Annotated in this window: 46 protein-coding genes and 1 pseudogene (2 of these 47 running past the window's edge); 28 read left to right on the top strand and 19 right to left on the bottom strand. The window is 56.1% G+C overall.

Features of this window, described 5'->3' with window-relative positions:
• The 4 genes from F3H10_RS07615 to F3H10_RS07595 all read right to left on the bottom strand — a co-directional run.
• Positions 1–646, bottom strand: the 5' portion of a protein-coding gene (locus F3H10_RS07615) for a DUF4097 family beta strand repeat-containing protein (RefSeq protein ID WP_149784169.1). The gene continues 251 nt to the left of window position 1, outside the view; only the first 646 of its 897 coding nucleotides appear in the window; it begins with the start codon at positions 644–646; its stop codon lies beyond the left edge, outside the window.
• Positions 639–1,325: a sensor domain-containing protein gene (locus tag F3H10_RS07610; protein ID WP_188127897.1), complete on the bottom strand. Its 687-nt coding sequence runs from the start codon at positions 1,323–1,325 to the stop codon at positions 639–641. Before F3H10_RS07610 ends, F3H10_RS07615 begins: the two co-directional genes overlap by 8 nt.
• Before the next feature lie 108 nt (positions 1,326–1,433).
• Entirely contained in the window at positions 1,434–1,706 is a 273-nt protein-coding gene (locus F3H10_RS07605; RefSeq protein WP_094521018.1) for a DUF7521 family protein, read from the bottom strand.
• A 352-nt stretch (positions 1,707–2,058) separates the two neighbouring features.
• The gene (locus tag F3H10_RS07595; protein ID WP_149784168.1) at positions 2,059–2,415 is read right to left on the bottom strand and encodes an ArsR/SmtB family transcription factor; all 357 of its coding nucleotides are present in this window, start codon (positions 2,413–2,415) and stop codon (positions 2,059–2,061) included.
• 236 nt (positions 2,416–2,651) lie between these two features.
• Between F3H10_RS07595 and F3H10_RS07590 the strand changes: the two genes are divergently transcribed.
• The 3 genes from F3H10_RS07590 (at position 2,652) to F3H10_RS07580 (ending at position 6,434) form a co-directional block, all read left to right on the top strand.
• On the top strand, positions 2,652–4,526 hold the full coding sequence (locus tag F3H10_RS07590) for a S9 family peptidase (protein WP_149784167.1): 1,875 nt from the start codon (positions 2,652–2,654) through the stop codon (positions 4,524–4,526).
• Positions 4,527–4,762: 236 nt separating this feature from the next.
• Positions 4,763–5,659, top strand: coding sequence for a DUF4097 family beta strand repeat-containing protein (locus tag F3H10_RS07585; protein WP_149784166.1), 897 nt, complete (start codon positions 4,763–4,765; stop codon positions 5,657–5,659).
• Positions 5,660–5,861: 202 nt separating this feature from the next.
• Complete coding sequence (locus tag F3H10_RS07580) at positions 5,862–6,434, top strand: response regulator (RefSeq protein WP_149784196.1); 573 nt, start codon at positions 5,862–5,864, stop codon at positions 6,432–6,434.
• Between the two features lie 93 nt (positions 6,435–6,527).
• Here the strand turns inward: F3H10_RS07580 and F3H10_RS07575 are convergent, their stop codons facing one another.
• Positions 6,528–7,565, bottom strand: coding sequence for a sensor histidine kinase (locus F3H10_RS07575; protein ID WP_149784165.1), 1,038 nt, complete (start codon positions 7,563–7,565; stop codon positions 6,528–6,530).
• 1,104 nt (positions 7,566–8,669) lie between these two features.
• Between F3H10_RS07575 and F3H10_RS07565 the strand changes: the two genes are divergently transcribed.
• A complete protein-coding gene (locus F3H10_RS07565) occupies positions 8,670–10,016 on the top strand; it encodes a hypothetical protein (RefSeq protein ID WP_149784163.1) in 1,347 nt (448 codons plus the stop codon).
• A 191-nt stretch (positions 10,017–10,207) separates the two neighbouring features.
• Here F3H10_RS07565 and F3H10_RS07560 read toward each other — a convergent pair whose 3' ends face one another.
• From F3H10_RS07560 to F3H10_RS07550, 3 genes are all read right to left on the bottom strand, one after another.
• On the bottom strand, positions 10,208–11,599 hold the full coding sequence (locus tag F3H10_RS07560; RefSeq protein WP_188127896.1) for a sensor histidine kinase: 1,392 nt from the start codon (positions 11,597–11,599) through the stop codon (positions 10,208–10,210).
• An 827-nt stretch (positions 11,600–12,426) separates the two neighbouring features.
• On the bottom strand, positions 12,427–12,771 hold the full coding sequence (locus F3H10_RS07555) for a winged helix-turn-helix domain-containing protein (RefSeq protein WP_149784161.1): 345 nt from the start codon (positions 12,769–12,771) through the stop codon (positions 12,427–12,429).
• Between the two features lie 147 nt (positions 12,772–12,918).
• Positions 12,919–14,463 carry a bacterio-opsin activator domain-containing protein gene (locus tag F3H10_RS07550; protein ID WP_149784160.1) on the bottom strand — a complete coding sequence of 515 codons (1,545 nt, stop codon included), beginning with the start codon at positions 14,461–14,463 and terminating at the stop codon, positions 12,919–12,921.
• A gap of 179 nt (positions 14,464–14,642) precedes the next feature.
• Between F3H10_RS07550 and F3H10_RS07545 the strand changes: the two genes are divergently transcribed.
• Positions 14,643–15,062 carry a DUF5518 domain-containing protein gene (locus tag F3H10_RS07545; RefSeq protein WP_149784159.1) on the top strand — a complete coding sequence of 140 codons (420 nt, stop codon included), beginning with the start codon at positions 14,643–14,645 and terminating at the stop codon, positions 15,060–15,062.
• Positions 15,063–15,140: 78 nt separating this feature from the next.
• Here F3H10_RS07545 and F3H10_RS07540 read toward each other — a convergent pair whose 3' ends face one another.
• Entirely contained in the window at positions 15,141–15,812 is a 672-nt protein-coding gene (locus F3H10_RS07540) for a CPBP family intramembrane glutamic endopeptidase (RefSeq protein ID WP_223174260.1), read from the bottom strand.
• Positions 15,813–16,172: 360 nt separating this feature from the next.
• Between F3H10_RS07540 and F3H10_RS07535 the strand changes: the two genes are divergently transcribed.
• Entirely contained in the window at positions 16,173–19,085 is a 2,913-nt protein-coding gene (locus tag F3H10_RS07535; RefSeq protein WP_149784157.1) for a PAS domain S-box protein, read from the top strand.
• Positions 19,086–19,188: 103 nt separating this feature from the next.
• Here F3H10_RS07535 and F3H10_RS07530 read toward each other — a convergent pair whose 3' ends face one another.
• On the bottom strand, positions 19,189–19,932 hold the full coding sequence (locus F3H10_RS07530) for a hypothetical protein (protein WP_223174259.1): 744 nt from the start codon (positions 19,930–19,932) through the stop codon (positions 19,189–19,191).
• A gap of 966 nt (positions 19,933–20,898) precedes the next feature.
• On the opposite strand from F3H10_RS07530, the gene F3H10_RS07525 reads away from it, so the two are divergent.
• Entirely contained in the window at positions 20,899–22,221 is a 1,323-nt protein-coding gene (locus tag F3H10_RS07525) for an RNA-guided endonuclease InsQ/TnpB family protein (protein ID WP_149784156.1), read from the top strand.
• Positions 22,222–22,357: 136 nt separating this feature from the next.
• Here F3H10_RS07525 and F3H10_RS07520 read toward each other — a convergent pair whose 3' ends face one another.
• On the bottom strand, positions 22,358–22,801 hold the full coding sequence (locus F3H10_RS07520) for a DUF3592 domain-containing protein (protein ID WP_149784155.1): 444 nt from the start codon (positions 22,799–22,801) through the stop codon (positions 22,358–22,360).
• A 561-nt stretch (positions 22,802–23,362) separates the two neighbouring features.
• On the opposite strand from F3H10_RS07520, the gene F3H10_RS07515 reads away from it, so the two are divergent.
• The 4 genes from F3H10_RS07515 (at position 23,363) to F3H10_RS07490 (ending at position 28,493) form a co-directional block, all read left to right on the top strand.
• Complete coding sequence (locus F3H10_RS07515) at positions 23,363–24,103, top strand: DUF4097 family beta strand repeat-containing protein (protein WP_149784154.1); 741 nt, start codon at positions 23,363–23,365, stop codon at positions 24,101–24,103.
• A gap of 265 nt (positions 24,104–24,368) precedes the next feature.
• The gene (locus tag F3H10_RS16330; RefSeq protein ID WP_223174258.1) at positions 24,369–25,760 is read left to right on the top strand and encodes a DUF6498-containing protein; all 1,392 of its coding nucleotides are present in this window, start codon (positions 24,369–24,371) and stop codon (positions 25,758–25,760) included.
• An 829-nt stretch (positions 25,761–26,589) separates the two neighbouring features.
• Positions 26,590–27,537, top strand: coding sequence for a hypothetical protein (locus tag F3H10_RS07495; RefSeq protein ID WP_223174257.1), 948 nt, complete (start codon positions 26,590–26,592; stop codon positions 27,535–27,537).
• Positions 27,538–28,076: 539 nt separating this feature from the next.
• Positions 28,077–28,493, top strand: coding sequence for a hypothetical protein (locus tag F3H10_RS07490; protein WP_223174256.1), 417 nt, complete (start codon positions 28,077–28,079; stop codon positions 28,491–28,493).
• A gap of 44 nt (positions 28,494–28,537) precedes the next feature.
• On the opposite strand, the gene F3H10_RS07485 is transcribed toward F3H10_RS07490, so the two are convergent.
• A complete protein-coding gene (locus F3H10_RS07485) occupies positions 28,538–29,098 on the bottom strand; it encodes a hypothetical protein (RefSeq protein ID WP_149784151.1) in 561 nt (186 codons plus the stop codon).
• Positions 29,099–29,206: 108 nt separating this feature from the next.
• Positions 29,207–30,112: an ArsR/SmtB family transcription factor gene (locus F3H10_RS16630; protein ID WP_149784150.1), complete on the bottom strand. Its 906-nt coding sequence runs from the start codon at positions 30,110–30,112 to the stop codon at positions 29,207–29,209.
• A gap of 106 nt (positions 30,113–30,218) precedes the next feature.
• Here F3H10_RS16630 and F3H10_RS07475 point away from each other — a divergent pair, with 106 nt between their 5' ends.
• The 4 genes from F3H10_RS07475 to F3H10_RS07455 all read left to right on the top strand — a co-directional run bounded on the left by F3H10_RS07475 (position 30,219) and on the right by F3H10_RS07455 (position 34,030).
• Positions 30,219–30,980: a CPBP family intramembrane glutamic endopeptidase gene (locus tag F3H10_RS07475; protein ID WP_149784149.1), complete on the top strand. Its 762-nt coding sequence runs from the start codon at positions 30,219–30,221 to the stop codon at positions 30,978–30,980.
• A 463-nt stretch (positions 30,981–31,443) separates the two neighbouring features.
• Positions 31,444–32,412 carry a transposase gene (locus tag F3H10_RS07465; RefSeq protein WP_223174255.1) on the top strand — a complete coding sequence of 323 codons (969 nt, stop codon included), beginning with the start codon at positions 31,444–31,446 and terminating at the stop codon, positions 32,410–32,412.
• A gap of 423 nt (positions 32,413–32,835) precedes the next feature.
• On the top strand, positions 32,836–33,471 hold the full coding sequence (locus tag F3H10_RS07460; protein ID WP_149784147.1) for a PH domain-containing protein: 636 nt from the start codon (positions 32,836–32,838) through the stop codon (positions 33,469–33,471).
• On the top strand, positions 33,464–34,030 hold the full coding sequence (locus F3H10_RS07455) for a PH domain-containing protein (RefSeq protein ID WP_149784146.1): 567 nt from the start codon (positions 33,464–33,466) through the stop codon (positions 34,028–34,030). Before F3H10_RS07460 ends, F3H10_RS07455 begins: the two co-directional genes overlap by 8 nt.
• A 590-nt stretch (positions 34,031–34,620) precedes the next feature.
• On the opposite strand, the gene F3H10_RS07450 is transcribed toward F3H10_RS07455, so the two are convergent.
• On the bottom strand, positions 34,621–34,971 hold the full coding sequence (locus tag F3H10_RS07450; protein WP_149784145.1) for an ArsR/SmtB family transcription factor: 351 nt from the start codon (positions 34,969–34,971) through the stop codon (positions 34,621–34,623).
• 798 nt (positions 34,972–35,769) lie between these two features.
• On the opposite strand from F3H10_RS07450, the gene F3H10_RS07445 reads away from it, so the two are divergent.
• The gene (locus F3H10_RS07445; protein WP_149784144.1) at positions 35,770–37,293 is read left to right on the top strand and encodes a DUF6498-containing protein; all 1,524 of its coding nucleotides are present in this window, start codon (positions 35,770–35,772) and stop codon (positions 37,291–37,293) included.
• Between the two features lie 361 nt (positions 37,294–37,654).
• On the opposite strand, the gene F3H10_RS07440 is transcribed toward F3H10_RS07445, so the two are convergent.
• Both F3H10_RS07440 and F3H10_RS07435 read right to left on the bottom strand, forming a co-directional pair.
• Positions 37,655–38,056, bottom strand: a complete 402-nt coding sequence (locus tag F3H10_RS07440) for a DUF5684 domain-containing protein (RefSeq protein WP_149784143.1) — start codon at positions 38,054–38,056, stop codon at positions 37,655–37,657.
• A 776-nt stretch (positions 38,057–38,832) separates the two neighbouring features.
• A complete protein-coding gene (locus F3H10_RS07435; protein ID WP_149784142.1) occupies positions 38,833–39,804 on the bottom strand; it encodes a DUF3592 domain-containing protein in 972 nt (323 codons plus the stop codon).
• Between the two features lie 233 nt (positions 39,805–40,037).
• Between F3H10_RS07435 and F3H10_RS07430 the strand changes: the two genes are divergently transcribed.
• The 12 genes and pseudogenes from F3H10_RS07430 to F3H10_RS07375 form a co-directional block, all read left to right on the top strand.
• Positions 40,038–41,714, top strand: a complete 1,677-nt coding sequence (locus F3H10_RS07430) for a sensor histidine kinase (protein WP_149784141.1) — start codon at positions 40,038–40,040, stop codon at positions 41,712–41,714.
• Positions 41,715–41,899: 185 nt separating this feature from the next.
• Positions 41,900–42,265, top strand: coding sequence for a hypothetical protein (locus F3H10_RS07425; protein ID WP_149784140.1), 366 nt, complete (start codon positions 41,900–41,902; stop codon positions 42,263–42,265).
• Between the two features lie 345 nt (positions 42,266–42,610).
• Positions 42,611–44,242, top strand: a complete 1,632-nt coding sequence (locus F3H10_RS07420; protein WP_149784139.1) for an ATP-binding protein — start codon at positions 42,611–42,613, stop codon at positions 44,240–44,242.
• 448 nt (positions 44,243–44,690) lie between these two features.
• The gene (locus tag F3H10_RS07415; RefSeq protein ID WP_149784138.1) at positions 44,691–45,185 is read left to right on the top strand and encodes a DUF3592 domain-containing protein; all 495 of its coding nucleotides are present in this window, start codon (positions 44,691–44,693) and stop codon (positions 45,183–45,185) included.
• A 158-nt stretch (positions 45,186–45,343) separates the two neighbouring features.
• Entirely contained in the window at positions 45,344–45,541 is a 198-nt protein-coding gene (locus tag F3H10_RS07410) for a hypothetical protein (RefSeq protein ID WP_149784137.1), read from the top strand.
• Positions 45,542–45,764: 223 nt separating this feature from the next.
• Positions 45,765–46,187 carry an SHOCT domain-containing protein gene (locus F3H10_RS07405; protein ID WP_223174254.1) on the top strand — a complete coding sequence of 141 codons (423 nt, stop codon included), beginning with the start codon at positions 45,765–45,767 and terminating at the stop codon, positions 46,185–46,187.
• 383 nt (positions 46,188–46,570) lie between these two features.
• Positions 46,571–47,458 (top strand): hypothetical protein, encoded by an 888-nt coding sequence (locus tag F3H10_RS07400; protein ID WP_321167755.1) that lies wholly within the window; start codon positions 46,571–46,573, stop codon positions 47,456–47,458.
• Positions 47,459–47,611: 153 nt separating this feature from the next.
• The gene (locus tag F3H10_RS07395; protein WP_223174253.1) at positions 47,612–48,724 is read left to right on the top strand and encodes a S49 family peptidase; all 1,113 of its coding nucleotides are present in this window, start codon (positions 47,612–47,614) and stop codon (positions 48,722–48,724) included.
• On the top strand, positions 48,721–49,776 hold the full coding sequence (locus tag F3H10_RS07390) for a DUF4350 domain-containing protein (protein WP_149784135.1): 1,056 nt from the start codon (positions 48,721–48,723) through the stop codon (positions 49,774–49,776). Before F3H10_RS07395 ends, F3H10_RS07390 begins: the two co-directional genes overlap by 4 nt.
• Before the next feature lie 712 nt (positions 49,777–50,488).
• Positions 50,489–51,358 (top strand): ABC transporter ATP-binding protein, encoded by an 870-nt coding sequence (locus tag F3H10_RS07385; RefSeq protein WP_149784134.1) that lies wholly within the window; start codon positions 50,489–50,491, stop codon positions 51,356–51,358.
• A complete protein-coding gene (locus F3H10_RS07380) occupies positions 51,348–53,030 on the top strand; it encodes a hypothetical protein (protein ID WP_149784133.1) in 1,683 nt (560 codons plus the stop codon). Before F3H10_RS07385 ends, F3H10_RS07380 begins: the two co-directional genes overlap by 11 nt.
• Before the next feature lie 1,841 nt (positions 53,031–54,871).
• Positions 54,872–54,955: pseudogene (locus F3H10_RS07375) on the top strand (IS6 family transposase); the annotation flags it as partial.
• Here F3H10_RS07375 and F3H10_RS07370 read toward each other — a convergent pair.
• The 3 genes from F3H10_RS07370 to F3H10_RS07355 all read right to left on the bottom strand — a co-directional run.
• Positions 54,953–55,753 carry an ABC transporter permease subunit gene (locus tag F3H10_RS07370; protein ID WP_149784132.1) on the bottom strand — a complete coding sequence of 267 codons (801 nt, stop codon included), beginning with the start codon at positions 55,751–55,753 and terminating at the stop codon, positions 54,953–54,955. The pseudogene F3H10_RS07375 and the gene F3H10_RS07370 overlap by 3 nt on opposite strands.
• Complete coding sequence (locus tag F3H10_RS07365; RefSeq protein WP_149784131.1) at positions 55,753–56,703, bottom strand: ABC transporter ATP-binding protein; 951 nt, start codon at positions 56,701–56,703, stop codon at positions 55,753–55,755. The genes F3H10_RS07370 and F3H10_RS07365 overlap by 1 nt, the downstream gene beginning before the upstream one ends.
• A 576-nt stretch (positions 56,704–57,279) precedes the next feature.
• Positions 57,280–57,671: the 3' portion of a DUF7437 domain-containing protein gene (locus tag F3H10_RS07355; RefSeq protein WP_149784130.1), read on the bottom strand. Its footprint extends 205 nt past the window's final position; the window shows 392 of its 597 coding nt (coding positions 206–597); its start codon lies off the right edge, out of view — the gene reads right to left on this strand; its stop codon occupies positions 57,280–57,282.

Here is a 57,671-nt window from a genome sequence, read left to right as displayed (position 1 = left end):
TCATCACGTTCCCGTCCCGAGTGCTGATCTCGCCGACGCGCCCCGGGTCTCGCACCTGTATCGCTCCGTCCTGTGTCACCGCCGAGAGCGTCCCGTCCGTCCCGTCGACGGAGATGTCTCCGTCGCTGGTCTCCGCGGTGACGTCGCCCCGAGCGTCGGTGATCCGAATCGATCCGTCTCGGGTGCGGAGCGCGGCACCGTCCGGGACTCGCCGTGCCGTCACCGCCCCGTCGGTGGTCTGGATCTGATCGACGTCCATCTCTTCGGGCACGTACAGCTCCAACGACACGCTCGCCCCACCGAAACCGACGATGGTCGGCTTGTCGGTGGTGATCTCGACGCGCTCGGCGGTCTCCTCGACGTCCACCGTCAGTTCGTCAAGTGAAACCCTACCGAACGCCTCCTTTTCGGCGACAACTTTGACGTCGTCGCGTCGCTCGGCGGTGAAAGCGATCGCGTCCGTCGCATCGACGACCGCGAGTGTCGCGTCCGTTGGTGCGTCGATGGTCTGATCGTCGGTGATTCCCTCGCGTTCGATCTGAACGACCGACCCGCAGCCGGCGAGCGTGCTTGCGACTGCGGTACCAGCCGCACTAAGCAGCTTGCGGCGAGAGGTAATAGTGTCCTCCGTGTCGCGCTCAACCATCGACATCACCCGTCACTGTGGTCTTCTGACCGCCGAGTAGCGCGGTCGTGAGGAACCCTCCGAGCCGGGCGAGTCCGTTGAGCACGTGAAGTGACACGAGGAGGAGAATGATCCCACAACCCGCGCCAACCAGCGCTTCGGCGAGCGTGTCGACGACGTACGGCCCGACGGTGTAGGTCACTCCGGACGCGTTGTAAAATATCGGTAGCGACAGTAGCGTCACCGAGATCGCACCCGCAGTGACGACCGCAGTAAAGGCGACGACGCCGAACACGAACTTCAGCCCGACGAGTAGCAGTCCGGTCCACGTCGCTGATGTCGTGACGACGCGTTTCGTCGTTGCGATGATCTCATCAACCGAGCCGAACGCGAACTCCACGTCTGGGACCGACCGGTTGACGTCGACGTCGAGGAGCCATCCGGCCAACTGCGCCTCAAACGAACCGATACCGAGCGTCACTGCGAGCGTCCCGACGATAATCGGGATGCCAAGCAGCGTCACTACGAGACTGAGGCCGGTCGAAAGTCCGGTCGTAATGACGGTGAAGTACGCAATCCCGAGTGGGAACGCTAACAGGAGGTACGCGAGGTTACGATACGTCTGCCGTTGAAACGGCACACCGATGAACTGCGCGAACGCGTCGATCGGTGAACTTGGGGACCGAGCGGATTCGCTCATGTTGCGACTCAATCTTGTGGCGAGACCCACGTATAAGAGACTCAACGCTACAGCGCTGGCAACGTTCCCAAAAATATAAATATGAAATAACTCTTCAGGTCCCAGACGTCACGCCGTCACCGACCGTGCCAACGCTCCGAGCCCTGCTAGATGGGCCACCGTGACACCGAGGACGGTCACCGCGTCCGAAAGCGAAAGCAGCGGTGTCAGGACGTAACTGATCCCGTACGGTACCACAGCGATACACACGACGCCAACTGCTAGCAACAGCATCGTCCGGCTCTCGTTGCGACGGTGACCATCGTACGCGAGATACGCGACGTACGCTCCGAGGCAAGCAGTCGCAACACCGCCAGCCGTCGCAATCACAGACAACGTCATCGGTATACTACCCCGAGGATGACGAGTAACCCGCAGAATTTACTCGCCGTTACCAGTACCGTCCGTTCTGTCCCTGTCACCGATCCCACATTACCGAACGCCAACCGAAGGAACATCGGTAGTGGGGCTAACAGTAGTAACCCTACTGTGAGATACAGTAGCGGGCGCTGACGCGTCCGCAAGTAGCCACGCGCGAAACGATACGTAACAAATACTGCGAGTAGAACCGACAGAAAGAACGCGACAATCGTGGCGGCCGCTAATGCGGCATTGTCGCCGACGACCTCCACTTGTACTGGGAGTACTGACTGGCGAGAGCGGGCAAGTTCTGCTGTGATGAACTGAAGTGGTGTCATCCAGAGAGCTCCTCGTACAGTCTGGTCAGTCGGTCGGCAGCCGTTTCGTCAACGTATTCGATATCAATCTCGAAGCCAGCTGCGGTCAGATCAATCGAAACGTGGTCGAGTCGTGCAGCGTACACCTCGTGGGGACCTTCGTCAGGATCGATCTCTTGGACACTCTCGACGAGATCTTGTTGTTGGAGTCGTTCAAGCCGCCGGTAGACAGTCGCCTCCGACGCGTCACAGACATCGCAGAGTGCGCTTGCCGACCGTGTCTCCTCATACGTTTCGATGAGGATTTGTCTTGCATACTCGTCGTCAAGCAACGAGTACACCTTGCGGGTGTCCGCCGCCGACTCCGGAGCCATCCGCTGGGGAGTTATTTGGATGTAACTTAACACTCCCGACCAACTTCTTCCGATAGATTTCTCTCGATGCTCTGTTTGGGATCTTAGGTAGTAGTCTTAGATCTCCCACTAAGATATCTTTTAGCCGGTTCGAATTGCCCCAGCAGAGATGTTCGGCGGGCGAAAGACACCGCGGTGATTCTCAAGCTGAAACAAAGGGGTGTCTTTTTTGAAACTTCCGAAGCAAACAGGGCCTAATGCCAGAGAAAAATCTGCTTGAGGAACTAGCCGGACTGCCGAGCTTTTACCACCCAGCGGCCTCTCCGGGTGGAGATGAGATCGCAGTTTACTACGACGGCAGCGGTCGCAATGAACTGTACCTCGTTGACCCTAATTCAGGAGATAAAACACGACTTAGTGACGGGAACGTCCCCCGCGACGCTCGATATCCATTCCGATGGGCTCCCTCCGGAAACCGGCTGTATTTCCACCAAGATCGGGACGGAAACGAACAGGATGATATCATGGCCATCGACCGTGACGGCAAGGTTGAGGCTGTTGTCGAAAATGATGGTCAGACGATTCTCACGGATGTCTCTGAAGATGGTCGATATCTGTTGTTCGCCAGCGATACTGACCAACAGATGAATCTCTACGAGCACGACTGTGAAACTGGGACAACGACACGGCTTACTGACTATCGTCAGCCTGTCCGTAACGGAGTATATACACCCGGAGCCGACCGTGTGGCCTACAACACGAATGAGTCTGATAATCTTGATAACCAAGACGTATACATTGCTGAAATTGATCGGCTCGACAGAAGCGGAAAGCACGCACAGCTCGTCGAGATTCGGAATTTAAATATTGGCGAGGAGGGCGCTGAGGCTGCGGTGAGCGACTTCGGACCCGATGGTGACCAGTTGTTGGTTTCTGACAATTCTTCTGATAAGCCCCGAGCTGGTGTTTATAATCTCACCGATGATTCCGTTGAGTGGCTTACTGAGCCAGACCATGTGGAGTCGCCCAAAACCTTTCTCCCAAGTGGTGAGAGAGTTCTTGCGACCCGGACACGGAACTGCGCCGTAGTACCCGTCGTTCACGAATTGAACGGTAGGAGTCACGAAGTTGAGTTGCCCGAGGGTGTTGCCTCGTTCCCGGGATACGGTGACGCTGCTCTGCTCTCAGCGACCGAAGTGCTTGTCACACAGGAGACCCCTACAGACCGTCCGACACTACTCCGGGTAGATCTGACCACCGGCGATGCTCAAACCATACTAGAGCCGGAGTATGGCGAGCTTGACCCCAGCGGATTCGCTGACTGCTCATACGAGACGTTTGAGTCACACGATGGCTTAGAGATTGAAGCGTTGGTGTACGACTCGGGGCGCCGCCCATCGCCGGCAGTTGTGAAGATTCACGGTGGCCCGCCGGCTCAGGACCTGAAGCGGTTTGACCTATATGCCCAATTCCTTGCGATGCGTGGCTACAGCATCCTCGAAGTGAACTACCGTGGGTCGACTGGTCGAGGTAGAAAATTCAAAAACAGGATCAACAAAGACTGGGGAGGCGCCGAACAGGGTGATATCGCTGAGGGAACACGCTGGCTTGCCGAGAAAGAGTGGATCGACGAGGATCGGATTGCCGTCATGGGCGGCTCTTACGGTGGCTATTCAACGAACATGCAGATGGTTCAGTACCCAGAGCTCTACGCCGCAGGAGTTAGCCAAGTCGGTATCACGGATCTCACGGCTCTCTACGAGGAGTCGATGGCACATTTCAAAACGACGCTGGAGCGGTACCTTGGTGACCCTGAAGAGAATCAAGAGCTTTACGCGGAGCGTTCAGCGGTCAATCACGTCGAAAACCTCACGGCCCCACTCTGTATCATCCACGGTGTTAACGATCCGCGCTGTCCGATCTCACAGGCTCGCCTGTTCCGTGACGCCCTGCTTGATGCTGGGTTCGAGGAGGGCCAGACTGGTGATTTCGAGTATAACGAACTCGGTGAAGAGGGCCACGGCTCAACCGACATTGACAATAAGATCCGTTCGTTCAAAATCGTCGCGGACTTCCTCGAGCGCCGGGTGCCGGTCGAAAGTTTCGACGCCAACGGCCGCCACTCCCCGTGATATCTACCGAGGATTCTGACTTCTATCCCTCACTTTAGTCATTTAAAATCTTGGAAGTGTTGCCGACCCAGCAGCGCATGCGATTCTATATTTGATTCTGGTGACAAACTCTATATGTCGTATGTGTCTGTACGATCGGTCCCCCCATTTGCTCGACGGAGAGCACGTACCGTGCCTTGGATCATTATTCGCTAGTGTACGTCGTGATCCGATACTCACCCTGACCGGTGATCGCTGTGACTGGACGTAACTCTGCGAACACCACAACGACTCGCCGAAGGCTACTTTGCGCGACTGGCGTTGGTCTAGGAGGTATTCTTGCCGGGTGTGAATCCGTACGCCAACTGGACCGAGAACGGATCCGTGAAACACGGACGGTCGATCCCTCGAAAGTCGCCGCTATCAACGTAGCTGACGCTACGGGCGACGTCGCCTTCATTGGCGAGTCGCGTGACAACATCAAAATCGTCTCGCAGAAACACGCCACGGGCGGCGTCTCCCCCCAAGAGCTCGACACCGAGGTTCAGGTCGTCGAGAACCGATTAGAAATCACGACCGACGAGCCGCAACTACTCGGATTGGGCGGTGGCCGTGTCGCCTTGGAACTTCGGGTCCCTCGCAACGTCGCCGTTCATCGGCTTCACACCAATCACGGGGACGTGACGGGCGTCGGAGTCACAGACGGGGCAACACTTGAAGCCCCCAACGGTGATGTTTCCGTCAGCCGGGCGCGCGGTGATGTTTCCGCTCGGTCAACGAAAGGAGATATCACCGTCGATGGGACCGAAGGCGACCTCTCCGCGAAGACTTCGGACGGAACGATTCAGGTGCGTGGCCCGATGCGTGTGGCAGCGCTAACGACACAGACCGGAGATATTACCGCCGATGTTCCCGCTGTGGTCGACGACGCGCTCGTTGAGTCGTCTGCCGGCGATCTGTTGCTCCGACTCAGCGAGGGGCTGAGCGCGACCCTCTCTGCTCACACCAGCACCGGTGAGTTCTCCGTACCTAATCAAGCCCCACAATTCCGCGTCCACCAACGAACGGAGACGCAGTTACGCGCCGAAGTCGAACGCGGTACCAGCCAACTGACCGCGAGAACGGAGGACGGCGATATCACAATCCGCGCTTGAGTGGCTTGACGGACGACGAGTCAAATAGGCCTCGCCTCCGCTCCGCCGCACGGTCGGTGACACGCACCGAGTGGCGGCTCACCCTCTAGGGCGAGGGCAGATCCCGTAGACCGCCATTCCGCGTGTATCCCCGGGAGAGACCGTCTCGGAAGCCGCGGTTATTAAACGCTGTAGTGAGTATCGACACCACGTGACGGCCGACATGTACGTTGACCGGCCGCGGGTGCTGCTCGTTGACGATGAGAAAGAGGTCGCCGACGCGTACGCCCTCCGGCTGGACGCAGTGGCTGACGTTACGGTTACTTACAGCGGTCCCGAGGCATTGTCTGCGGTCGACGAGTCCGATCCGCCGGACGTAATCCTCCTCGATCGGCACATGCCGGATCGATCCGGTGACGACATCCTCCGTGAGTTACGAGAGTTCGACATTCACACCCGGGTTATCATGGTGACTGCCATCGACCCGGGGTTGGAACTCATTGAACTCCCGTTCGACGACTACCTCTGTAAACCGGTCGACCGCGAGGATATTAGGGCCGCCGTCGACCAGCAGTGTCAGGTCCTCGCATACGAACTCCTCGGTCAGTACTTTGGAGTCGAATCGAAGCGAGCCGTTATCGCCGCTGAATTGCCACAGGACCGTCTCGAAGACCACGATCAGTTTTCGTCGCTTAACGACCAGGCCAACAGTTTGCGGGACCGCATCTGTCGGCTTCTCCCCGACGCAGACGAGTTGTTAGATCAGTTCACCGGTATTGAGCGCGAAGGGTACTGATCTCCGACAAGAGGCGCGACCCGGGCTGAACGTTGACCCGACTCGTCTCCCGACTACACTAGTCAAGGAGGCCTCTGATGCTTCCCCCGCTAACTAAAAGGTGATTTCAAACCGCGCACCACCGTCATCCGCTGCTGTGAGCGTCAGATCCCAGCCGTGTGCTTCGACGATTCGGTCGACGATCGCTAGGCCGAGGCCGGTCCCACCACTCCGCGTGGAATATCCGGGGGTGAAGACGACATCACGCTTCGCCGGTAGGATTCCCGGTCCGTCGTCTGCAATATAAAACCCCCCTTCGAATGGGTGAACAACTACAGTCGTGCTCTCGCCTGTCTGCTCGCCTTGGGCGTCTGGATGGCCTTTTGCCGGTGGCTCTGTGGTTTGTTCGCTAGCCGTTTCATCGGTTGAAACACCGTGTTCAACGCTATTTCGGAACAGATTTTCAAATAACCGCTGGAGCCGATCGGGATCTGCGGTGACCGTCGGCAGCGACTCCGAAACTGTCAGTTCGACCTGTTCGGTATCGATCGACTCCCACGCGTCTCTCGCAGCGGTCTCGATTGCGACCTCCTCTGTGGGTTGAACGACAGCATCGTCGCGCGTCAGCGTTAGGACATCACGGATGATCCGTTCCATCCGATCGTGTGCGTCTGCGACCGACTCGAAGTGTTCGGGGTCACCGGTCTCCTCTGCTGCCCGGAGGTGGGCTTTCGCGACGTCAAGCGGGTTCCGAAGGTCGTGGCTGATAACGCTGCTCACTTGATCGACGCCCGGTGAATAACCGTCATCGGGACACTCACGAAGGTCGGAAAACACGAGGTACCCGGTGTCGTCATCTGACGGGATTACGCGAGCGAAGAACGGGCCTCTGTTGGCGCATCCGTCCAGACGGATGCCGATCCGATCGCCGCGGACGATATGCGAGACTGGGTCCCGATCACCGGTCGTATCGCAGCTGTTGAACCGGTCGAATATCGTCGACACGCGTCCGCCCACCAGTTCCTGTTCGAACTGCCGCTCGAAGGCGTCGTTCGTGGCAGTCACGCGAGCATCGTCACCGTCGACGGTGTATGCGAGCGCAGGGTCTGGAAACTCATGTAACGGAATTACCGTGTGACGATCATCACTCATCGGTTGCTCACATCTCTATTTGGCATTGTTACCGCGCCCGCTTCTCCGTGCGAGTGCGCACGGTAACTTGTTGGACCACCACTCGATACAACACGTATCATCACTTTGGCCCGGCTACCTGTTTAACATTATTTCTTGCTTCTAGGCCAGAAACACTCTCTTTTATATTCGCTCTTATAGTCAAGTAACCCTATCTCTGTTGGGAACCAGCTATGCGCTCCGAGCAGCGCGTTTCAGTATTTGTGGCGTGACAAGGAAGTCAGCGACGGCAACCCCCAACATCGCTAATCTAAGTGTCTGATCTTCAACAACGAGGAACGCGATAGCTACAATAATTGTGGCCGTCATAGCGGGCATCCCCCAACGAACGACCGGACTGCGGAATATATTCGCTGATTGCGACATACCAGATCATCAGTATGCGATTATATATTGATACTGGCGTGTTTCTGGACTAGAAGCATACCCGGTAGGATCATTGTATTGCCCAGACAATCGCTAATTAACTGGTATGATCTCGCACGAAAATGAGGTGATGATTTTGCTTGGGGTAGCTACAGTTATTCTTCTCGTGTCAACAAGTACTTTCACCGACTTGCCGACATGGATAACTATCGCTGTTGTGATTGTCGTTGGTGTGCTTATTCCACAGTTTATCAGTTGGAAAGAGGAGTGATTAGATGCTACTCTGACCTCTTCTCACGGCTAAAACTGTGAGGTTCACCTACTGGGGGTTGAATCCACGTGTAGCGGGAGGTTCACAGGGTCTCGTCATGTTGGACAATTCGATGTTTCGGACCGCGAGACACGCCCCCCACACTTATTTTAAGTCGTCGAGTTATGATTGTCCGTGCGAGACGCGTCTACGTTACCGGTAGCGCCCTTCACCTTCGGCTTGCTGTCCAGTACCGCTCTACCATTTCGTGCTCCCGTCGCTGGTGTAGGGATATCCCCCACCGACGACACGCCTGTCGGTGCGCATTCGAGTAACGATACCCCCACTCGCTTGCTCGTTCGACTGATATCGCGCGTTACGCCGGACCCACACATCACCCGCCAACGAGGGTCTGTGCGCGATTTCGAGCGTCCCGGATCATTCCAGCTATGCGCCTGATCGGGGATCGCAGAATCCTCCTAGGATCGGTTTGCGTCGAGACTGTCGCTGCAGTACTTGTCCTCCTGTACGGACACCTCGCGCTGCTAGCCGTCGCCGCCTTGTACTGGATTGATCTTCTCTTTGTGACTCTCCGGACAACAGTACAACAGCTGCTCTCGCGGCCCGAAACGGACCATCAATCGACTCTTTTCCAACGTCCGTTCCGGCTTCTAGCCCACAAGCACGGATCCATCACCGTTACCGATCGCCTCCCAGGAATTCACCTCCGAAACATTCCGGCGGTCTGGGGAGCCGTGTTCATACTTGTTTTTTCAGCGAGCACAACGGCGTACGTCGCCGCCGTCAATGTACCCGGAGAGCTGTGGCGCTCGCCGGCTATACTGATTTTACTTGGTGGGGGTCTCGTCGCAGCAGCGACGAAATCGTGGCTGGTGCTGCGGGCATACGTTGCCTCGGGAGGCTACGATGTCACTTCCGCCTCCGCGGTGGTCCCCCGGAAGCGGATTCTCATATTCGCTGTCTATAGTGGGTTGTTATGGCTTGCCTCGTGGTGGACGCTTACGACCCTCGCCGGCGAGGGCTTGGAGATAACACGCGCCGGGATGACCGTTTCCGCGTTCGTGCTAATCGTGTCTCGGCTCGCGTACGGTTGGTACGCGGCGCGTGCTCGACCCGACGGCTGGCAGTCGGACTCGACGTCCGACCTCAACGATGAAGCGATATCCCAAGGGTGGTCAGACTCCGAACCGGAAGAGAACGTATCCGCTCCGTCTCAGCCGTCGATCCCGGATGGAGAACCACGCGAGACGATGGCGCCGGTTCGCTCCTCTATCCTCGCCGCAGGAGTGGTGAACGCGATGACGACTGGTGGTGTCGTCGATAACCGCTTCGGCCACTGGAGACAGCTCATAATCCGGGTGGGTATAGCGGGGTTGATTGTTGTCGCCGTTTTTGCCCTGTTGGATGGTGCTATTGTCGTGTCCGCGAGCTTGGCTGCGATTTTCTTCGGTCTCGTTGGAGGCCTCTCGACGATAAGCGCGGTACATCTGCTGTTGGCGCTCGGTGGCGTCGAATACGAATTTTACGAGTCCAAAGTGGTGGCGTACGACCGATACCTCGGACGACCACAGTGGTCGGCATCATACGACGGTGTCCGGGACGTCTCGGTCGAGCGTGGGCTGTTCGGAAGCCCGCTCTGGCTGGACACCGGAACGGTGTTTTTCGATCGGATTTACAACCCTAAGGACGGCGAGTCCACCCAGGAACCGAGGTCATCGATCGCATTCGTTCCGGATCCTGAGCGTGCCGGTGAACTACTCAGCTCCCACTCGTGACAAGCCGTTACGACTTCACCGCCTACTCAGATGGGTTCGGGGCTGAGTTCATAAACGAACCCCACTCTCCGTGAGTGGACCCCTCCAGCTGAACGAAGTGGGGTAGGGTAGTTGACGCCCTTCTTGATGGAGCACACCGACGAGATCGGCGGCGACGGTGTCAGTTCGTCGTTTCGACCGCTGGAAGAACATCACTCGTAACTGACCAGAGCTCCCGGCAGTTCGACGGTGACAGTCGTCCCGTTGTCGGTATCGAACGAGACCTCCCCGCCGAGCCGGTCGACGCCCCACCAGACGAGCCAGAGCCCGAGGCCTTTGCCGTGCTGTAGTGGCTGTTCTTCGGCGTCTTCGAACACCTCTACCTCGTGGTCGCTGATCCCGGCGCCGCTGTCAGCGACATCGATCCACCATCGCTCGACTTCCTCGGTGTCGCTGGACTCCTTCAATCGTACGCTGACACGCGGCTCCGGAGCAGATCCCCCGTGTTCGACTGCGTTCGACACCAGCTCGCGAATGACCGGTATCAGAATCTCCCCGTTGGCGCGTGTCTCCACCGGCGGTGTGTCTATCACGACGGGGACGGGCGAGACGTCACTAGCACACTCGTGGCCACCGTCGACGACCTGTGCGTGCTGGACCTCCTCGATGGCGTGACGGATGAGTTCCTCGACGGACTGATTACCTGTACGCTTGTCGGCCTGTAGTACTGACTCTATCTCGCGGGCAGTACCTCCAAGATCACGCAACGCCGACAGTTCCTCCTCGACCGTCGTCGCTATCTTGTCCGCCGTGTCGGGACCGGGATCGTCCGTCAACTGTCGAAGGTACGCTGTTGCCACGTCAGCCCTGTTTCGTATGTTGTGTCGAAGCACCCGACTGAGAACCTCCGCGCGACGTGCGTTTTGCCGGCTGTCTGTTATATCGCGAAAAATAATCGTGTGGCCTAGTGTGCGGTCGTCGCTATCGGTGATCCGGCTCGATGAGGCTTCTAACACCCGATCGCTGTCTGGCAACCGACAGATTGTCTGTTCCTCCGCGAGTAACTCCTTGATGTCGAATGTATCCGGCAGTATGGTGGCGAGGTCCTCGCCGGCTACTGTGCTAAACTCCCGCTCAAACAGATCTGTTGTAGCAGCATTCCAGTCAAGGATAGCATGTCCATCCGTGACCGTGATGGCCGCATCCGGCATCCCGGCGACGATGTCTTGTCGAGCGACGGCCAAGGCTGCCGGTACCTCCTCAAACAGTCCGAATCGGGTGACTGCTAGCCACGCTGCACCCGTCGACAGGATCACAAACGGAACTGGAATGGCTGCTCTCGCTAGCGGAGTCTCAGCCAAGGCGATGAAGAACCTCTCTGCGAACCACACTGGCGGCACGATCACCGCCAGAGCCAGTGTCAATCGCGTTGAGACGTGCCGATATCGGTGTAGTGTTCGCCACAACTGGCCGAGGCTGAGCAGCACGATTGATCCAGTTACAAAAAAGGAGATTGATATAGCGAACTGTAGGAAGGGAAGTAGTGCCTCGCTGAGCCCAGCCGGGAGGTTATCGAGTACCAGTGAGACCAGTGTAGCGGACATGGACCCTCCAGTGTACAGGAGTCCGAACGGAACAAGCACGAACAACAATAGCCGCTCGCGGCGGTCCGTTCGAGTCGTATACGCGAGAATAAACAGAGCATACAGTACTGGAACTACCGTTTGAAGTACCCAGTCGACGATTCTAGACCCTTGGAGCGCGAACGCGGTAATCGACGATGTTGACTCCACCCCCGACGACATACCGCCTCCGTTGGGCGACCCCAATTCGTAGACACTAACAATATCGTTGACGCCACCAGCGGCTGCCCACACGCCCAGCCCAACTATACAAGCAACAAAACTCCGTGTGCCTACCCCCGAATACTGTCGGCTGGTGTGAGCTGCGATGAGTAGCAGAACTATCCCCAAAGTAACATTCACACCCCCGACCGCGGCAAGCATGGTACGATTAGTTCACACGCTTGATGAGATTATTCTGTCGAAACCTTGTTCGGTTAGCATACGGCGTGCTATCTGTAGTACGGACCAACTACTATGCTCGGGGATTTATATCAAAAAGCGATGTCCTCCATACCTGAACCCTCCGTATTTCACTACGGAATTCTACTTATCCGAGCAGTAATCGTCGCGGTGATTAGGTTCTCCGTGCTCTGTTGGATCCGATGACGGCAGGCGGATAACGATCTCTGAAGGAGTGGTTCTCTCGCTCTTTGCCGTCGATAGCTGGGATCGATCAATCCTGTGAGTTCGATTCTCTCGCTCCTTGGAAAGAGTCCGTCTCCGAATTCTCTTGGTAGCGCTGATAAACCGAGGACAGAATACACAGATCTCGACGCCTTCTGCGGATTCAACAGAGCACTTCGGTCCTAACAGCTCAGACTGATCGACGCCTCGATGTCGCCACCGTCGAGCGACACGGAGAGGTGTTGTGCGGAGGCGCTGAACTGCTCTCGGTGGTGGCCGTCAGGGGCGACGTAACACTCGCTCGTGACCAAGCCCGCATCCTGAAGCTCATTGAGACGCCGGTAAGCCGTCGGCCGAGAAACATCAGCGGCCTGCGCGACGGCCCGCCCACCGCGAGGCTGCTCGGAAACCGCCTCGAACACTCGTCGGGTGTATTCGTCGCCGAAGAGGTCGAGTAGCTCTTCCGTCGATAACTCGTCGGTCGGTTCCTCAGTCTGGTCGCCGCGCGACTTGTGTCGCACTGCCATGTGACGACGATGTAACGGAACACCCTTGGTGGAATATGCTCAGTATTCAGAGTCTCCGCAGCGAGGATATCTAACTATCCAGACTCCCCTTGGTGTGAGAGCAAACGACCGCATGTCGATTGGGTGTAAAACGGCGAGTTGCGACCGCTATCCGCCACCGTCGTCGTGTTCGTCATAGAATGCGTCCAATAGCTTCCGTTGGCTCGCCCGAAGATGGTGGAGCAGCGTCGATCCAGTAATCCCAAGCGATGTCGCAACTTCCTCGGCCGTACTTCCACGTGGGGACGTGAAGTAGTCCGCGAGATAGGCCGTCCGCAAGACGGTCGCCTGTCGGTCAGTAAGCCGTTCATCGAGTTCGCTTCGAAATTCTCTCGTGGTCGTCGGCGAGCGGGTTTTGTCCTGTCGTGCGAGAACGGGTGCCGGTCCGTCATCGCCAAGCACGTTTGCCAGCCGACGCACGTTCGTGTCGTGAGACAGTTCGACGATCAGCCGACTGTCATCGCTGTTAAACACGGCTGTCTGTATTGTCGCACCACGGTTGATTGCCGCAACGAGCGGAACCTCCTCAACCAGCGTCACCTGGATCCGGCCGCGCTCTGCGTCCGACTGACGGACCACACGACCATCCTGAGCACTCGGTAGCGCCTCGACCGTCTCAACGACGCTGTCCGGATCGGAACCCGATACTGATAGGAAACACGTGAGACCAGTATCACTCGGCATTACGGTCCCCTCAAGCGTGAGTTCCGCGTCGCAGGTGTCGCTCACACGTACCAGCGGGGAGTTCTCCGTGAGCCCGAAGGTAACCTCCGTGAGGGTATCGGAAAACAATAGTTTCCGATTCTGTGTCGCGTTGATCGCGTATCCGGCCAGTTCGCCGAGCGTCTCAAAGCTGGCTTGTACGTGATCGCTGAATGCGGTTTCGGTCTCCGCATAAACACCGACGACGCCGTACACGCTAGAGCCGTAGACCAAGGGCAGCGTGAACACCGACTGGACTCCGTCCGCGAACCCAGCGGCACGAACCGCGTCCGGGACTGACGGATTCTCGCTCAACGACTGTACCAGCTTGGGGCGCTGTTGTTCGACCGCTCGTCGTTCGGGGGTAGCCTGTCCCTGCTTCACCGCCTCACGAAGTGCCGGAAATAGCTCTCCTTGGTTACCCGCAACGCCGGTGATGACCAGCTCGTCACTATCGACGGCGTACTCACCGGTCCACACGAACCGATACTGGTCGGATGTCCCCAGCTGGTCCCGGATTGTCTCCATTATTGCGTCTTTAGACGTAGCTCCGACGAGCCCCTCGAGCACGTCGGCGATCAGGGTGTCAACCATCTCGGCCCGCTTAGACTCCGAACGAAGCCGTTCAATCGTTTGTTTGTCGGTGTGTTTTTCAGTGATATCGGTGACGTAAACAGTAGTCGTATTGTCGCCAGGAACAACTGACACCGACAGCCAGCGCTCGACCTCTGGATAGTACTCTTCAAATGCTACATCAGATACCGATGTCCCTTCGAACGCCTTCGTGAGCGAACGTTCGACCGACTGTGGAAACACCTCAGTAATCGGCTCACCGTCAGGTGCGTCGGTTGTAAGGATAGCGGCCGCGCGATCATTCCACGCGCACACCGTTCCATCTCGAACGGTGATAACTCCGATCGGTGCTTCTGCGAGACGATGTTCCATCTCCATTCACGCAGGGACCTCGTTGTTCTATTGACGGTTTCCCGTGAACCAGTATATACGTGTCGTCCGGCTAAATCCCAATTCGCACTTCGGATACTGGCCACTGACACCGGTGTCGCCCTGTTACTGTTTCAGAGTCAGTAACTCAAGGAGTGGACTATACGTACAGTTGTACAATATAGCGTATGTCATCGAATACTCAAGGCCGTCGAATTTCTCAACCTTGGCACGTTGCGATTCTCGGCACAATAGCTGCGCTACCCGCAACTGTCGTAATAAACTGGCTGCCGAACTCTGAGGCGACTGCCGGTGGCGGGGTGATGATAGTTGGATCAATGATCGCTGGCGGCATCGCAGCTAAGCGTTCGGTAGAGCCGAGTGCTGCTGGGCTCCGTGCTGGCTTTCTGGGCGGAGTGGTTGCGGTATCTGGGTTTATTCTTACAGAAGCCATGGCTGTAGCGTGGACACTCAATACGATCGTGCTCTTCCTTATCGCCGCCGGGATGCTTCTGTGTTTCTCGCCGGTGTTCGGCCTGATTTTTGCTCGGATTGGTGGCTGGGCAGCAAACACTGTCGGTGGTTTCGGAGCCGACCAAGCATCATGATCAAGCGATATTGAGTTACTCGATCGCTTCGCTCCCGGGGTTGTTGATTAAGAAGGGAGATTTTGCCCCCAACTCCAGCTAAATAGGAGTAAACATGAGCCAGTGGCCCGCGTGCGCTATGATTGGCACAGTCAAGTTTTCCGTCCGCTCGTAGCCACCGGCCGCAAGGACACCAAAGATGCTCGTGAGCAGCAGCGACACAACCCCACCCGATAGGAACAGATGCATCCCACCGAACAGGAGGCCGCCAATAAGAACCCGACCGAGCGATCCGATCGCCGGTTCCAACGCATCGTGGACTACCCCTCTGTACAGGATCTCCTCCATAGGTGCCATAACTGCGAACATGATTACCAGCCCCGGCACAATTATCTCCGGGTGGTCCAAGAACACCCGCCACGTCGCCGTGCCACCGTGCGTGCTGTGGCTCAACCCGACCATTGGTAATACCGGCGTCACCGCTCGCACTGCCATCTCGTACCCGATCGGTATGAAGCCAATCCACGCAATCCCTTCAAGTGAGGGCGTCTGAATCCGATCCAGCGGATTGTAGCCGTCACGCCACCAGATGTAACAGGCGGCGACGAGGCCAAACCCTGGTTGAACAATGTAGCTCTCTAATAATTCTCCGAGTAGCCCCCATTCCGTTCTGATGGTGCCAAACAGTGGATCAACGACAATAACTGACGCAAATGCGGCGATAACGCCCAGTGCTGTAAGTGCCACTGCACTGCCCACACTCAGAGACACCTCTCTCACTCCTGTATCCGGCCTAGCAACGTTACTCTGAGTTCGCATATACGTTCTCAAAACGACGTTAGCTAATGATAGCGAAGGCCGAGTTTCTGGCCGTGAAAACCTGTCCCGCTCCGAAAACTAGTTCACTCAGAGTGGTGTGGAACCACCGATTGACATCCTTCTCCGCGTAAACGCAGAGGAATCCCGAGCGGTGGGACTTTCAGGTTTACCATCGCAGCAAACACGATTTCCTCGGCCGGCGTACTCGTTGTGGGCTAGAATATCTGGACTATCTTGAATCCTCTACCGGCCCAAACAACCGCTAGCACGGGCGTAGCGTTATTATTCTATAAACTTCAACTCACAGAGAGAATGCCCGAGGTCTTCACGCAACGACACCCGACAATTGGCGTGGTGGGGCCAGCGTCGGTCGAAACGACGCTCCAAGACGCGCAGGATTCGCTCGACGTGGCTGTTTCAATAGCGCCTGCCGGACGTGACGCTCCCGGCTCAGTCGAGGAGTTCGATTGCGTGATTGCCGCGGTAACGCCTGAATCGAGCAGCGTCGACCGGACAGACGCCGATACAGCTGCGTCACTGACCGAGGTTAGCAACTGGGCGGTCCGGAACGCCGCCCGTGACTCCGCTCCTCCGGTGGTGTACGTCGCCCCTACGGAGGCATCGATCGCTGAAGCGCTTGAGGCCGGTGTAACGGAGTATCTTCCGTGGGAACTGCTCGCACAATCACCGACGACAGTGCTCAAGCGAGCGGTTACCGCGACAGAGGTACAGCCGACTCCCGACTATCGGACCATCTACGACAACGTCTCTGAGCCGCTCACGCTTCATGACCCCCAGACGGGAGAGTTGATTCATGCGAATCGGCGGCTCTGTGAGTTGCTGAAGTATGACCGAGCGGAGCTCATCTCGATGCAGGTTGGCGATTACACTGCGAGCATCGACGGGTACGATCAGGCTGCTGCCATGGAAGTTATTACCTCCGCAACGGAGGACGGAACGGTCGGTCCAATCGAATGGCCGCTTGAGACGGCTGACGGCGAACACGTCTGGGTCGAAGCGACGCTGACGACAGTCACAATAGACGATCAGGAACTGGTGTTGGCGACCGCCACGGACGTGACCAACCGCCGACGACAGCGCCGTCAGTTCCGCGAGATCTCGACTCATATCGATGAGGTCGTCTATCTAGCACGTGCGGACCTTTCGGAGGTTCTCTTTATCAACGAGGCCTACGCGGATTTGTTCAACCAACCGGTCGAACGCCTGTATGACGACCCGATGGCCGTTCTCGACGCCGTTCATCCGGATGACCGCGAGGCGTACCGCTCGGATCTCAACGCTATGAGCGAACATATCCGCGAGGAGGAGTCGGGTCCGTACACGTTCAGTCACCGACTCCGCGTTGGCGGTGAGACACGTTGGGTTGAGGTACGCGGCTATCCGAGCCGCGGTCCAGGCGGTGCCGTCGATCGGATCGTCGGAGTCATTCGGGACGTTACCGATGCGCGACGCCGCGAGCGCGAGTACGAGCAGATATTTAACGGCGTGACTACTGCGATCGCAGTTCACGACCCTGACACGAGTGAAATGGTCGACGTAAACGACAGTTACGTCGAACTGTTCGGATACGACTACAACACGATTCTTCAACAAGGAATTAATGACCTTAGTGTTCCCGAGGAGGGGTACACCGATGAGCGCGCAAGACGGCTTATCACCGACGTCGGCGAAACCGAGGAAGATGAAACAGTTGAGTGGCGAATTGAGACCGCTGAGGGCGACCACCGTCTCGTCGAAGCGAACCTCACAGTCGCGACTGTAGGTGGTCAGCGACGTGTCCTCTCGTTAATGCGTGATATTACAGAACAGAAACGTCGCGAGCGGGAGTACGAGCAGATATTCAACGGAGTCAACGACGCTATCGCCATCTTCGACCCAGAGACGCTCTCCTTTGCTAGTGTGAACGATTCGTATCACGAGCTTGTGGGGTGCGACGATCTTGAGCGTATTCGCGAACTCGGTATCGAGGGTCTCAGCGCAACTGAGGAGGGGTACACACCGGAACGCGGTAAAGAATTGATTCAGGCTGTCGCCCGTTCGGGTGAACCGAAGACCATCGAGTGGAAGCTCGCCCCGCCGGACGAGGAGCAGTCATGGATCGAGGTTACGTTGGCGACGGCTGAGATCGGTGGTGAACGGCGAGTCCTGTCGATCCAGCGTGATATCACGGAGCGGAAGCGTCGCGAACGAGAGTTCGAACAGATCTTCAACGGCGTGACGGACGTAATCGGAGTCTACGACCCGCAGACTGCGGAGCTGCTCGACGTCAACGACACCATGTGTGAGCTCCTCGGGTATGACCGCGACACGATCATCGATATGGACCCGGAAGAGGTGACGGCGACGGCACTCGGATTCGATGCGGACACGATCGGAGAGGTCGTCCGCGACGTGGCTAAATCCGGGGACCCGTTGAGGGACATCGAATGGGCGTTGCGGACCGCCAGCGGCGATGTCGTATGGCTCGAGGTCAACGCGACCTTAACAGAGATTGGCGGCGAGCAGCGTGTGGTCACAATCGCTCGGGACGTTACTGGACGGCGCGACCGCGAAGAACGGGTACAAGTGTTGAACCGTGTACTGAGACACAACGTGCGGAACGATATGGACGCGGTCTTGGGATACACGGCTACAATTGAGGAGACGGCGGAAGACGAGGTCGTCCGAGAATACGCTGAAAGCGTTCACGACATTGCGAACAGCCTCTTGGAACTGAGCGGTAAAGCGCGTGCCGCCAGTCAGATGCTTCAGGACAACGAAGACCCGGAAAATCGCAGGGTTGGAACGGTACTGGAGTCCGTCGTCGCCGACCTCCGTGAGTCTCACGACGAAGCGACGATTCAATTATCCTCCGCGGAGGCTCCCGCACCGGCTGATACAGCTGTTTTTCGGTTGGTTTTGAGCGAGCTCGTCGAGAACGCCGTTGAACACGGCGGGGACTCCCCGAAGGTGGAAATTGAGACGACGCCGTCTACGGCCAATGATGAGACGCGAATCACAGTGCGTGACGACGGACCCGGCATCTCCGACCGCGTGCTCACTCCGTTCCGAGCCGACGGTGAGTCGCCGTTCCAGCACAATCACGGAATTGGCCTCTGGCTTGTCAACTGGGGTGTTCGGCAACTCGGTGGCGGTATCGAGTTTGAGCGGCCCGCAGATGGCGGAACTGTCGTTCACCTTTCTTTGCCAAACGTACTGGGTTGACGGCTGTGAATGAAGCCACAGGCCCGGTTCCGAACAAGCTCGTTCGGCCTTGTTAAAATTCTCCGCAGGTGATACGTTCCACTACGATTACAGTCAATACAACCTACGACGTCACCATCCTTTTTTGACTCTCTCGTAGTTGGGTGAATGCTTCTGCCAGGGTCGCAAGTATGAGTAGCGAAAACGGGAGCCCGACAACACCTGACAGCAGGATTCCCATTGCTTGCCCGGCAATGGCACCGACCACTAACGATGTTATGGCTGTTAACACACCTGAGATGAGCCCAATCCCAGCGACAACTACTAATAATAATCCAAACAGTCGCAGCCAATGGCCGCGCGTTAGCTGCCAGCTATCTCGAAACCCGGCGATGAAGTTCTTGTCCTCTACCGCGACATACACGATCATGAAAATGAACGCGACGTACGCGATGATCCCGGGAATAACAAAGAGCACTGATCCGACAAACATGAGCACCCCGTATATGAGCCCACCAACGAGTGAGTTTAGGAGGACTGGCACAATATTTCGCGTGTAGTACTCTGACGGAATTGCCCGTGTATGACCGCCGACAAACGTTCGAATCGTGACAACCGTGAGCCATTGAAGCCCGAGCAACATGAGGATGGCTGCGCTCACGGAAACGGCAAGCGGGGCGTCGATTGACGGGAGAGCTACGTTCTCTGTCGGCGTACCTGACTGCTCAAGCCCGGTGACGACAGCGCTATAAAACGGAATCTGCCACGCAGCCCCGATAATCAAATATGCGACCATCAACAGCAAGCCGTTACGATTCGCGACACGACGGATGCCGCCAGCAAGCGATGAACCAATGTTGAGTGTCACGCTGGATCCATCTCGTGTCGACCTGATACATTATACTGACGCGTTTCACTATCTGAAACTCGGCGTTTCACGGAGGTGTGTTGAACTTATAAATCACAAGGAGAATACCCGCGCCTTTAGGTCTGTCTGGCTCTGTTGAAATCCTTAGGAAGTGATATATTCTGACCGGGTGTGGTCAGTACAGGGGACTCACGAATCGCACAGCAAAGGATATCAATAGAGTGATTCGTTCTTTAAGACCAGTAGATATATTTTTTAGTGTTAGAAGTTGAGAGTATGGATTTCGAAAGAACAGCAGATCGCGTTATGACTGTTCTTCCGCTCCCTGTTGCACTCTGGATGGGACTTACTGGGAACCTAGTCAGCATGCTTGGGCTTCTCTCGTTCAGTTTGATTGCTCTCTTACGCCGTCGTTCCACAAGAGTCCGACAATGGACAAATCAGCATCAGTGGCTGTTTTTGGCAATTCTAACACCTATTGCAGTGGCCACAACGTTAGACGCGATGCCTTGAAACGATTAGTACACAGCTCTCATCGAACGGCTGTTTCAGGTGTGAATATGTCTGAAGAATAGGATTTCAACAGAGCCGTCTGTCTCTTACCCATAAGTTCACCAAGTTCCAAACAGACGTTTCAGACGCTGTCGACCCCAATCTATACTCGGAAGATCGAGGTGAAGAGTGAGTCGGGCAGTGATCTCGGCAGTCGGGGGTGACTGGATACGGGTGAATAAGATCGGCAAAATCGGCCCATGAGCGTATTACACCGGTAGATATTGGGATTTTTCCCGGAGTCATCTATCTCAGTAATAACTCGACTCGTGGGTAAGAGACAGGCCTTTAGGCGCGGGATGAATCCGACAACCCGTTCAACAATCCACCGCCGATGGCAAGGCCGGATATTCCACTCTCTCAGCCGAACCTTTACAAGAAAAGCTCGTATAACAGGTTATACAGGCGTTCAGAATGCTGGAGGTCCACCGCACCCACCGCGCCAAAATTCTTAACCACAATCAAGTGGCTGAGATACTCGACCGGCACGGGTGGAGCGCCAGCAAACTCTGGAACGTCGCCAACTACCACTCCCGAGAAGTCTGGGAAGAAACCGGGGAGATTCCCGATCACGGCGACCTCAAAGACGAGTTGAAGACCCACAACAAGTACAAGGGATTACATTCGCAGTCCAGTCAGCGCGTTCTGGAGGAACTCGCTGAAGCCTTCAACTCGTGGTACGAAAAGAGGAAGTCCGACGACAGGGCGAATCCACCCGGCTACCGCAAACGCAACTACTACGACACCGACGGCAACCGCGTCCACGAAGAACACCCGCGTAGCACGGTGACGTGGAAGCAGAACGGCATCCGCCACGACACCAAGAACAATCGAGTCCGACTCTCGAAGGGCGCGAACCACAAGGAACACCCCCGAGCGCGGGAATACATCCTTGTTGAATACGAGACGCGTCCCGGCGTCACCGTCGAGAACCTTCAACAGGTTCGCGCCGTCTATGACAGGGCGAAAGAGCGGTGGGAACTACACCTCGTCTGTACAGACGAAACCAAGACACCCACCGCTCCCGGTACCGAGACAGCGGGCATCGACCTCGGCATCAGCAACTTCGCCGCTGTCGCCTACAGTACCGAAGACGCCGACCTGTATCCCGGTAACCGCCTGAAACAGGACGGGTACTACTTCCTGAAGGAAATTGCCAAGTGCGACGACAGCGGTGGTGAACGAGCCACACGTCTCCATGCGAAATGGTCGGAACGCCGCACCCACTTCTTCCACGGTCTCGCCAAACACATCGTTCAACGATGTATCGAGAAGGGTGTTGGCCGTATCAATGTCGGTAACTTGGAAGGCGTCCGTGAGGACGAGAACGGCAACTCGAAAAACTGGGGCAAGCACGGCAACCTCGATCTACACGGGTGGGCATTCAACCCCTTCACCAACATCCTCGAATACAAAGCGAAGGTCGAGGGGATCGAAGTTGTGGAAGTGGACGAGAGTGCCACGAGCAAGACGTGTTGTATGTGCGGGAGAGAGGAGGAAAGCCAGCGCGTCGAGCGTGGCCTGTATGTCTGCGAGGAGTGCGATGCGGCATTCAACGCGGACGTGAACGGAGCGGAGAACATCCGACTCAATATCAACGAGAAAAGTAACTCCGAGTCTCCCGGACAGTCGTTCGGAGATAGGAGTACCGGCTGGTTGGCACAGCCCGCAGTCCACCTATACGACTTGTCCAGCGGATTCCAACCGCAGGCACAAGTGGTAGACTGCAAACCCTAATATCCCAAACGCGGTCGGGATTCCTCCGCGTTCACGCGGAGGAGGATGTCAACACGTGCGAGACCTAGAGCCAGAATATGAAGTAGTGGTTCAGCAACCAAGCGGAAGGACATCACCCTAGCGGAGCGGTTCGAAGTTAAGAAGCGACGGATTTGTAGGCTGGTCTTCCGATCAGGAATAGGCCTAAGATGCCGAATATAAGTGGTAGAGGGCTACTCGTTTTCTTAAGATACGATTTCGAGGGCGAGCCTTGCACGACGTAGGCCGTGGTTGTCTCCCCGACATTGTACTGGTCAATTCTGTCTTCCGCGGCAGTCCTTGTGTCGGACGCTTTTGTTCCTATTCCCGGGCTGATGTTGTCGGAAGTGTATTGAGTTCCGTTGTACGTGTAGCTGTAAGTGACGTGGGGGGTGTACCTGTCCCCTCTTTTTGAGGAATCCATGGTCACTTCTTTGCTCTCTACCGTGGCTTCAATCTGCACCCCGGACGAGAGGCTTTGTTGCTGAGAGTATGCCATGTATCCAGCAACTCCGAGCAGCACAATCCCCAGTATTATACTTATCAGAGACAGCTTCGACATATTGGCGATTGTTTGTTTAGACTACTGTATGTTGATTTCGACGTATTTCTCACTGCGTAACACATACAGCTCTCATTGACCGGCTATTTCAGGCGAGAATATATCTGAAAACAGGATTTCAACAGAGCCTTTTCTCCGTAATTTTACTACTGTGATGGCGTTATAGTACATACTACGGAATCGGTGAGATGTCGACCCGAACCACAAGGGGTGGTGAGATGCGGTGGTTCACCCGGAAATGACACGGATTCCGATGGGGCGCTGTTGACCGCGTCACAGCCCTTTGACATCCTCCTCCGCGTGAACGCGGAGGAATCCCGACCGCGTTTGGGATATAAAGGGGAGAAAACGAGAGTTTCGCCCGTATATTTGCGGGTTTCGCTTGAGTGCGGGTTGGAACCAAAAGGCACTGACAGCCCGAATCCGGTGGACGGATTCCACGTCCTTCAGGGCGTGGAGGAGGTCAATAGCTAAGCAGCCACCCAACGGTTTGCGAGTACGTGCTTCTGAGCCTGAGACACGAGTAGCCGATTTATCATCGGCGTATGCCATGAGCCCCGTATGAGCAGTCCTGATCGGGCAAGGCAAAGACTGTCGAGACGCAGTCTGCTTGGTTCGTGTATTGCTGCCGGAACTGCCGCTCTCGCAGGATGTACGTCCGGATCTCTCGAGGCCGAAACCACGGTTACCAGAGAGTATGACGGAACTGACGTCTCAGAGATTACCGTCCAAGACGTAAACGGTGACATTGTGGTTCGTGATGCGCAGCGTGAGACGATCCAGCTCGACGGCAAAAAACGGGCAGCAAGCGAGGAAGATCTCGACCGCATCACGCTACAAGCCGACCAATCCGACGACCGCCTGTCGCTCACCGTTGACACGGAAGATAGCAGCTTCCTTCCCTTCGGTTCGTCCCCACTACAGATGGATCTGACACTGACCGTTCCTGAAGGATTACACCTTAGTGCTGAGGCGACGAACGGTGATGTCGATATAGAAACTAGCGAAGCTGAGAGCGTCACCGTCGATACGACAAACGGCGATATCACACTTTTAGCATCTGCGCCTGTTGAAATCCGAACCGACACGACAAACGGTGATATCTCAATTACCCTACCAGCAACTGCGGAGCCAGCAATATCGTTTGACACAACCAATGGCGACACAACAATCAACGGATTTCAAGCGGATTCAACTGAGTCTGGGTCAGCGGTCGACCGGATGGTTGGAGACGGTACGCACCGTGTTACAGCAACTAGTATGAACGGTGATATTACTATCCGCGGTAGGGAGATAAACTGATGATCAGATGGTTTCAATCCAAGGACCTTGCGGTCCAGCTGATGATCCTCGCAGCAGTTTTTGACCCGCTAGGATTTGCTAGCGGGTACTTGATTGCCCCCTCCTTTGAGATTGCTCCGCTCTATGGCGGAATAGCCGGCCTAATCGCCGGGAGTTTCGTACTGTCTCTTCATGTGCTTTACACATCTATGACTCGGTAGACACCATTAACGTGATATCACAGGGACATATCTATCACGGGCCATTAATTCGCGATATGCGCGGTGTGCCCTCCACGGTCCCGAACCGGTCAGCTACAGATCTTGTGATCATCGGAGCAAATCTTCTCCCCTTAGGCGGCGTAGTCTATGGCGATTGGAATATTTGGACTCTTTTATTACTCTACTGGATTGAAGCATTTAGTACAGTCCTCTTCGGCGTGCTAAAGTCGTTGTTCGCAAAGCAAGGATCCCCCGATGTTGTTGGAGAACGAGAACCACTTCATGAACTACGGCACAAACGAGGTGGTTGGCGCCCTCTCCCAACGCTTCCACCAATATACCCCCGCAATGTGCCGTTTGCGCTGTCAATCCTCGGTATTTGGGTCGCTACTATACTGCCGATTACGGTACTATCCTGGGCGTTGATTGAGACATCAATAGTGCTGTCGTGGGAGGTCGCTGTGAGTATTGGTGCCCTCATAATCGCACACGGGATCGAATTTCACCGTGGGTATCTGGGAGCTAAGACATACGAGAATGTGTCTGCCCGTGAAATTCTACAACAACCGTCCCAGCTTACGCTTGGGGTGATGTTTTTGGGGGTGATCGGCCTGTCAATGAGCCAGTCAGCCGGAGTAGCTGTGCTTGGAGGGTTCGTGATTGTTAAAACAATTCTCGCTGTGCTGTGGGAGTCCACCGGTCCAATAGCGAGCGCATTCCAAGGGCTCTTTGACCGACTGAGTGCTGACCGTGAGCTCAGTCGGTCGCAACCAGAGCTAAGCCTCCCAGATGAGCCGGTTCAGGCGCGAGTGACAGTCAGCCCCCAATCTGTACTGCTTGGAAGCACCACCACGATACTACTCACGGTGGTCAATCGCGGTGTCGCGCTGCTGCTGGTTGGTGTTGTCGCCGCAATGGCTACAGCGCATTTTTTGTGGGGCGGCATTGGCCTCGCCGTGCTACTGGGCGTTTTTATTATCCGGGCCGGGAGCTACTACCTCCGGTACGGCACTATTGAGTACCAACGGCGTGGTGAGATGCTTGTCGCGTACGATACCGTACTTGATGCGCCACAGTGGCTGGTTCCGATTCACTCGCGAGCACGATTTGAAATCAAGAACGCCATTCCTGACCGACTATTTGATACCGGGACACTACGGATTTCTAACGTTGAGACAGCTCCAACAAACACAGTCCAGTTTGGTCCTGTCGCTGATCTTGACCACGCGACCGAGACACTTGATCTGCCGGTCAGACACGATGAACGCCCTGAGCAGGATCTCGCAGTCGTGGGTGCCGCACTTGTGTTGGCACTGGTTTTCCTTAGTGTTCCACTAATGCTGCTTGGCTCTCCCCAGGTGGGTGGCGCAGAAATGGCCGCTGTTATGGTGTTGATCGCACCGTTCTTCATGATTTTACTCAGCGTCCTCGTATATGCGATGCTCGCTCGAATCTAAACGATCTGCGAGGGCAAGCTCCTCAACCCACCGGAGTTGAGGGGAAGTCCGACACTCGACTCAGTGTTTTGTCTCCTTGAGATACCGTTCAACCACTTTTCTTAACACCGCTCATGCCGTTCCCACGCAGCATCCAATTGTAACCTCACAGAGCGGGAAGTTCTCACTCTCACTTGCTTGCGGCCTTTCCTGTGGTTCGTAGCTGCCGCCATTTGACTCCGGTAAATGAGTGGCCTATCCTGTCTAGCGCGATTATACAGAATCGAGGAGAATACCTGCGGCTTCAGCCGCAGGATGAATCCGACAACTGGCGATCAAACAGCGGTTCGGTAGCACGTTTTGGGTTTCCAATCCATACGTTCAAGTGAGAAAAACCACTACACAACGGTAAGGTCTGGTCGGAACGGAGCGGATGCCGAACGGCCTTCGGAGGCGGCCTTGCCGCTAATCTAATGAGACAGTATCCGAAACGCCGACGCGGTGAACGCGAATCCTCGAAGGGTTCGTCTCGTGCCCGTCGGTTGAGCAAGTCCGAAGATATCTCCGAATCCCCTGACGTGTTAGCGACTCCCTGCTGGCAAAAACAACAGATGGGAACCAACGGCTCCGAGGATAGGAGTAACGGCGGTTTGGCACCGCCAGACAGCCACCGACCACGACGACTGGGTTAAACAAATTCCCGTAAAGTGGCGGCGTCCATGGTTGCGAACCTGAAACTCCCACCGCTCGGGATTCCTCCGCGTTCACGCGGAGGAGGATGTCAACCCTCCTGTTGCGGAATGTGTAACACGGCCTCCAGCCATTTACCGGAGAGAGAACGACTTCCGATATGGAACGCAAAGCGCTCGCAGCGCTCTGCCTACTGGCGCTGGTGGCGCTCGCAGGCTGCTCAGCAACGGGATCGTTGTCGATGGAGACCGCGGACAACGCGGAGATAGCAGAAGCCGCCAGCCGGCCGGCCGTCGTGGACAGTCCGGCTCCCGACGACCGAAGGGTGGTCCGGAAGGCGGTCGAGGATGGCTCGGGGACAGCTACGGCTACTGACCCGCCAGTCCAACAGGGGCTGCCGCTCGCATACGAGGGTAGCTACTACGAGATCGACTGGAACGTCACCGGCACCGAGCCGGGTACCGCATTCGCCGTCGGCGTTGATCTCAACGGGACGGCGCCAGCCAACGAGACAGTCGGATTCGAGGAACTCTCCGAGCGTGACCGGCGGCTGCTGGGTGACCTACTCACGGCTATGAGCGAGCGTGAGTCCCGGCTCAGGCCCGGCCCCGAAGTTGCCATTCCGGAGGAGTACACGATAGCGGAGACCAACGAGAGCGTGTTGTTGTCCGGCGAGTACAGCGCCGTTCGGCACAACGGCACCGTCTACCCCTTCGTGCTGGAGGAACGTAGAGAGGTGACGCTGACCCGGTACCGTTACACCGTCAGCAGGGCCGCCGACAACACCACCGCGTATGCTCAGCAGCTCCGCGGTGAGCACCTATTCAGGCTATCGGGGCTCTCGGAGACGGAGCGGTCAGTGGTGAACGACGCGATCGACGGCGTCTACTACGCCGAGGACACCGACGACGAAGCGTTCCGGTCGATAATGGACCAATTCTCGGCGGAGTCGGCGATCGAAGCCGACGGCTCCGACGGTACCTGGCTGGTGCGCTACGATGGGCAGGTGTACGTCGCGGAACTCTCATACGGGGGGTTCGACCAGAACGACCGCCCCGTTACACCGAATCAGCGGACGCGTTCGGTGATCACCTCGGTTGAGGCTTGAAACACTATGTCACCTTGTGGGACTCGCGATCAACATACAGCAGAACGGCTCTGTTTAAATCCTTAACAGGTGACATACTCCGTCGCGGCTGTTGTCAATACAGGGTACATATTTCGCACTCTGGTCAGTAGTGTATTGACACAGGGTTCGTTACAATTACAGCAGTTTCAGACGGGATTTGTTGTAGTGAAGCAGGGAATAGTACACTTGGATGATGGCCAGCCGCTGGGTCCTGTTCGTATGGCCTATTGCTGAATTCGCCTTCTTCACCGACCAACTGTTTCAGTCAATAATGTGTCTGAAGAATAGGGTTTCAACAGAGCAAGCAGAACCGTGAAATCCGATTCACGGACGGAATCACAGTTGTTTCCTGGATGCATTCTATTAAACGATTTCACCGCCAGAGACACTCCGAACGGGTTTAATCTAAAACCACATCAATAGCAATACGCCTTCCAACAATGAATCGACACATGCGTTCGTCATCCGACTCCGTTACGCGACGTCGAGCCCTCGCAATCGGTGCCAGTGCCGCCATAGTGTCCACCGCCGGCTGCTCGACAGTCCTTAATGCGATCGGCAACCGAGTCTTCGAAGAGGTCAATCTCCTCAACCAGCTGAACCAGGAGGTCAGCGGGTCGATCGAAGTCGTAGATCCCGAGGGCGAGACGGTCCTCGATACTTCATTCGACGTTCCCTCTACCGAGTCAGACGGTGAAAGTAATATCGTCGCCTACGCCGACGTATGGACCACCACCGGTGAGTACCAAGTTGACTTGGAGCTCGCTGATACCGTGATAGCAGGGACTTCACGACTGAATCAGCAATTTTCGATTACTGATACTGAAGAGGAAATCGTCGCCATCTCCATCGGCTCGAGCGACGAGAATGAACCGATCGCGCTTCGAGTCGGAGAGTCGTTCTCGGATCTCGGGCAGATGAACGAGACCGGTTAACCGGTATCAAGGAGTTCCGCGAATGTTCGTTCGACAGCGGGCTCTTAATTAGTGTCAACAAAAAATAACACAAAGCGCCCGGCTGTGTGTACCAATACTGTTACCGGGAGTCCGATTGCGGCTGCTACCACGGTAACTGAGAGTATCGTCGGAACATTACCCACTAAAACCGCTAGTCCGATCATTGCGAGGAGTCCGCCAATGAACGTTCCTGCCGCGACCGTCTCTATCGTTCGGATGCCATCATATGCTAGCGTTCGCGCACCGCCGTCTCTGACGAACGGGATCCCCCGACGATCTACCTCTAAGTATGCGTAACTGAGTAGTCCGACTGCCAAACCGAGTAGCAAGACAATACAGAGGAGAACGATGGCGGTTCCGCCAGCGAGTATCGACTCTTCTCCGCCGATCGCTGCCAATGACCCAAAGGCTAAAAGTGGGATGGCAAGTGCTCCGAGTGCTATCGCCACGACGGACATCCCGGCCCAGATGTAGAGCCCATTCCGCGACAGCCACGTGTACGCCCGATCCGAGTAAGAGTCGGGGTGTGACGTAGCTCGGTCAATCACGGAGCTAGGCCCGTCTGGTGAGGCGTCGTCTGTCATACCGACTGATCGGTCGTCTCCCGTATACTTCCTGTTCCGTGTCTCGGGCGGAGAAACACAGCTGAAATCAATGTCTCTGTGAATCTTCCAACGGCACCACTATCGCGGTTACTGTGTCAGTCTTGTATCACTCGCGTCGTAGCGACGAATGCGACAGTTTTCGTCGAGATCGAACTTAACTGACCCGTCAGCGAGACGGACTACAACCTGCGCGGCGGTCGGCACCGCTTCACCGGTACGTACGTTGCTTACCTGCGTAAGACTGTGCGGTCCGATCTGCGCATCACGCGGACGCAGGCCGTGCGTCGCGTATAGTGCCTCAACGGCGTGATGGCCGAGAACCGTCTGTGCGATTGGGATTGGATACGACAGCCAGCAGGTGTCACATGCCGCGGTGGCATATGGTGCGTCTTGGTGGAGATATGTCTCTGGAACGGAGTCACGGGGAAGCGACAAACCCGCCGCTCCCCAACAGTGCGGGCAAACCCCGTTACGCAAGAGCCGGACGTCACACGCGTGGTTTCGGAGCGTGGAGTCGATAACTGCGTCTAGTGATCGGTTTTCAGTGGCTCGCGGCGGCGTCGGGTACGCCACAGCGGCGCCGTGGTCTGGACAGCCGATATACAGGTGGTGCTCTCGGTACGCGGCGACGAGATTCCGATCGCAGTGGGGACACTCATATTCCGTCTCCTGCTGTTCGATCTCGTACTGTTTGTCGTCATTTTGGGTCTTATAATTCTCCGCCCGAATTGCGGCGACGATCTTCAAGGCAGCTATTCGAGGGCGGTACCGCCCGTCCTCCTTCTGAATGAAGACGTCTTGAAGTTCAGACAGGTGGTAACTGAATCGGCTTGTGTCCTCGACGCCCACTTGCTCTCGTAACTCGGAGAACGTTGGCCATTCTGATGACCACGCTTCGTCGTACTGATCTGCGAGAGTTAACAGGATACGGACCCGAGTCTCGTCGGTCAACGCCGCATACGCTGACTCTCTCGCTTCACGCTCACCCGTCATTGTGTACAGTAGTGCTGTTGTTTCCGCCTGGGTATCTGATTTGTTACTGAATCAACTTAATAGTCGTCCAGATAACACTTACTACGCAGTCACCCGTTCCGTACCTATGGTCGATTTGCCCTCCACGCTAGAAGCGACCGTTCCGAATCAACTTAGTGATGAGACTGGTGTCGCCAGTGCGGTGGCGTTTCTCGCCCTCACGATACCGATAACCATCGTGTTGAACTTGGCTGCCTCACTCGCTGCTGTCTCAGCTGTCGGTTCTGATGCCGGGGAGACGCTCATATTCATCGCTGGAAGCATTGCGACCGAACTTTCATTTCTGCTCGTTGGCATCGGGTACGTTTTATTTCGCTCGTCGTTCCAAGTCCCGATTCAGGTTCCAGACCGAGACGCCATCCCTGCTCTCATCGGCGGACTTGGGATGAGCTTCGCGACCGCGTTCCTCTCGCTTGTAAGTACTGACGCGGTTCTTCCAAGCGTCGAACTCTCTCCTGGATTTATGCAGTACACAAACCTTGCGGCACCGACGGGCGTCGGCCTCGTCATCGCGGCAGTCCTGTCGCTAGCGCTGATCGGTCCTGTCGAGGAGTTCTTCTTTCGGGGCGTCATTCAGCAGCGACTCCGTGCGTCGTTCTCGGCTAGAATCGCCATCGGTACGGCCGGCCTCGTGTTTGCGGTGTTTCACGTCTATCCGGTCCTCCTCCTGTCGCCGCCGATCGCCGCAGTTGCTCACATGACGCTTTATTACTCTGTGATGGGAGGGATATTCGGTTGGGTGTTCGAACGGACGAATACCTTCGTCGCGCCTGCGCTCGTTCATGGTGTTTTTAATGCCGTGATCTTCGTCGTGCCCCTGCTCACCTAAGATCTAGTGGCTCTGTTGAAATTGTTAAGATCTGATAGGATCCACGTGCGAGATATAGAGGGTGGGTTTATCAAATCGAACCCAGACTTCCAGAACACATATGTTCGTAGCTTCCGACTGAGAAAGTAATGTCCGCGCTTCAGTCTGCCCTCCTCAATTGGAATCCGAGTCGGATCATGGCTGCGGTCATAGCTGGTACTGCGTTCTTTCTTGCGTCCCAAGTCACTGATGAAGTTCTCTTGAGGCTTGGTGTGGCAGTTGTCTTCGCAATGATACTCCATATTCCATGGTGGTTGTATAACCGTCATACCACCCAGTCTGTAGATGGGTGACCGACTCGCGGACTGTATTCAGCGCCGTATTAGCGAGCTACTCGACAGCTGTCAGTAACAGGCTAACCAATACAGAGAATCTAGTCAATTCGGGGACTGCGTTATTGTCTCTGGGCTGTGTTGGTCAACAGATGGTCCAGACAGCTGAGGCGAAACAGGTTTGCCGTGCTGCGTCAACAACGCTGTTTCCGGAACTCGAATTCGGCGTGAAACCGTGTGGGAAGTACACGAGAGAGGATTTCCAAGAAATCCTCTCTCGGATCGCTTTTGATCAGGAGTTCGCAAATACGGGTGGGAAAACGCTCCAGCTTGATCGTGACGAGCACGTCGATATCACCGCTACGGCTCGAAATTCGCTCGCTAAATCGCTGCTGTATCACTTGCGAAATCTCTCACCAGAGGCTATCACCGACCAGTTCGATGGCGTCCGAGATCGAGTGTTCGAACTCCTCCGGTCTCAGCGGCGACTTCCAGCATTCGTCGATGTTGCCATCGATCTCCACGAGTGGCGCTTCTACGGTTCTGCCGACACTGCCCACGTTTTAACCACGTATCCAGATCTCGGAACGAACAAAGCGTTTTGTTTCGCGACACTATGTATCGTCGCTCCTCGCACGCGATTTACGCTTGCGGTGGTCCCGATGGACGCGAACGGCTTTCGCGCCAAGCGCGAAGCCGTTCGCTCCTTGCTCGAAACAGCCAAACAGTACGTCTCCATTCGACACGTCTACCTCGACCGTGGATTCTACCAAGTCCACGTCGTTACAGAGTTAGAACAGCAGGATGTTGATTATGTCGTGCGTGCGCGGCCGAGTAGTGGAGTGAAAGATCGTCTCAGCGCCGGCGCTGAGACGGTCGCAGACGAGTATACGATGCAGCGAAAGCGCAACCCAACGGCGTCGGTAGATGTCACAGTCTTCGCGGTTTCGCACCGCACAAGCGAAGACGAACACGTCTGGTTCGTGACAAGCTTAGACGTAGACTCATCGACAGCGAAGGCGTACGCGGCGGCGTTCCGCCGTCGCTGGGGGATCGAAACGTCATATCGACAACTCGGCGATTTTCTCCCGAGAACGTCGTCACCGACGTTCTCGGTGTGACTGTTCTACTTTCTGTTCGCGGTGTCGTTGTACAATCTGTGGGTGTTAGCCAACGTGTTAGCCTCAACTGGGACCGTTCCAGAGACACCGCTGATCTCAACACGAATTTCCGTAGATTCGTTCTCTCGACAGACTACGGCTGAGTTCACACTCGAATCTGACCGGGATGACCGGTGAGTACGCCTTACGCGGAGAGGCATCGCTCGGGAACGCCGCTAGCGCGGCGTTCCCTCGCTCTCTCACTGAACCTGTCACAGCGAAATCCGCTACGATCGTGAAATGTGCGAACTCAACGGCTTGGACGGAACAAGATTTGATTCGGCAACTACTGTTAACGGCGGGAAGGATGTCAACTCTTGCGACACCGTGTTTCGAGCCGTGGATTTCCTCACTATTTTGTGGGTTGGTCATCTGGGATAATCCATGTCTGATACGGCCCTCCAAGACATATCAGAAGACGGCTCAACGGATTCTTCTGAGCTGGATCTCGACTGGCTCACGCTTGAAGACGGCGAGTCTATCCAGTGGTCGAGCACCCCGCACAAGTACAGCGTCCTTCCTGCGTTTATCATCGGGATTCCGCTGTCACTCGTCGTTATTGGCATCCCAATCGTTGCTGCGTCCTACCTTCAGTACACCAATACGAACTACGTGGTCACCAATCGCGGCCTCTACAGCAAACGTGGGGTACTCTCACGTGACGTCCAACAGATTGGGTTCGACAAAGTCCAAAACATCTCGTACTCACAGTCGGCGCTCGGTTCGTACTTTGGATACGGCTCCGTTGACGTCAGTACAGCCGGCGGATCTGGGATCGAACTTCAGTTTCGGAGTATCCCTGCCCCGGCAGCAGTTCAGGAACTGATCGCCAGAGAAATTGACAGCCGACAGCAAACCGAGTCCGACTCGACGAAAGAGGATGTTCTTGATTCGATTCTCACGGAACTGCGCGTCATTCGGCAGGCCGTGGCCGACGACCAGAGTGGGTCTCAGACCGGCTCGACTACCCCGTCTACTGACGAGTCAACACATACTGACACAGGTAACACAGATGAGTGACGGCTGGTGGTATCAACACGACGGTGAACGCGTTGTCTGGAAGGGTCGTCCGCGTCTCTCAGCGGCTCTTCCGGACATAATCGTTGGAAGTGCCATTTCTGTGTTCGCCCTTATCGGCGCTGTCAGCGTCAACCTCTGGTTGCTCGCGGGGGTGCCTGTCGGCGTTGCGGTTCTCAGCTGGGGGCTACTCAGGGTACGACAGACGCAGTATGTTTTGACGACCCGAGCAGTATGGGCGAAGCGGGGCGTCCTCGGACGAACGGTTCGTCGCGTCCATGTCAATAAAATCCAGAACACTTCGTTTTCTCAGTCGGCCACAGGCTCGTTTTTCGGTTATGGGAGAGTGTCGGTTGAGGTCGCCGGAGGACGCGATCTGGAGTTTCGGCGGGTTGATAACCCGAAGAAAGTCCAGACGACGCTCGCAGAGCACATGGGTAGTGAAGAGTACGCAATCCCCGGGTCCCGTGAGCAGTGGGAATCTGTCCTCAGTCTCGTCCGTGAAATCCGCGCAACGGTGGCACCCACAAGAGACGCTAGTGAGCCTGTGACCCGGGAATAGCTGAGCTCACACTTAGGATTTAACTGCGACGAACATCCTGTTTCTTACCCACAATCGAGTGGTTGCCGAAATCCTCGACTTCGAGTAAAAGTTTTAAGCTCTACAGATACAATACCCTTACGGAGCGATTTCCCGATCCTGTTTATCGTATTCAGCACCCCCGCTAACGATATCACCCCCCGAACCACTCTTCATCTCGATCTTGCGACTATAGATCGTACTCGACAGCGTCTAAAACGTCTGTTTGAGGTTCAGAAAAATTACAGGTGAGAGACGGGAACTCAGTCGTGGGAGTACGTTACCTACTTCCGGCGGGCTAAAACGACCGCATATAGTATCAGGCCCATTCCGATGGTCTCGGCAGCCAGACTCAACGGTGCGATAAAGGAAACACCAAGAAGAATACTACTAACAGCAGTTGTCGCCGTGCTCACTAAGGTCATCATAGCGATACCAACACCTAAAAAAAGCATTGGTCGACTGGTGTTGCGTTGGTAGCCATATACCGCGAGGATTACAATGGCGAGGCCCAGAGGCAACTGTAGCACCGTGAGAAATTCCGTGATTTGAAGTGTATCTTGAGGGATCATTTAGAGACCCTCCCAGAGATTAGTGAATGCGTCTGCGAACTCTTGGGTCCGCGTGGTGGTCTGTATATTTAGCTCGAATTCGCCGTTGCTAAGACTGACAACCAACTCGTCAAGCTGTGCTTCGTACTGCTTTTTATGATTACCATCAGCGTCTGGAACGTGAACGGCTGCGACAAGGTCATACTCTTCAAGTTTGTTCAATCGACGATACACGGTCGATTTGGACATCTCACATTGGCTGCTGAGTTCGGGTGCGGTCATAGGTTCGTGGCTTGTAGCCAATAGCAATGAGCGTGCGTACTCATCGTCAAGTAGAGCGAACACCTCATTTGGAGGGCAATCTTCAGCCACACCTTCTGCTATACAAGAGAGAATAATAAACCGATATGCGAGTTCGCTGGCTCAGCAACTACCGACACAATACTGAGGAAGTATGGGACTAGATATACTCGGCCACTCTGTATACTTCGACCAATGCTTCTCGTCGAGTCTGTACTATTAGCTCTTGGTTACAGGGGGAATCAACGCACAAATACTACAGAAGACGATGGTGCGTGTATTTCAATATTCAATCCCTCGGAGACACAGGTTCTACGAGCAACCCAAACTTAGCATCTACAAGGACTGGCGGGGAAGAGCCTTCGACAGGCTGTTGTCGGCAACAGATCACCAAATCCGACGACCTAGAGATTATCTAAGAGCTAGTTCCCGAAATCACGTTGCCCACCGACTGCTCGGTACAGATCTTCCAGCACTACCCGCGACAACTCACTAACGATAGCGTTGTGAACCATGTACTTACAACAGACACTCTACCCGATCGGACTGGCCAGTACCAACATTGCGATCGGCTGGCTTCTTTATTATTTATCCGAGCCGATCCTTGGAGGGCTGCTCGTCGTGGTTGGTGTTTTTGTCATCCTCACCTCAATAGGAAGTACTCTCAGTCGGTACAAATCCGTGTTCAGTAATCAACACTGACTCCAGCAACCATGACTTACTACTATTAGATCCGCTATCGGTTAGTAACGTGAATGCCCTCCACAGCACCCGTTCAAAGTCACGAGACAGAACTATGATTGATGTTGAGAAGTCTATGCTTCATACCCAGGGTACGCGCATCGGGTCACCTTCTCACCACATCCGTAGATGAGCTCAGAAGCCACAACTCACGATACGGGAGCTAGTCACCTCCCCGACCCCGAACTCCTAGCCCTTCTTGTGGCAAATCTGGTTCCGATTGTTGGGATTGTTGCGTTCAACCTGTCGGTTTTAGAGCTGTTGACGTTATACTGGCTTGAGTTCGGCGTCGTATGTTTTTGGGCGGTTGTTCGAGCGACGTTTGCCGGGCGGCCAATGGAACGGAATGGGGATCCAATCCTGTTGGGGGCGATTGCCGCAAAACAGACCTCCATTTCAGTCCCACTAATCGGTGCTAGCGTCCGACTAATGACGATCCCGACACTTTTGTTCGTGGTACCGATCCTCATCGGACTGTGGCTATTCGTCGGGGCACTAGTTGTCGGCCCCGCAGCAACTGTGAATCCAAATGCCAACATTTCGTCGTGGCTCATTATTGGCGCGTTTGGAATCTTTATCGCAGCAGGATGGCGAACTCTCACTACCTACTTCCAGGATGGTGGTTATCGGGATCACAACGTCGCAACCGCTCTTCAGAGTGTTGTCACGGAAGGCGCAACAGTACTCATCGCGAGCATCATCGCGCTGCTCACCGCAGCCCTGATCGTCTCTAACAGTGGAGCTGGAGAGTCCTCTCGTGCGGTTGAACGGGTTGCGACGGGGCCACTTGTCGCTGTGGTAGTCTCAATTAGGCTCCTCACCGATCTCGCAGGGTACTACTATGATGGCCGTCTCGGTGCGGGGTTGTGGTCACTCGTCGGCCGTGGAGACGCGTATAGTCCCCCAGAGCGTGAGACGATTGAGACAACGCTATCAGGAAATTCCACAGATCTCCACCCGTCGCTGTCGGGACGGCTGCTGCCTACAGCCTCACATTTCCGGACACACCCTGGACCGTGGCTGCTGACACCACTCGCCTTTCTCGCCGCATCACTTGCTGTATTTGAGGGTGCTACCCAGATAGCGGGTGGCATCATGCTTCTCGGGATTGGTGTCCCGCTTGGTCTCATCCATCTCGACTACTGGATCCGGTACGCTGGTGTTGAATACCGGTTAGATTCGAGTACTATCGTTGCGGCTGATACCCTGTTTCAAACCCCTCTTTGGCGGTACGAATCGCTGGCTGATCATGAGATCCGAATCGAACGTGACGCCGTCGACAGGTGGTTGGGCACCTCGACGGTACTCGTTGACCGCGGTGACAGACCGACCACGCTACCACGACTCAAAGATACGACCCCAATTACGAATTCGCTTGTTGACGCGAGTTCCGCTGACAAAGACGCTAGTGACCATTGGAACGCGAATACTAACGAGCCAAATACTATGGTAGAAACTAGCATCGAATTGTTGCGGTTGGATGGTACAGCACCCCGTATGTCGCTTGCGTCGATGGTCCTGTTTGGGGTCGTCTCACTAATTGCGTTAGTGATAGCTGCTCAGTTCGAAGGCGGCGTGGTAGCTGGTGTCTTCGTATTTTTGTTCACTACGATTCCGCTCGTCGGGCTTATTGTCTATTATATAAAACAATAACCAGTGCCGTTGACCCTCCAGTATTAAGCTGTGATTCCACGCATTGGAGACAATGATCTCTATTGTCGAGGTGTCGGTACTAGGAGCATCTCTTTGACAGATGGATAGTACCGCTGGACGGGGTGGAGGGCCGTCCTTCCAGCGGGGGATGATCGATGGAGCGTCGCGGGGGAGTAGATGAGCCTCCCATCCGTTGGGGGGGAGGTGAGCGATGGGAGAGGCTCAGCAACCGGATATTTGTTGAATACCGCCCCCGGCCGGCGGCTGCCTGTATATAATACAGGGGATAGTATCAAGCCCGTAGCAGCGTTTCATCGAGAGAAACACGGCGCAGTTGGACTTGACTCAGGTTCTTCGAGTGTTAAGCTATGCCCCCAGTTGAGGTAGTGGCATCGTTATACTGGTAGCCACCGAACCCGAGAAGCGGGTAGAAAATGAACGAGAGAAACGTGAGTCCGAGGCCAAACAGAATTCCTTTATTGAATTTGCCAGCGATGTCGATACTAACCTTCAGCGTGGCGAAGAAATTTATCACCGGAACAAAAAATAGAGCAAACCAATACCATGCGTTTCCGCTTATCTTGACCAAGACGTAGAGATTGTATATTGGGATAATTCCAGCCCACCCCGGTTTACCAGCTTTCTCAAATACTTTCCAAAGCCCGGCAAATAGCAAAACAATGCCTCCTAGTGTAACGAACAATTCAATATTGGTACTATTGGCTCCTTGTATCGAGACGGATGAACCCAATGCTGATCGCATCAACCAATGAATTCTCCCACATTAATAAGAAATCCAAGTCAGCGTTTCACGCTCTGAATCACGACTATTGGAACATTTATCAGCCATACCCCATTGAAGTCCGAGAACAGGCGGTACGGACCCGGAGAATTCGTCAATAACAGTATCAAGATCGTTACTAGTTCGAAGTCGGAACATCCCATTTGACTGAAAAATAGGAAACCGTACTCCAATGATGAGGATAGCTGCGACGAGAACAGCTGGACCCAATGCTGTTACGAGATATGTGCCGAGGAATACTGACACCGCGAGGACGACGACAAACGCGTTGAGTGGACGTTCGCGTCTGAGATATTGTTGTGCGACATCAACCGCTTTTTGTGAGCGCTCAGAATCCGTGGAGGGCATCGTGGAAACCGTTGGTGACAGGAAATGTTACTCTTGTGTTCTAATACAACCTCTCAACATTAGGAGAGGTTGAAATGGTGAACACAGAACTAAAATGAAGCAAATGGATCTACCACCTAGCACTATTGCTAACTGACGAACTAGGTGCCATCGTGGTGATTAATAGACATGATAGATGATATTTTTGAGTTCATTTTTGAACTACTGCTGGAATTGATCCCAAACGCGGTGTGGAAGATTCTATTGAGTGTGGTCGGGATCGCGATGACGGTAGTTGGGGCGACAAAAATCACAGAGTCAACACGACTAGGGGCCGCACTAATCGTCGTCGGTACATTTCTGTTTGTAGGCTCTCTCATCTCGCTGTACCGATCGAGCTAATTCTTTCTTCACGACGCCGTCACGAGGACGAACGCGACAACACCGATGAGGAACCCGATGAGGATAAACACGAAGCCGGTCAGTTTCACTCGGCGGCCATAGACATTGAGATCGTCTCGGGAGTACATGATTGTAACGAGGCGCGACGGATGTCGGAACGGGCTCGGTGGCCGTGGGTCTGGAATACGTTCACGTAGTCGTGCGTATTCGGTAAATGACCAAATGCCATAGAGTGTGAGCCCGAAAATAAACCCTAATACCGACAGAAGGGCCGCAAGTAACGCGAATCCGACTGGATCAGTCACACTAACCTGGAGCGATGAACTCTCCGCGTTCAACAGAAGTGCCACTATAGTTACGAGTGAAACAAAAAACACAGCTGGTGTAAACAACATGAGACGCTTACTAACTCGAGATAGTGTGTCCCGATTGACGCCGAACACCGTGTCATATCGAGTTGGCTCGCGCTCAGTTGTTTGATTGATCCCTGTATTTTGACCAGGATTACGCGCCCCAATCGCATGAAGTGTTGTCAAGAGCGCCAGAAGACTCCCGAAACCAATGAATCTGAACGGAGCAAATGTCGTTTGTCGCTTGAGAAACGCTCTACTAGGGCTGTCGGGGTCAATGTAGGCTGTCGCTGTCTCATTCGGCTCATATGGCTCAATAATGCGGTGAGCGTCACTCCGGACGGTGTATATCGGCCCCGTTGAGCCTGGGAATACCTGTTTGCTCGTATATTCACGCCCCTGATATTCGTAGGTGTGCTCAACTGAGATACGGTAGTAGAAGCGACGCCCGTCAGATCTGCTTATACTGGCGTCAACAACAGTTGTTTCGACAGCGACAGCATCGTCAACAGCGTTCGATTGCTGGACGTAGTCATAACCTCCATACCCAGCGATACCGAGTCCGAGAACGAGCGTGAGAAGAATTACCGGCGTGACCGTGACAGCCACTCCACGGACAGTAAACTCCATTTTACCTGAGCCTTTTCAAGAAGACAAATAAGGGTAAACGGAGTGTTTCACCAGTAGCAACAGCAGTCCGCTGATCGCTCGACGTATTTGTGTTTCCGGACCAGTAACAGACATAATCAAATTATGGATGAATCAGTTGAACAACCAGCGTGAGTGACCGCAATGACATCAGTAACTGCCCAGCGGTTCAACGCTGTTCCATCTAAAAATCCGAAAGCGAATGCCCTCCACCAATGCTACTCTCATTAGGACTCTCAGTTGCCGTTGATGTCGTTGCTGTAGGCCTCCTGACGTGGGTAACATGGCAAACTGCGAAGGATCGATCCCCGCCAAATGCGGTCCCCTTTGCGCTCATGAGCGGCAGTCTGTTACTATGGGCACTGCTCTCGCTGATCTCTGAGTTTCCGAACGCGTGGGGGGTCGGATCGAATTTGGCTGCTATCGCGCAGGTTGTGCCTGTTGTGTTTCTTCCCGCGATATGGCTGGTCTATGTGCTTGGATATATCGGTCGAGAGACAGGCTTTACTTCCCTCCGAGGGGCGTTGTTTGTTCTCCTTGCGCTCCCGCTGATTGGGGCAGCGGCCACGTTCGAGGGTGACCCAACGAGAGAGGAGATCCGTCGCTCACTCGCGTCACTCGTCGGTACTGAACTGTTCCTGTTGTTCATAATTTACGTCTACGCAGCGTTTCTCTTCCTCAGGTACGGTTGGAACCACAGGCGTGTTTCAAGAACACAGGTTGGGATCCAGCTGGGAGCAATCTCAGCACCGTACGTTATTGGGGGCTGGCTCGACGGGAGTTCTATTATCGATGGAGTCACAGGCGGATTGTTAGTTTCGGGAGTGCTACTTACCGTTGCGATTCAACGCTATCCAGTATTGACGGGGTTCCCGAAAGCAGATTATGTCGCGCGGTCACGCGTTGTCGAATCGCTTCAGGAGGCGGTTGTCGTTGTAGATTGGGAAGCAAATATCCTCGATGCCAACGTGACAGCTGAAGGCTTGTTCGGGTGGACGACACGAAACGTGATCGGGACACCACTCGACGCGGCCGTTGACGGATTCGACGGGGGAGATCTATCAGCTGGTACCACAGAGGTCGTCTCGCTCCAAACGACAAAGGGCCGACGTCAATTTCAATACACGGTCTCCGACGTCGAACGCGACACGAGTGGCAGCGACGAGGAGCCCGTGGCGCGGACAATTGTCTTCCGAGACGTGACCGATCAGCGAACCCGTGAACAGCGGCTCTCAGTACTCAATCGCGTACTTCGACACAACGCCCGGAACAAACTCGACGTGATCTTAGCGCATGCGGATCATATAGAAGACGACACGCACCGGGCAGCCATCCAAAATAGTGCCAGCGAGCTTGCCTCGGTCAGTCGGAAGGCACGGGAGGCTGAAGCAGTTATGACGGATAGCGTTAGCGCTCCGTCAACGGTCGACATTGCTGCTGTCGCCCACGAAGTTGCCGCAACGGCCCGCGATGACTATCCGGATAGCAGCATCTCAGTTACCGCACCGGAGCGGCTACAATTGACCTCCTATCGAACCGTTGTACGCCGGCTCATGACGGAACTCGTCGAGAACGCTATCGTTCACTCAGACGACCCCGCACGAGTCGATATCGAGGTCGAAACGACAGCTGATGATATCCCGCAGCTCCGCATCGCAGACAATGGTCCCGGGATCCCAGACCGAGAACGTGACTTATTGACCGAATCGAGCGAAACACAACTCGAGCACGGACTTGGTGTCGGACTCTGGTTCGTTAATTGGGCAGTAAGCCAACTGGGCGCTGAACTTGAGTTTCAGTCTACTGGTACCACAGGCACTACCGTAGTTGTTCGTTTTTATCGGAACAGAGAGTCGATGTCGCAAGACTCAGACGGTAGTCACAGTAGGTGACAGGCGTATTGAAGCTGGAGCCTTAGCCGACCGTGGCTTTGTTGAAATCCTCAAAAAGTAATATATTGAACTGGGTCCTAGTCCGTACAGAAATCTCAAGAATCGTTCAGTACAGAGCATGCGCGTGTCGTTCTACATGAAACAGAGCACTAAGTTATTTGTCGCCCACTCTGTTCGCCGAGTATATGGAAAAGGTGAGACTCAGAGCGATACTCATGCCGCTCGGACTGTTCGTTCTCTCAGCTGGAGCGTACTGGGCAGTCCTATTGGATGTCGTCTCGCTTGGTCTTTACGCGCCACTCATCTTCACGATTATCGCGGGGGTGACTGCTCTCGGTGCTGTGAAGATTGGAGCATGGGCACCAGCCCTTACTGCGGGGATTGGAGCTCTTGGATTTGCTCTTGCTGGCGTAAGTGTGGGTGGAATTCTTAGCTTGGGTGGCTCAGCGGTCTTCATCGGAGCAGTACTCGCAACGCTCGGTGTATTGGGCTATGTAGTCAGTATGGTCTATCATATTGGGACGCGAGTCTACAGCGTTACCCCAGCCTAGTCCGCGGCCTCGAATACTACCAACCTGACAAACACGCAGTTCTCACCAACCGGCTGTTTCATCTGTGTATGTGTATGAAGAATAGGATTTCAACAGAGCCGGCTAGCAGTGTTCCAAGGCGAGCAACACCCCGTCCACGCCGTTCGATTCGGGCCCGACGCGTCTGCCGACAGGGCCCGCTTGTGGCGACGACAGCCCGTCAGTTCCGACACCGCACCGCTGTCGTTGACCGTCGGCGTCAGCGGGGAGTGACCGCGGTCTGTAGCGATCCATTCGTTGCCGGGTTTCGTCCGGAGGCGGTCCGCCCACAACCGCTTTGATACTGAAGCCATCCAACACGATACGGTGATTCAACTCGATCCGCTGGCGCTGTTCAGGGTCGGTATTCCAGCGGTGAGTGGCGGTGTCGCCGGGGTAGTGGGAGTGACGGCGTACCGACGGCTCCGGCAGAGCGATGCCCGCACCGGCCTCGTCAGGCCGTTCGTTGTCCTCGCTGGGGTGGTGTCGCTCCTCGGGGTCGGATACGCCGGGGTACACGCGGCGACGCCACTCAAGAACCTGCCATTGGGGTCCGCAGTCCTCCTTTTAGCGGTTCCATGGATGATGTTCGCAGCACGGTACATCGGGCTCGGGCGATATATCACACCTGGACGGGTACTCGCGGTGACGCTGGCCGTGGCTATCCTCGTCGGTGTGAACTTCTTCGGACGACTGATACAGGAGGGATGGATCACGACCTCGCTGGTGGGTACCGAGGCGCTCCAGACGCTCGAAACAGCTCAGTCGGTGGCCACACTCGTACTCTTGACCCTCGTGTTCGCACTGATCGGGGGAGTTGTCGTCGCGACGTATCGACACGACCGACTATCGACGGTCCAGAGTCTCCTCGTCGTGATACCGATCGCCGGGTTCATTTTCACCGTTCAGACGACCCGCCCTGCGACGCCGCTGTTGAACGACGTGCTGATCGGGAGTACGTTTCTCGTGGTCGCCGCCAGCCTCGCGCTAGGGATTTTTCACTACGATGTAGTGACGCGCGTCCCCGCGACCCGGCGACTGGGTGAGCGGGCAGCACTGACAGAGACTGACGAGGCGATTTTCGTCCTTGATGACCAGGCACGGGTGGTCCGAGTCAACGAACCGGCCAAACGAATGTTCGGCGGCGCACAGACGCTGGCCGATGTCACGGATCACTCGGTGACATCCCTGACCGAACTCAATACCATCACCTGCCGGACAACCGCGGGCCACAGACAGTTCGAACCGAGCGTCTCGTCGCTCGTCGACGAGTACGGGGAGACGTTCGGTTACACCGTTATGTTGATCGACGTGACGAACCGCGAAATCAGGCGACAGCGGCTGGCGGTACTCAACCGCATCCTCCGTCATAATGTCAGGAACGAACTAGACGTGATCCGGGCACACGCGGAGGAGGCCGGCCTCGCACCGGCCATCGACGGCGCGGACAGACTGAGCGCACTGAGCGCGGAGGCACGGCGGGTCCAAGATCTCATGGAGCGGTCCGCGGCCGACCGAACCGAAGTCAGGTTACGTCCGTTTCTCGAAGATGTCGTCGCCGACGCAACGGCTGGTGTAAACGCCGACGTGACCGTCACTGCCCCTGACGTGAAAATAAATGTCGACCCGGAACGGTACCGTTACGCGATCGATCACCTCATTGAGAACGCGGTCGAACACAACGACGAGGAGTCCCCACGCGTCGTGGTTCGTGTAGAACGGACGGGGGCGGACGTCCGTCTCGTCGTCGCGGACGATGGCCCAGGGATACCAGAGTCAGAGCGGGCGGTGATCGAGGGGGGCGGCGAGACACCCTTCGAACACGCCAGTAGCTTGGGCCTCTGGGGGACCAACTGGGCCGTCCAGAGCATGGGCGGGTCACTCTCATTCGATGAGAGTGATCTCGGCGGGACAGCCGTTGAGGTTGTCCTCAGAGACGTGGCAGTCTCCGACGTGTGACAATCAAAAGAGAGCATTCGGGTGAGGCGTGTCAAGCGTCGTAGCAGAATGGGCCATCTGGACCACGGTGTCGCCTCTTTTATCGGGAAACTCATCTGAGGCCGACAGGTGTTCTGTTCTCGACACATAGCCCACATTCTGCGCTTACAGAGTGGGGCTGCTATCCTTAGCAACTCATATTGACAACGACTGGATCACGATATATCATCTGCTGAATGGTTTTTAACAGAGCCACCATTTTTAGTTACTAGGTGTTTGAAAAACGACCTGATGTATTCAGCCCTCCGACAGAACGATCGGACATTCGGACGACGCATACAGCGGGTATCGCTGATTCGTCTGTTATACCGCTCTCGGTGGTGTGAGAAGATGCGTCTACAGTCAGCTAAACCCCGCAGCAACGTCCGACATTCTCCTCATTGTACGCGGCCTCGTGGTGATTGATAGTATGAGCGACGATTCAGGTGTGAACATTAAGGGCCCCGATAGCCTCAAAGGTGCGTTGCTGTATATTCTCATTGGGATTGCTATCATCAGTTACGGGGGATACGATTACGTTCAACAGTCGGAGGCAGTTCGAGAGTCAGTCGAAGTTGATGCGACTATCACCGAACTCGACATCGAGACGGACAGCGGAACGTCATCAAACCCAGGTGCGAATTTCGATCCGGTGGTTGAGTTTGAGTACACGTATAACGGAACTGAATATACTGGGACAAAAATCTATCCAGCAGATATTGAACAGAACTACGAAACCCAGTCAAGCGCCGAATCAGCCATTGAAGAGTACGAACAGGGTACACAGACAACCGCATATGTTTCCCCTGACCAGCCGGGAGATGCGTTTTTGAAAGATCAAACGTCGAACGCACCGATTATCGCGATTGTGCTTGGTGGAGTATTCACTCTCTTTGCAGCAGTTTCCGCTGTAAGGAAATTCTAACACGCTGAAACTGCGCTGAGGGTGAGTAGCTGGGCGTGAGGCAGATTAAGTACGTTGCTCATCAGAAATATTTAGCCAGAGAACCGGATACTATTCTTCTGTTTCCGAGCCAGAGAGCGTGAATAACACCTATACAATTGCCGGATGCTGGCTGAACTATGGACAGAAGCTCGAAGAGCCAGTTGTTGGTCTCCGGGGGAAGTCTTCTACTAGTATTCCAACTAATCGTGTTTCAAGGGGCGTTCAACATCGTCGAAAACCCTGGAGTTTCAGGTAGGCTGAGGGGTGTTCTCAGTGGTGGATTATTACTCATCGCCACGATCTGTGTCGGTAGCGGGGCATATCTTCGGTCTTAGCGTACCCTAGTTACACAGGGTCCACACTGAGCGCCTGAGCGTCGATCGATTTTTGTGAAATGGTAGCATACATGTAGTTGCTGATGCCCTCCGCAGATTACGGGGACGAACCTCCTTTGAGGGCCGGAGGAACGGGGGCATCAGCGTTTTGTACGCTGGTAGTATGCCTTTGGTGGAGAACATTTAGTCGTATGTATTTTGCCCGCGACCCATAATTGTCGATATGGTGATGCCCTCCATATTCGATCAACTGGACGATCATCCGGTCTCACTTGTGGCCGGGTTTGTGGCCGTCACCGGAGTGTATGTGCTCACTCCGGCGGTGTGGTACATGGCCCTGATCGCGGGGATGATCGTATCTGGCGTCCTTGAATTCGCGATTAAAGAGATACCACCCGATACCGACGAGTACGACCCGGAACAGTACCCGCTATGGGCAGCCGCGGATTCGGGTGATGTTCCGAGCGACAGTCCCAACACCGACTCTGCGGATGATGCGTTGTCAACACTCCAAGAGCGATATGCCACCGGAGAGCTCAGCGATGCGGAATTTGAAGACAAAGTCGAACGACTCCTCGAATCCGACAGAGATGACGCGCCATCGCATCTGGAAGAAGATTCGGTCTTGGAAGAGTTGGAAAAGTAACTGTAGACGGCTCCCGTAACTCGATTCTACAGTTCCTCTCTGCGTTGGCTGTATGGGCACTCGTCCAACGATTGTGCTTCCGAACCTGAAACGCGTCTGGGAGCATTATTACTGAGGGCACGTCTTCTGAAACGATGCCCTCCAAACGGATGTTCACGAAGCGCTTAGGTGCGCTCGTGGCAACTGGGCTCGGTGTTAGTAGGCCCATTGGAGCACTGACTTCAGAACCCCCGCCCGCTGGAACGCTCGCAGTCAACGGAGCCGGTGACACAGGAGCGGCGGCTGGTAGCTCGGCCAAGCACAGCCCTCCGCAGCAACTCCACTCAGCGGTTGCTAACGGGGTGTACAAGCCGGCCGCAGTTACATCACGTGGAGTTGACACCGTGGTTACTGCGCGGTTTGATCCGAGCCTAGTAACGATGACGGGGGTCCCACAGAGGGTTGCGGCCCCGATCCGTGAGCTCCTCTCTCGCTACGACAGTATATCACTCGATCGACTCCAGCAGGTAGCTGGCGGAACCGTACTCACGACAGACGGCCCTGAGGGCTGTGGTGTCGTTGTCGGTGATATCGACGCACAGACACTCCGTCGAGAACTTGCCCATGACGCCGATCTCATCCAAGAGCCAGCCACCAAGGCCGGCTTTACGCGGTTCAAATCGAAACGCGCTACCACGGCGCTTGGTGTCCGCGCGGATGAGATTGTCATCGGACACGCAACATCGATCAGCAGCGCGGTGGCCCACCGTGACGCCGGTATCAGCGGTCGCGATGCGGGGCACTCACGGACAGACACAGACTACGGACCGCTCCCGGCACGACTCCGCGGAGACGCAACGGTCTGTGTTGACCTAGGAACAGAGACGCGGGAGTATCTACGACGCACACTCTCGGACGCACCGGAAGCGCTCCGGACGGCGGTTGATGCGGCAGCCGCAGTTGGCGTCGCTTGTAGTGTGACCCAAGACGGCTCAAAGCATACGGAGTCTCTGTCAGCCACGCCCGCGACAAGCCAGCATGGCACCGCCGATACTCCCACGACGACGTTTCGGTACGGCGCAGTAGCCGACCCGAAGCGGCTCGACAGAGAAACGGCAGAGGCGATTGCGCGTGCCGCACGTGAGGGAGAGTCCCCGTTCACTGACGCAACCGTCTCCAGACACGGACGTACTGTAATAATAGAAACTGCCGCCGACGGCGATATATTCGCACCACATGCCGAACTGACGGGGGTGACCGTCGGCGACGTCGAGTCGCTGTCAGACTCATGAGTTCCAACATCGCGTCCACCCTCACCAGACGGCATCGGTTGCCGTATGACCCAACGCAGCTACAGCGGTACTCTATCACCACGCTATCGATTCGACGATGCAAGACCGACAAAACCTACAAATACGACCGCGGGACCGAGCGAGGACAGCGCAATGAGTTCTGAGAAGGACCCCGCAGAACCTCCAGATGAATCGACGCCGGATACGGACACACGAACCGAGCGGTACTCGCCGCCGACTTCAGACCGCGTTCCGCCACGTTCCGAGTCGGGATCGGTCATCGACCGGATTACCACTCGACACGCCGTTGGCTTCGCAGTGATACTGGCGCTTGCTGCGGGCCTGTTCGTCGCTCCCAGCGTGTACGGCGCCGTAACCGGTCCGGACGGCACCGTCGCTGTGATCGAAATCGACGGAGCGATAGACTCGTCGACAGCACAGCACGTCGAAGACAACCTCCGAGACGCCCGCATGAACGACTCCATCCAGGCGGTCGTCTTGGAAGTCGACAGCGGTGGCGGCTTGCCAGCTCAGAGCGAACGGATGTACGCTGCGGTCGACCGTACTGCTTCAGTGATGCCGGTATACGCCGCAGTGGATACGCTCGGTGCGTCTGGCGCGTATCTCGCGATTGCGCCCGCCGATCGCATCTACGTTGCTCCGTCTGCGCAGGCGGTCGGCAGCGTCGGTGTTGCTGGGGCTGCGCCGGCTCCAAGTGGGCCGAACGCGGGGACGTCCGGGCCGGACAAGCGAGGTAGCGATCCTGATACTCAGCGCGAACGGCGACAAACGCTCGCCAATCTCTTCATCGAGAACGTGATCGAACAGCGCGGCGAAGAGATCGAACTTGACCGAGAAGCGATCGCGCACGCCGACGCATACCTCGGAACCGAAGCCGTTGAAAACGGATTCGCGGACCGATTTGGCTTTGTCGATGGAGCAGTCGCCGATGCCGCGGCCGAAGCCGGTATTGACGACTACGCGGTCGATACGCGTCGTACCGAGAATCGCGTTCCGAGGAGCATTCCGCTGTTACAACAAGCAGACGGTACTGTCGTCGTCGACGAATCCGAAGGCGAACTTAACTACGATCTCATTCTCGCAGTAGCACCTGAAACGTGGGATGAGACCGTTGGCGAGGAGGTTGTCATGACGAGTTACACCGGCCGACTGCCCGCTGACCACACCGCTAGTGAGACGGGCGTCAACGATACCAAGCTACAACACGACGAAACTGCCTCGACGAGCGGGGGTGAGACCGCATGAGTGTGAACGTTCGAACGACGGTTGGTGCTTTCGCGCTAATATTCCTCGCTGTCGTCGCCGTCGCCGCTGTCGGGGGCGCCGTCCTTGATACCGCGCCGCCAGACACTGAGCCTGTCGCAGACGATCACTGGCAGTTGGACGCCGTCGAACCGGAGACCGTCAGCGAAGGCGGTGAGATCGAAATGGAGAGCAGCGAGCCGTCGAACACTGTCGTCGTCCACCTCGGAAGCAGCACGACTGGCGCCGGTGGCGGGCTGCCCGGGCTTCCGATTGAGGACGGTGACGCCCCCACGGAGGCAGATATTGGGACGCTCGGTGGCGCCCGGCGTGGCGTCACACCGCTTACCGCAGCACTCATCGAGAACGGCCACGAGGTTCGGTTCTACGGCGGAATCGGAAGCGGTGAGCGGCTCCAGTCGCTGCTCGCTGATGCGGACGCGTTCGTGACGACCTCCCCCGGCGCACTCTCGGGACCAGATGCTGATGCCGTCAACTCGTTCGTTGAGGCGGGCGGCCGAACCCTCGTCGCGAGTGACCCGGGCAACGCTGGGGCATTGACCGACTTCGGATCCCCGTTCGGCGTCTACGGCGACGCCGGCTACGTGTATGACATGGAGCACAACGACGCGGGCTACCTCAGCGTCATCGTACAGCCGCCTGAGTCGACGCCGCTTACTGAGGGGGTTGAGCAGGTTGTCCTCCGTGGCGCCGCGTCCGTTGGCTCTGCTGACGATTCAGCAACGCTCACCACGGCGGAGACGTCGCGACTTTCGACCACTCGGGAGTCTGGCTCATACACAGTCGCAGTACGGAGCGAGTCCCTCGCTGTGGTTGGAGACTCGAGTTTCCTCGCGCCCGAAAACGCCCGTCGCGCCGATAACGGCGTCTTCATCGGGAACCTCGCTGACTTCCTCGTGAGCGGTGACGCGCCTGACGTGTCGTTCGGACCGCCGACCGGACCGGGCGGCGGTACTCCGCCGGGTGGGGGTATGCCGCCCGGTGGCCCGACGCCGCCTGAGCCGCCTGAGCCGCCAGAGAACGCGACGGCTTAGCATCGGTTCATCAGCCGCTACGTGAATTTTTGATCTAATATTGCCGTCGGGCTAACTGCCGGTGCTGTTCGTGATGTCAGGGGAAATCAACGGGGTTAGTAACAGCTCTGGCGATGATACAGAGCCAGTCATCTGTCCTCTAAAACGAGACTAACTCCCAACTCTCAGTAGCTCTCCGCCGCACACGCCAGCCGATCAAAAATAGCCTTCAACGACGCTAACCACTCCGTTTCCAGTTTCGATCTTGGCACACTCATTCGGATCGCTGCCGAGAAGACAGTCTGCGCGGTCACCCACACCGTTATCCAGTCGAACGTCTACTCGGTAGACTGCGCGTTCGAGACGAGTCTGGATGCTGACGGTGTCTTGTGGACCGACAGAGACGGTCCGGGTGAACGCGGTTTCGCCGTTGTCGTCAGTGATTGTGACGTGAACATCGTGGGTACTATCGTCGTAATTCCTGAGTACCAGACTCTCACTACTGACTCGACGTGTATCTGGGTTTCCTGAGTGGTCGGTTGTGCGATGCGCAGCGCAATAAGCCTCTTTTGCGGGCATGTACAGACGGTGGAAATCCAGTCCGTAATAAGTTGAGTCACCGTTACGGGACGTGAAACACCGATTCTACGACTTTGCTGACCTGCGCCGGCTCTGTCACTAGCCCAGAAACACCGGACCCATGTATATGTCATCTCGATACACTGGGGCACACATGCGACTTGAGATAGAATCGCTCGGTAAGCAGTACTCGGAGGGTCTTTGGGGGGTTCGAGACATTACGCTTCGACTCGGTGCTGGTGTACACGGCCTCGTCGGTCCGAACGGTGCTGGGAAGTCCACCCTCATGCGCATGCTCACGACGGTGACGCCCCCGACAGAGGGAGCGATCTACTGGGACGGAACTCGGGTGAGCGAATCGCCCGGTGTCGTCCGAAGCGTACTCGGATATCTGCCACAGGATTTCGACACTTATCCGACGTTAACGCTTGAGGAGTATCTCGAGTACGTGGCGGCGCTACGGGGGCTTGACTCCGAAACGGCGAGCGCGCGGGTCGAAGCGTTGCTTGACCTCGTGAATCTCACCGACGTGCGTGATCGGCGCCTCGACACGTTCTCCGGTGGGATGCACCAACGAGCTGGAATCGCCCAAGCGTTGCTGAACGACCCCGAGCTGTTGGTCGTCGACGAACCAACCGTCGGCCTCGATCCGGAAGAGCGCGTTCGAATGCGGAACGCGCTGGCTGATACTGCTGATGATCGCGTCGTGATCTTTTCGACACACGTCGTCGCCGACATCGAGGCGACAGCTGACACGGTTACCATCATAGAAGATGGGCAGCTACTCACCCACGCACCGACCGAGTCGTTGATCCAGTCCGTCGACGGCGATGTCTACGAGTGCCGAGTCTCTCGGTCAACGTTGGAGCAACTCCGACAAGAGTTCCCCATCTGTAACACCGTCCAACGGGCAGACGGCGTCGACGTTCGGCTTGTCGCGGAGGGCCCTCCAATCACCGACGCCGAGCAGGTCACCGCATCGCTCGAAGACGCATATCTCCGAACAGTTACTCATGCGAACTGACGTTCGCCGAGCCTATCATATTGCTCGCGCTGATCTTCTCGCTCGGGTTCGGTCACGAAAGCTCCTTATCTTTTTTGCCGTTGTCATCTACATTGGATACCTGATTAACTCGGGCTCGTTTGGAGTCTTCTATACGGTTTCCAACGGGCCGAATGTTAACGGCGCGCTGACATCACACCTTGTCGGGCTCAATGCGGGGATGGCCGGATCAGCGGTCATGCTTCTGGCCGGGTTCTATGTGCTTCGTGGGTCGCTCGAACGCGATGACCGCTACGGGCACTTCCCGGTCTTAACCAGTTCACAGACCAGTAAACCGGTATATCTCCTCGGCAAACTACTGAGCAACATTGCCGTTGGCGTTCTCACCGCAGCGGTACTCGCAGGCGCAGCAGTCGTCAATCATTCGATCTATGGCGTCGGCGCCACCGACCCAATTGCCATCAGTTGGCCAGTCTTTGTGATGGTCGTTCCACTTACCGTGTTTGTTGGCGCCGTTGCGATGCTGTTTGGCACGATCAATCTGCTTGCTGGAACCTTCGGTCGGATAGCCTACTTTTTCGGGGCCATTTTCTTGCTCTCCGCACAGTCGGCGCGTCCGGAAACCGCAGTTCCGGCCGCTATCCCGACGACTGTGAAAGCACTCGATATTGTCGGACTCACCCTCGCGTACGACCTCACCTTCGAATCAATACATGCCGCAGTGCCGGGATTTGAGAGTAGCTTTGCGAACTTCGGGACAGGGGGATCCAACGCGCAAACGTTTCGGTACGAGGGAGGCCCGTGGCCAGCGTGGTTCTTCGCCCAGCGATTGGGTACGGTCATCGTCGGGCTTGCCGTGACGCTGGTCGCGGCACTGCCGTTTAATTGGTTCCAAGCGACCGGCGGGGTAGTGGGGAAGGTACGTCAGCGCCTCCCCCTCGACGAGACTCCCTCTGAGACTGCGACACAGACAGCGTCCAATCCGCAAACTCCAACGGACACGACTGACTCGGCTGTGTCCACTTCGGCTGTTGGTGATGACGTCACGATTCCTCCGGTTACCCGTCGTGGTGCCGGCGGGTTTCGGCGCGTCCTCACGGTGGAACTTCGTCGTCTCTTGCGTGGACAACCACGTTGGTGGTATCTCGGTGCGGGGCTGTTGGCGGTCGTGTCAACTGGAATCGCCCTCACTGGTGGTGGCACCGAAGAGGCTGCCCGGGGGCTGCTTTCGTTAGTCGCGGTCTGGCCGCTCTTCGTCTGGTCACAGATCGGCTCACAGACCGCTCGCCATGGGATCCGACCTCAGGTTCTCACGTCCGACTACCCGGTTGGTCAGCTCGTTGCCGAGTGGATTGCCGGCTGTTTAATCACCATCGTTGTCGGGGCAGGGACGTTTGCGATCGCCGTGGCTACAGGTGGCCCCACCGCACTCATCGGCGTGGCGGGTCTCGTCATCTTCCCGCCGTCGCTCGCGCTCGCTGCCGGGCTGTGGACCGGATCGCCTCGGCTGTTCGAAGCGTTGTATCTCGGACTTTGGTACGTCGGTCCGCTCAATGGCGGATTCGTTGCTGACTTTGCCGGCGTCACAGCTCGGGGCACGTCGTTGGGAGTCCCGATTGTCTTCGCCGCCGTCGGTGTTGGTCTTGTTGTTGTCGCCGCACAGACACGACGGGTGTACACGAATCTGGGCTAGCTTCCTTCGAAAATTCGCCGCAAGCTATCCTGGGCCCCTCCTCTGATTACGAATGTTCTATTCTCTCTCACGCAACATCAACAGCGCCCACAAGCCCCAGGTCGTTGGCACAGAGAGCGCAAGCCCATTCAACGGCGAATACACCACCGTTCCAATAGCGAACGTCGCCACCAACCAAACCAGCAGCGCTATCTCTTTCGATTGTATCTCCCCCAGCATCCCGGATAGATACTGATGCGTTTGATTCAAAGTAGTACTGTCACGTTTCAGCGTCGGAAACGCAGGTCCGTAGTCTACGAGACAGTAACAGACAAATTTGAAGAATAATCTCCTGTATTGACCGCAACCAAGTCAGAATATATCACTTGATGAGGATTTCAACAGAGCCAGAATGTATGCCCTTCGAGGTAATGCCGAATATCGGCTGTAGCGTCTTGTTTCGAATCTCGCACTAATTCACGGTTTGCTGCTTTCGCTTCCACGAGACATACCAACGAGTCATCGACATTCTTGACGAGAAGCGTTGTTGTTTCGGGGCGTGAAACATTGCTGTTGGCTTGATGTTTCGAGGGCTATATAATTCACGTAGCCGCCAGTCGGAGGCGGCCGACAAGCAAGTATCCGACTGTTGAGCTCGTCCCATCGCCGTGGCCCAGTTGGTGGGATCTCTCATCACGTCCCCCTCCCCCGCTTTGGCGTTTAATAGCCACCACTTCCGCTGTGTATCGGTCCTCCACCGCTAGCGGCCCTGTCACACTGTGTACCTGTACATAGACTCAAGGAAATCCCTGCTCCACGATTATTCATGCCTTCTAAGCAGCGCCTGCCGAGCAGTTTTCCGCCCACGACTGAGCGACAACGAACCGCTCTCCTTCACGGTCTTCTCTGGATTGTTACAGTCTCAGCCGTTTCATTCCTTCTAGGAGACGCGCCAGTGGAGGCCATCTCTTACGGTGCCTTCTCCGGCATACTATCTTTCTTCGAGGAGAGAATCCCGCCGTTCACGGCGGGCGTGAATCCGACATCGCCTCCACAACCTACGTTCAGCAACAATACGGATATTTAACTAATAGTGTATCGTAGCATGACGTACACCGAGGCGGTCACACCGCCCACTCAAATGCACAATATCGGGACTCCGAGGCCCAGAACGTTCGAGACACACTCTCGAACCGCTGTGGTGTCTCGGTCAAGATAACTCCGAGTCCCCTGCCGGGATAGGAGTAACGGCGGTGTGGCCCCGCCATCGGCCTGTCATGCCGACAGGCCGTGAACCAGCAAATATCCCAACCCAGCGGTGTAGTGCCGTGGGAAGCCTCGCCGTTTACGGCGAGGAGGAGGTCACACGGTATCGTAGTATACGTCTGGCAGCCATACTGACCACCCACAACGTACGGGCCAAACTGTTAAACTGCCACTACGCGAAGAAGAGAACCTCTCGCCGGCTGAATACTGCTGAATCCAATATCACTTCGATTTTTAATATTCAGACATTAGTAACAAATTGCGGTGTCAAGGCACACGACGAGTACTCCGCGCTCTCGTTATTGCTGTTCTCTCACAGATCAGATTCCAATTCAACCTGTCTGTCCTTGAGCCGATTTTCGGTTCGTGGAGACAACTGTCGAGTGGTTCGACAGTCGAAGTAGCGCCTGCCGAACCCAACCGTGAGCAGGCAGTCGCGACGGAGCATTCATTCGTTCAGTCCATCGTTACGGAAGTGCGAAAAGAAAGCCCCGCCCTGAAGGCGGGGATGAATCTAACAGTCGATGACACAACCTACTGATGATAGCACGGCCTGATATTCTCGTTTCGACCGCCTCAGCGGCGATACCGGTCGTATCGGGTTAGATTTTCTGGAGCGAGAGGCGATACCCGAATCGGCGATGAGGCTCGGGATCCGGCTCCACTTGGCTGGCTTATCACCCGATCTGGGCGTCACGGAGACGGAGATACCCGATCGTAACAGGAACCAAGATCCAGGCCAACAGGACGAGAACCGGCAGCCAGACCGACGCGAACGGGTCCGTTCCGAAGAGCTGCCCCCCAACAGTGTTCCGATAGGCAGCCCTCGCGGCGCGGTTGGGCGGGAACAGCCCGACTAATTTCATCCACGCCGGCGCGCTGCCCTCGGTCATCAGACCCAGTTCGACGGCGCCGTACTGGATGGCACTCTGGATGAGGTTCCACAACGCGACCAATATCATGTAGGCTCCGACGGCGACGGCGGTAGCACGACTGTCGCTCGAACTACCCGCGGAGATCCCCACTCCGATAGCGACGAACGCCACGCCCATGAGGCCGAGAAACCCGATAAATGCCGCCAGTAAACCGAATGTCCCACCCAGTATCGTGAGGACGACGAAACCGGTCACGAACCCGCTGATAAGCGTGGCGACGAGCATCAGGGCTGTCCGTCCGAGGAGTTTCCCGACGAGAACGTCCCGGCGTGACGGCGGCAAGCTCAGCAAGACTCGGAGCGACCCAGACTCCCGCTCGGCAGTGATTGCCCCTTTGGCGAGCACGAGCGCAACGATGGGTAGCATCGTCCCACCGAGTTGGAATGAGAGGGAGAACACCTCACCGGCTGGCATGTCGCTGGTCACTGCGAGGAGTGTCGTGATCCCGGCCGTCGACAGGAGGACGATTAAAGTGACCGCCCACAGAGCCTTCGAACGACTGGCGTCGGCCAAGTCTTTCCGGGCGATGGTGCGGACGCTCATTACGCGACACCACCCGGGACTACCGTCTCGGTCTGACTGTCCGTCGTGTCTTCACCGGTGTAGCTGGCGAACAGATCCTCGAGTGATGATTCCTCAATCCGCACGTCGGTGACCGTCGTTAGCTCGCGAACACGGTCGATGAACCGGAGTTTGGCCGCTGGTTCAACACAGGTCCCCCGAACGGTCTCGTCGTCTACATCGATGTCGCGTACATTCGGGATGTCGCCCAGATTGCGCTCCAGTTTGCGGTCCACGTCGAGTATCACTTGCGCGCCAGTGTCGAGCTGGCGTCTGAGGCGGCCGATACTGTCAATGGCAACGAGCTCTCCTTCATTCATGATGCCGACTCGGTCGGCAACGGCTTCGACCTGTTCGAGAATATGACTCGAGAAGAACACCGTCACGCCGCGATCGTTTTCCGCCCGAATGATATCTCTGAGTTCCCGGGCGCCGTTCGGGTCGAGACCGCTGGTCGGTTCGTCGAGGATGAGAAGATCAGGCGCACCGACAAGCGCCATCGCCAGGGCGAGTCGCTGGCTCATCCCCGTCGAATAGTCCCCGGCGGCCCGGTTCGCGTCTTCTTGTGAGAGACCGACCCGATCCAGTAGCTCGTCGGGGTCGTCGTCAGCGTCTTTCAGTTTGGCCGCGAGTTCCACGTGTCGCCGACCGCTCAGTCTGTCGTACAATCCGTAGTTCTCGGGAACGACGCCGATCCGGCTGTGGAGCGTTTCGCGGTCCTTCGAGACGTCTAGTCCAAGCATGGACGCACTTCCACTCGTCGGTCGCACGAAGTCCAACAGCAAGTTGATCGTGGTGGACTTTCCGGCCCCGTTCGGACCTAAAAACCCGAAGATTTCACCCGATTCAACGGTCAAATCAACACTATCGACAGCGGTCACGTCACCGAACCGTTTGCTCAATCCGTCTATTTCAATCGCGGGACCTGTCATTGCTATAACTTCATTGAACGCGGGAGACCTGTTAAACCGAAGGTCAGTGCTTCTAAGTCTGAAACTCTGCTTACAGCATCATCGCGGAATTCGCTGCTACATATCAGCCATTCACCATTGATTGACACACACTAAATGAAAACTACTCGTTTAATACCTCGACATCAAACTTTGAGCGCCAGCGATAACGCCGACCTGCCCAGATGAACGTATCTCGGGTAAAGCCATACACTCCTAGTGGGACGGCTGCGACAAGCGCCGGCACAGTGAGGAGTAGTGACGCTCGGCGAACGCTGAAGGCAGCATACACACCTGGTGTTACTGCGGTAAGCCCCCCTGCGAGTAACGGAAAGAATAGACACCCGACGAGAACGGCGGTCAACGCTCCGAACGAGAGCTTCGCGACTCCGGGATCGTGGGTTGCGAAAATTTTGTTGAACCGAACGTGTCGTTCGAGCGTCTGTCGAAGACTCCCACCCATTGGTACTTTGCGTACACGACGAACGGCCTGATAGCGGCTGTTCGAGGGCTGTCCCATCGCGACGAACAGGCCGGTGTCGGCGATGTGGAGCCGACTCACGCGTCGCCAGTTTCGTTGCCGTCGATGTCCAACTCATCGAGCCCCGTCCCTGCTTCCTCGGTGTCGTAGTGCTCGTGGACCACTGGCCTGAGCGCCTGCAAGATCATCTCCGCGGCTAGCGGTGAGATGTTCAGGTCTTCGGCCATCAGTCGGTGGGTCACTTCGCCGCGTTCACGGGCGACGGCGTAGGTGAGCGCGGTCGCGAGGCCGGCGACGCCGTGACGGTCGATGTAGATGTCGATATCCGCGTCCGTCTCACGGCGGCCGACGGCGTCGATCAGCGCCGGCGTGATCGTGTACTCGCGGTCACCGGCGGCCGTCGTCACTGTCAAGTCAATCTCCCGGACGGCGTACCGGCGTGGCTGCTCGTCGTCGGTGACGTCGACGA

This window comes from Halorubrum aquaticum (assembly GCF_900113615.1).
Lineage (GTDB): Archaea > Halobacteriota > Halobacteria > Halobacteriales > Haloferacaceae > Halorubrum > Halorubrum aquaticum.
This window is presented reverse-complemented; position numbering and strand designations above follow the sequence as displayed.

Excerpts from the sequence above, each read along its gene's own strand:
- F3H10_RS07515 (WP_149784154.1), top strand. The coding sequence starts at position 23,363 with ATGAGCAGTCCTGATCGGGCAAGGCAAAGACTGTCGAGACGCAGTCTG.
- F3H10_RS07435 (WP_149784142.1), bottom strand. The coding sequence starts at position 39,804 with ATGGAGTTTACTGTCCGTGGAGTGGCTGTCACGGTCACGCCGGTAATT.
- F3H10_RS07485 (WP_149784151.1), bottom strand. The coding sequence starts at position 29,098 with ATGACAGACGACGCCTCACCAGACGGGCCTAGCTCCGTGATTGACCGA.
- F3H10_RS07385 (WP_149784134.1), top strand. The coding sequence starts at position 50,489 with ATGCGACTTGAGATAGAATCGCTCGGTAAGCAGTACTCGGAGGGTCTT.
- F3H10_RS07455 (WP_149784146.1), top strand. The coding sequence starts at position 33,464 with ATGAGTGACGGCTGGTGGTATCAACACGACGGTGAACGCGTTGTCTGG.
- F3H10_RS07440 (WP_149784143.1), bottom strand. The coding sequence starts at position 38,056 with ATGCGATCAGCATTGGGTTCATCCGTCTCGATACAAGGAGCCAATAGT.
- F3H10_RS07380 (WP_149784133.1), top strand. The coding sequence starts at position 51,348 with ATGCGAACTGACGTTCGCCGAGCCTATCATATTGCTCGCGCTGATCTT.
- F3H10_RS07590 (WP_149784167.1), top strand. The coding sequence starts at position 2,652 with ATGCCAGAGAAAAATCTGCTTGAGGAACTAGCCGGACTGCCGAGCTTT.
- F3H10_RS07465 (WP_223174255.1), top strand. The coding sequence starts at position 31,444 with ATGGTCCAGACAGCTGAGGCGAAACAGGTTTGCCGTGCTGCGTCAACA.
- F3H10_RS07430 (WP_149784141.1), top strand. The coding sequence starts at position 40,038 with ATGCTACTCTCATTAGGACTCTCAGTTGCCGTTGATGTCGTTGCTGTA.
- F3H10_RS07525 (WP_149784156.1), top strand. The coding sequence starts at position 20,899 with ATGCTGGAGGTCCACCGCACCCACCGCGCCAAAATTCTTAACCACAAT.
- F3H10_RS07370 (WP_149784132.1), bottom strand. The coding sequence starts at position 55,753 with ATGAGCGTCCGCACCATCGCCCGGAAAGACTTGGCCGACGCCAGTCGT.
- F3H10_RS16630 (WP_149784150.1), bottom strand. The coding sequence starts at position 30,112 with ATGACGGGTGAGCGTGAAGCGAGAGAGTCAGCGTATGCGGCGTTGACC.
- F3H10_RS07445 (WP_149784144.1), top strand. The coding sequence starts at position 35,770 with ATGAGCTCAGAAGCCACAACTCACGATACGGGAGCTAGTCACCTCCCC.
- F3H10_RS07425 (WP_149784140.1), top strand. The coding sequence starts at position 41,900 with ATGGAAAAGGTGAGACTCAGAGCGATACTCATGCCGCTCGGACTGTTC.
- F3H10_RS07545 (WP_149784159.1), top strand. The coding sequence starts at position 14,643 with ATGTCATCGAATACTCAAGGCCGTCGAATTTCTCAACCTTGGCACGTT.
- F3H10_RS07575 (WP_149784165.1), bottom strand. The coding sequence starts at position 7,565 with ATGAGTGATGATCGTCACACGGTAATTCCGTTACATGAGTTTCCAGAC.
- F3H10_RS07605 (WP_094521018.1), bottom strand. The coding sequence starts at position 1,706 with ATGACGTTGTCTGTGATTGCGACGGCTGGCGGTGTTGCGACTGCTTGC.
- F3H10_RS07405 (WP_223174254.1), top strand. The coding sequence starts at position 45,765 with ATGGTGATGCCCTCCATATTCGATCAACTGGACGATCATCCGGTCTCA.
- F3H10_RS07595 (WP_149784168.1), bottom strand. The coding sequence starts at position 2,415 with ATGGCTCCGGAGTCGGCGGCGGACACCCGCAAGGTGTACTCGTTGCTT.
- F3H10_RS07410 (WP_149784137.1), top strand. The coding sequence starts at position 45,344 with ATGGACAGAAGCTCGAAGAGCCAGTTGTTGGTCTCCGGGGGAAGTCTT.
- F3H10_RS07555 (WP_149784161.1), bottom strand. The coding sequence starts at position 12,771 with ATGGCAGTGCGACACAAGTCGCGCGGCGACCAGACTGAGGAACCGACC.
- F3H10_RS07580 (WP_149784196.1), top strand. The coding sequence starts at position 5,862 with ATGTACGTTGACCGGCCGCGGGTGCTGCTCGTTGACGATGAGAAAGAG.
- F3H10_RS07460 (WP_149784147.1), top strand. The coding sequence starts at position 32,836 with ATGTCTGATACGGCCCTCCAAGACATATCAGAAGACGGCTCAACGGAT.
- F3H10_RS07365 (WP_149784131.1), bottom strand. The coding sequence starts at position 56,703 with ATGACAGGTCCCGCGATTGAAATAGACGGATTGAGCAAACGGTTCGGT.
- F3H10_RS07415 (WP_149784138.1), top strand. The coding sequence starts at position 44,691 with ATGAGCGACGATTCAGGTGTGAACATTAAGGGCCCCGATAGCCTCAAA.
- F3H10_RS07610 (WP_188127897.1), bottom strand. The coding sequence starts at position 1,325 with ATGAGCGAATCCGCTCGGTCCCCAAGTTCACCGATCGACGCGTTCGCG.
- F3H10_RS07390 (WP_149784135.1), top strand. The coding sequence starts at position 48,721 with ATGAGTGTGAACGTTCGAACGACGGTTGGTGCTTTCGCGCTAATATTC.
- F3H10_RS07550 (WP_149784160.1), bottom strand. The coding sequence starts at position 14,463 with ATGGAGATGGAACATCGTCTCGCAGAAGCACCGATCGGAGTTATCACC.
- F3H10_RS07475 (WP_149784149.1), top strand. The coding sequence starts at position 30,219 with ATGGTCGATTTGCCCTCCACGCTAGAAGCGACCGTTCCGAATCAACTT.
- F3H10_RS07495 (WP_223174257.1), top strand. The coding sequence starts at position 26,590 with ATGGAACGCAAAGCGCTCGCAGCGCTCTGCCTACTGGCGCTGGTGGCG.
- F3H10_RS07520 (WP_149784155.1), bottom strand. The coding sequence starts at position 22,801 with ATGTCGAAGCTGTCTCTGATAAGTATAATACTGGGGATTGTGCTGCTC.
- F3H10_RS07395 (WP_223174253.1), top strand. The coding sequence starts at position 47,612 with ATGAGTTCTGAGAAGGACCCCGCAGAACCTCCAGATGAATCGACGCCG.
- F3H10_RS07565 (WP_149784163.1), top strand. The coding sequence starts at position 8,670 with ATGCGCCTGATCGGGGATCGCAGAATCCTCCTAGGATCGGTTTGCGTC.
- F3H10_RS07560 (WP_188127896.1), bottom strand. The coding sequence starts at position 11,599 with ATGTCCGCTACACTGGTCTCACTGGTACTCGATAACCTCCCGGCTGGG.
- F3H10_RS07535 (WP_149784157.1), top strand. The coding sequence starts at position 16,173 with ATGCCCGAGGTCTTCACGCAACGACACCCGACAATTGGCGTGGTGGGG.